55 protein-coding genes (1 of these 55 cut by a window edge) are annotated in these 56,272 nt (G+C 57.9%); 16 read left to right on the forward strand and 39 right to left on the reverse strand.

Annotated features, from left to right (window positions below; translation table 11 throughout):
* Window positions 1–10 precede the first annotated feature (10 nt).
* From A11A3_RS17485 to A11A3_RS12390, 3 genes are all read right to left on the reverse strand, one after another.
* Window positions 11–319 carry an AAA family ATPase gene (locus A11A3_RS17485; RefSeq protein WP_083851758.1) on the reverse strand — a complete coding sequence of 103 codons (309 nt, stop codon included), beginning with the start codon at window positions 317–319 and terminating at the stop codon, window positions 11–13.
* 111 nt (window positions 320–430) lie between these two features.
* The gene (locus A11A3_RS17775; RefSeq protein WP_157375677.1) at window positions 431–739 is read right to left on the reverse strand and encodes a hypothetical protein; all 309 of its coding nucleotides are present in this window, start codon (window positions 737–739) and stop codon (window positions 431–433) included.
* Window positions 740–1,101: 362 nt separating this feature from the next.
* Window positions 1,102–1,752 (reverse strand): putative quinol monooxygenase, encoded by a 651-nt coding sequence (locus A11A3_RS12390; RefSeq protein ID WP_008929649.1) that lies wholly within the window; start codon window positions 1,750–1,752, stop codon window positions 1,102–1,104.
* A gap of 230 nt (window positions 1,753–1,982) precedes the next feature.
* Here A11A3_RS12390 and A11A3_RS17490 point away from each other — a divergent pair, with 230 nt between their 5' ends.
* A complete protein-coding gene (locus tag A11A3_RS17490; RefSeq protein ID WP_008929650.1) occupies window positions 1,983–2,978 on the forward strand; it encodes a GlxA family transcriptional regulator in 996 nt (331 codons plus the stop codon).
* Window positions 2,979–3,069: 91 nt separating this feature from the next.
* On the opposite strand, the gene A11A3_RS12395 is transcribed toward A11A3_RS17490, so the two are convergent.
* On the reverse strand, window positions 3,070–3,576 hold the full coding sequence (locus tag A11A3_RS12395; protein ID WP_008929651.1) for an ankyrin repeat domain-containing protein: 507 nt from the start codon (window positions 3,574–3,576) through the stop codon (window positions 3,070–3,072).
* Between the two features lie 458 nt (window positions 3,577–4,034).
* Between A11A3_RS12395 and A11A3_RS12400 the strand changes: the two genes are divergently transcribed.
* The gene (locus A11A3_RS12400; protein ID WP_008929652.1) at window positions 4,035–4,316 is read left to right on the forward strand and encodes a putative quinol monooxygenase; all 282 of its coding nucleotides are present in this window, start codon (window positions 4,035–4,037) and stop codon (window positions 4,314–4,316) included.
* An 83-nt stretch (window positions 4,317–4,399) separates the two neighbouring features.
* Here the strand turns inward: A11A3_RS12400 and A11A3_RS12405 are convergent, their stop codons facing one another.
* The gene (locus tag A11A3_RS12405) at window positions 4,400–5,257 is read right to left on the reverse strand and encodes an alpha/beta fold hydrolase (protein ID WP_157375681.1); all 858 of its coding nucleotides are present in this window, start codon (window positions 5,255–5,257) and stop codon (window positions 4,400–4,402) included.
* 72 nt (window positions 5,258–5,329) lie between these two features.
* Complete coding sequence (locus A11A3_RS12410) at window positions 5,330–5,794, reverse strand: bacteriohemerythrin (protein ID WP_008929654.1); 465 nt, start codon at window positions 5,792–5,794, stop codon at window positions 5,330–5,332.
* 269 nt (window positions 5,795–6,063) lie between these two features.
* On the opposite strand from A11A3_RS12410, the gene A11A3_RS12415 reads away from it, so the two are divergent.
* Together A11A3_RS12415 and A11A3_RS12420 are read left to right on the forward strand one after the other, a co-directional pair.
* Complete coding sequence (locus tag A11A3_RS12415) at window positions 6,064–8,253, forward strand: OsmC domain/YcaO domain-containing protein (protein WP_008929655.1); 2,190 nt, start codon at window positions 6,064–6,066, stop codon at window positions 8,251–8,253.
* Window positions 8,254–8,276: 23 nt separating this feature from the next.
* The gene (locus A11A3_RS12420) at window positions 8,277–8,732 is read left to right on the forward strand and encodes a hypothetical protein (RefSeq protein WP_008929656.1); all 456 of its coding nucleotides are present in this window, start codon (window positions 8,277–8,279) and stop codon (window positions 8,730–8,732) included.
* A gap of 25 nt (window positions 8,733–8,757) precedes the next feature.
* Here A11A3_RS12420 and A11A3_RS12425 read toward each other — a convergent pair whose 3' ends face one another.
* On the reverse strand, window positions 8,758–9,669 hold the full coding sequence (locus tag A11A3_RS12425; RefSeq protein ID WP_008929657.1) for a DMT family transporter: 912 nt from the start codon (window positions 9,667–9,669) through the stop codon (window positions 8,758–8,760).
* A 112-nt stretch (window positions 9,670–9,781) separates the two neighbouring features.
* On the opposite strand from A11A3_RS12425, the gene A11A3_RS12430 reads away from it, so the two are divergent.
* On the forward strand, window positions 9,782–10,690 hold the full coding sequence (locus tag A11A3_RS12430; RefSeq protein WP_008929658.1) for a LysR family transcriptional regulator: 909 nt from the start codon (window positions 9,782–9,784) through the stop codon (window positions 10,688–10,690).
* A 6-nt stretch (window positions 10,691–10,696) separates the two neighbouring features.
* Here A11A3_RS12430 and A11A3_RS12435 read toward each other — a convergent pair whose 3' ends face one another.
* The 12 genes from A11A3_RS12435 to A11A3_RS12490 all read right to left on the reverse strand — a co-directional run bounded on the left by A11A3_RS12435 (window position 10,697) and on the right by A11A3_RS12490 (window position 21,119).
* Window positions 10,697–11,653, reverse strand: a complete 957-nt coding sequence (locus A11A3_RS12435) for an NAD(P)-dependent alcohol dehydrogenase (RefSeq protein WP_008929659.1) — start codon at window positions 11,651–11,653, stop codon at window positions 10,697–10,699.
* A gap of 16 nt (window positions 11,654–11,669) precedes the next feature.
* Window positions 11,670–13,043, reverse strand: a complete 1,374-nt coding sequence (locus A11A3_RS12440) for a hypothetical protein (RefSeq protein ID WP_008929660.1) — start codon at window positions 13,041–13,043, stop codon at window positions 11,670–11,672.
* On the reverse strand, window positions 12,967–13,569 hold the full coding sequence (locus A11A3_RS17290) for an START domain-containing protein (RefSeq protein WP_008929661.1): 603 nt from the start codon (window positions 13,567–13,569) through the stop codon (window positions 12,967–12,969). The genes A11A3_RS12440 and A11A3_RS17290 overlap by 77 nt, the downstream gene beginning before the upstream one ends.
* Window positions 13,553–14,215: a lysophospholipid acyltransferase family protein gene (locus A11A3_RS12450; RefSeq protein ID WP_157375683.1), complete on the reverse strand. Its 663-nt coding sequence runs from the start codon at window positions 14,213–14,215 to the stop codon at window positions 13,553–13,555. Before A11A3_RS12450 ends, A11A3_RS17290 begins: the two co-directional genes overlap by 17 nt.
* A gap of 22 nt (window positions 14,216–14,237) precedes the next feature.
* Window positions 14,238–14,654, reverse strand: a complete 417-nt coding sequence (gene arfB / locus A11A3_RS12455) for an alternative ribosome rescue aminoacyl-tRNA hydrolase ArfB (RefSeq protein WP_008929663.1) — start codon at window positions 14,652–14,654, stop codon at window positions 14,238–14,240.
* A gap of 91 nt (window positions 14,655–14,745) precedes the next feature.
* Entirely contained in the window at window positions 14,746–15,999 is a 1,254-nt protein-coding gene (locus A11A3_RS12460) for a DUF445 domain-containing protein (RefSeq protein ID WP_008929664.1), read from the reverse strand.
* A complete protein-coding gene (locus A11A3_RS12465) occupies window positions 15,996–16,664 on the reverse strand; it encodes an Abi-alpha family protein (protein ID WP_008929665.1) in 669 nt (222 codons plus the stop codon). The genes A11A3_RS12460 and A11A3_RS12465 overlap by 4 nt, the downstream gene beginning before the upstream one ends.
* Before the next feature lie 138 nt (window positions 16,665–16,802).
* Window positions 16,803–18,683, reverse strand: a complete 1,881-nt coding sequence (locus A11A3_RS12470) for an MFS transporter (protein WP_008929666.1) — start codon at window positions 18,681–18,683, stop codon at window positions 16,803–16,805.
* Window positions 18,680–19,285, reverse strand: coding sequence for a TetR/AcrR family transcriptional regulator (locus A11A3_RS12475; RefSeq protein WP_008929667.1), 606 nt, complete (start codon window positions 19,283–19,285; stop codon window positions 18,680–18,682). Before A11A3_RS12475 ends, A11A3_RS12470 begins: the two co-directional genes overlap by 4 nt.
* Window positions 19,286–19,374: 89 nt before the next feature.
* A complete protein-coding gene (locus A11A3_RS12480; protein WP_008929668.1) occupies window positions 19,375–20,073 on the reverse strand; it encodes a PspA/IM30 family protein in 699 nt (232 codons plus the stop codon).
* Between the two features lie 52 nt (window positions 20,074–20,125).
* Window positions 20,126–20,398 (reverse strand): YiaA/YiaB family inner membrane protein, encoded by a 273-nt coding sequence (locus A11A3_RS12485; protein ID WP_008929669.1) that lies wholly within the window; start codon window positions 20,396–20,398, stop codon window positions 20,126–20,128.
* Between the two features lie 100 nt (window positions 20,399–20,498).
* Window positions 20,499–21,119, reverse strand: a complete 621-nt coding sequence (locus A11A3_RS12490) for an acyltransferase (protein ID WP_008929670.1) — start codon at window positions 21,117–21,119, stop codon at window positions 20,499–20,501.
* A 233-nt stretch (window positions 21,120–21,352) separates the two neighbouring features.
* Between A11A3_RS12490 and A11A3_RS12495 the strand changes: the two genes are divergently transcribed.
* A complete protein-coding gene (locus A11A3_RS12495; protein ID WP_237738864.1) occupies window positions 21,353–22,078 on the forward strand; it encodes a DUF4197 domain-containing protein in 726 nt (241 codons plus the stop codon).
* Window positions 22,079–22,088: 10 nt separating this feature from the next.
* Here the strand turns inward: A11A3_RS12495 and A11A3_RS12500 are convergent, their stop codons facing one another.
* Together A11A3_RS12500 and A11A3_RS12505 are read right to left on the reverse strand one after the other, a co-directional pair.
* Window positions 22,089–22,811 carry a glutamine amidotransferase gene (locus A11A3_RS12500; protein WP_008929672.1) on the reverse strand — a complete coding sequence of 241 codons (723 nt, stop codon included), beginning with the start codon at window positions 22,809–22,811 and terminating at the stop codon, window positions 22,089–22,091.
* Between the two features lie 81 nt (window positions 22,812–22,892).
* Window positions 22,893–23,453 carry a DNA-3-methyladenine glycosylase I gene (locus A11A3_RS12505; protein WP_008929673.1) on the reverse strand — a complete coding sequence of 187 codons (561 nt, stop codon included), beginning with the start codon at window positions 23,451–23,453 and terminating at the stop codon, window positions 22,893–22,895.
* Between the two features lie 115 nt (window positions 23,454–23,568).
* Here A11A3_RS12505 and glyQ point away from each other — a divergent pair, with 115 nt between their 5' ends.
* Both glyQ and glyS read left to right on the forward strand, forming a co-directional pair.
* A complete protein-coding gene (gene glyQ / locus A11A3_RS12510) occupies window positions 23,569–24,561 on the forward strand; it encodes a glycine--tRNA ligase subunit alpha (protein ID WP_008929674.1) in 993 nt (330 codons plus the stop codon).
* Window positions 24,561–26,633: a glycine--tRNA ligase subunit beta gene (gene glyS / locus A11A3_RS12515; RefSeq protein WP_008929675.1), complete on the forward strand. Its 2,073-nt coding sequence runs from the start codon at window positions 24,561–24,563 to the stop codon at window positions 26,631–26,633. Before glyQ ends, glyS begins: the two co-directional genes overlap by 1 nt.
* Here the strand turns inward: glyS and A11A3_RS17780 are convergent.
* Window positions 26,614–26,790, reverse strand: a complete 177-nt coding sequence (locus A11A3_RS17780; protein ID WP_157375685.1) for a hypothetical protein — start codon at window positions 26,788–26,790, stop codon at window positions 26,614–26,616. The genes glyS and A11A3_RS17780 overlap by 20 nt on opposite strands.
* A gap of 12 nt (window positions 26,791–26,802) precedes the next feature.
* On the opposite strand from A11A3_RS17780, the gene gmhB reads away from it, so the two are divergent.
* From gmhB to A11A3_RS12530, 3 genes are all read left to right on the forward strand, one after another.
* Entirely contained in the window at window positions 26,803–27,345 is a 543-nt protein-coding gene (gmhB, locus tag A11A3_RS12520; protein WP_008929676.1) for a D-glycero-beta-D-manno-heptose 1,7-bisphosphate 7-phosphatase, read from the forward strand.
* Between the two features lie 3 nt (window positions 27,346–27,348).
* Window positions 27,349–28,104, forward strand: coding sequence for a lysophospholipid acyltransferase family protein (locus tag A11A3_RS12525; RefSeq protein WP_008929677.1), 756 nt, complete (start codon window positions 27,349–27,351; stop codon window positions 28,102–28,104).
* A 67-nt stretch (window positions 28,105–28,171) separates the two neighbouring features.
* Window positions 28,172–28,528, forward strand: coding sequence for an H-NS histone family protein (locus A11A3_RS12530; protein WP_008929678.1), 357 nt, complete (start codon window positions 28,172–28,174; stop codon window positions 28,526–28,528).
* A 142-nt stretch (window positions 28,529–28,670) separates the two neighbouring features.
* Here A11A3_RS12530 and gyrB read toward each other — a convergent pair whose 3' ends face one another.
* The 4 genes from gyrB to dnaA form a co-directional block, all read right to left on the reverse strand.
* Window positions 28,671–31,088, reverse strand: coding sequence for a DNA topoisomerase (ATP-hydrolyzing) subunit B (gene gyrB, locus A11A3_RS12535; protein WP_008929679.1), 2,418 nt, complete (start codon window positions 31,086–31,088; stop codon window positions 28,671–28,673).
* 12 nt (window positions 31,089–31,100) lie between these two features.
* Window positions 31,101–32,210, reverse strand: a complete 1,110-nt coding sequence (recF, locus tag A11A3_RS12540) for a DNA replication/repair protein RecF (protein ID WP_008929680.1) — start codon at window positions 32,208–32,210, stop codon at window positions 31,101–31,103.
* Window positions 32,211–32,286: 76 nt separating this feature from the next.
* A complete protein-coding gene (gene dnaN / locus A11A3_RS12545; RefSeq protein WP_008929681.1) occupies window positions 32,287–33,387 on the reverse strand; it encodes a DNA polymerase III subunit beta in 1,101 nt (366 codons plus the stop codon).
* Window positions 33,388–33,483: 96 nt separating this feature from the next.
* Window positions 33,484–34,902 carry a chromosomal replication initiator protein DnaA gene (dnaA, locus tag A11A3_RS12550; RefSeq protein WP_008929682.1) on the reverse strand — a complete coding sequence of 473 codons (1,419 nt, stop codon included), beginning with the start codon at window positions 34,900–34,902 and terminating at the stop codon, window positions 33,484–33,486.
* A gap of 480 nt (window positions 34,903–35,382) precedes the next feature.
* On the opposite strand from dnaA, the gene rpmH reads away from it, so the two are divergent.
* The 5 genes from rpmH (at window position 35,383) to A11A3_RS12570 (ending at window position 40,498) form a co-directional block, all read left to right on the forward strand.
* Window positions 35,383–35,517: a 50S ribosomal protein L34 gene (gene rpmH / locus A11A3_RS17495; RefSeq protein WP_008929683.1), complete on the forward strand. Its 135-nt coding sequence runs from the start codon at window positions 35,383–35,385 to the stop codon at window positions 35,515–35,517.
* A gap of 37 nt (window positions 35,518–35,554) precedes the next feature.
* A complete protein-coding gene (gene rnpA / locus A11A3_RS12555; protein WP_008929684.1) occupies window positions 35,555–35,920 on the forward strand; it encodes a ribonuclease P protein component in 366 nt (121 codons plus the stop codon).
* A gap of 40 nt (window positions 35,921–35,960) precedes the next feature.
* Window positions 35,961–37,685, forward strand: a complete 1,725-nt coding sequence (gene yidC, locus A11A3_RS12560; RefSeq protein ID WP_008929685.1) for a membrane protein insertase YidC — start codon at window positions 35,961–35,963, stop codon at window positions 37,683–37,685.
* Window positions 37,686–37,766: 81 nt separating this feature from the next.
* The gene (gene mnmE / locus A11A3_RS12565) at window positions 37,767–39,137 is read left to right on the forward strand and encodes a tRNA uridine-5-carboxymethylaminomethyl(34) synthesis GTPase MnmE (protein ID WP_008929686.1); all 1,371 of its coding nucleotides are present in this window, start codon (window positions 37,767–37,769) and stop codon (window positions 39,135–39,137) included.
* Window positions 39,138–39,307: 170 nt separating this feature from the next.
* Window positions 39,308–40,498 carry a site-specific integrase gene (locus A11A3_RS12570; protein WP_008929687.1) on the forward strand — a complete coding sequence of 397 codons (1,191 nt, stop codon included), beginning with the start codon at window positions 39,308–39,310 and terminating at the stop codon, window positions 40,496–40,498.
* Window positions 40,499–40,536: 38 nt separating this feature from the next.
* On the opposite strand, the gene A11A3_RS12575 is transcribed toward A11A3_RS12570, so the two are convergent.
* From A11A3_RS12575 to A11A3_RS12630, 13 genes are all read right to left on the reverse strand, one after another.
* Window positions 40,537–40,881, reverse strand: coding sequence for a helix-turn-helix transcriptional regulator (locus tag A11A3_RS12575; RefSeq protein WP_008929688.1), 345 nt, complete (start codon window positions 40,879–40,881; stop codon window positions 40,537–40,539).
* 60 nt (window positions 40,882–40,941) lie between these two features.
* A complete protein-coding gene (locus A11A3_RS12580; protein WP_370695896.1) occupies window positions 40,942–42,621 on the reverse strand; it encodes a DUF927 domain-containing protein in 1,680 nt (559 codons plus the stop codon).
* Window positions 42,622–42,631: 10 nt separating this feature from the next.
* Window positions 42,632–42,829: a helix-turn-helix transcriptional regulator gene (locus tag A11A3_RS12585; protein ID WP_008929690.1), complete on the reverse strand. Its 198-nt coding sequence runs from the start codon at window positions 42,827–42,829 to the stop codon at window positions 42,632–42,634.
* 806 nt (window positions 42,830–43,635) lie between these two features.
* Complete coding sequence (locus tag A11A3_RS12590; RefSeq protein WP_008929691.1) at window positions 43,636–45,735, reverse strand: GmrSD restriction endonuclease domain-containing protein; 2,100 nt, start codon at window positions 45,733–45,735, stop codon at window positions 43,636–43,638.
* A gap of 27 nt (window positions 45,736–45,762) precedes the next feature.
* On the reverse strand, window positions 45,763–48,801 hold the full coding sequence (locus A11A3_RS12595; RefSeq protein ID WP_008929692.1) for a type I restriction endonuclease subunit R: 3,039 nt from the start codon (window positions 48,799–48,801) through the stop codon (window positions 45,763–45,765).
* 40 nt (window positions 48,802–48,841) lie between these two features.
* The gene (gene dinD, locus A11A3_RS12600; RefSeq protein WP_008929693.1) at window positions 48,842–49,708 is read right to left on the reverse strand and encodes a DNA damage-inducible protein D; all 867 of its coding nucleotides are present in this window, start codon (window positions 49,706–49,708) and stop codon (window positions 48,842–48,844) included.
* Complete coding sequence (locus tag A11A3_RS12605; RefSeq protein ID WP_040297162.1) at window positions 49,701–51,101, reverse strand: restriction endonuclease subunit S; 1,401 nt, start codon at window positions 51,099–51,101, stop codon at window positions 49,701–49,703. Before A11A3_RS12605 ends, dinD begins: the two co-directional genes overlap by 8 nt.
* Entirely contained in the window at window positions 51,101–53,374 is a 2,274-nt protein-coding gene (locus A11A3_RS12610; protein ID WP_040297164.1) for a type I restriction-modification system subunit M, read from the reverse strand. Before A11A3_RS12610 ends, A11A3_RS12605 begins: the two co-directional genes overlap by 1 nt.
* Before the next feature lie 10 nt (window positions 53,375–53,384).
* Complete coding sequence (locus A11A3_RS12615) at window positions 53,385–54,314, reverse strand: helix-turn-helix transcriptional regulator (protein WP_008929697.1); 930 nt, start codon at window positions 54,312–54,314, stop codon at window positions 53,385–53,387.
* Window positions 54,315–54,490: 176 nt separating this feature from the next.
* On the reverse strand, window positions 54,491–55,063 hold the full coding sequence (gene mobI / locus A11A3_RS12620) for a conjugative transfer protein MobI(A/C) (RefSeq protein ID WP_008929698.1): 573 nt from the start codon (window positions 55,061–55,063) through the stop codon (window positions 54,491–54,493).
* A 109-nt stretch (window positions 55,064–55,172) separates the two neighbouring features.
* The gene (locus A11A3_RS17950; protein WP_008929699.1) at window positions 55,173–55,328 is read right to left on the reverse strand and encodes a hypothetical protein; all 156 of its coding nucleotides are present in this window, start codon (window positions 55,326–55,328) and stop codon (window positions 55,173–55,175) included.
* 41 nt (window positions 55,329–55,369) lie between these two features.
* On the reverse strand, window positions 55,370–55,999 hold the full coding sequence (locus A11A3_RS12625; RefSeq protein ID WP_008929700.1) for a recombinase family protein: 630 nt from the start codon (window positions 55,997–55,999) through the stop codon (window positions 55,370–55,372).
* 120 nt (window positions 56,000–56,119) lie between these two features.
* Window positions 56,120–56,272, reverse strand: partial view of a hypothetical protein gene (locus tag A11A3_RS12630; RefSeq protein WP_008929701.1) — the 3' end only. Its footprint extends 237 nt past the window's final position; the window shows 153 of its 390 coding nt (coding positions 238–390); its start codon lies off the right edge, out of view — the gene reads right to left on this strand; the stop codon is at window positions 56,120–56,122.

The following is a 56,272-nucleotide window of genomic DNA, read 5'->3' on the forward strand; positions in this document are numbered from 1 at the left end:
GGCTTGAAATTCAAGAGGGTATCTGACCCCAAGGCTTCACAAAGTCCGAGTTAAAGACCCTAATTTTTTCCGAACTCGTTGAAAGAGAGGACTCTGTAATCGAGGAATTGTCGTTCGTTGATATTTCAAAGCGTGCGCCGCTGTAGTCAGGGTGTAGCGATTGTGTCTCCACTGAACGAAGCACCCTCGACAGGGTGGTTTTTCCTGCGTAGTTCCAGCCGTAAATCAGATTTAGCTCGGTAAAATCTTCCAAGCCTCCGGGACGGGAGTAATCATTAAACACACCGAAGTTGTGAATTCTCTCAAACGCTTTCAGCACTGTGCTCTCCGTTCTGAACGGGTCTCAATACGCATAACGTCGCCAGCACGCGAGCCAAAGCAAAGCTTTGGGGAGTCCAGCCGGCTCTACCGGCGAGCGTGCCTGGCCTTGTTAAAGGTTTTGCCATGCAGATAACGCCAATCCAGTTATTCCTGCTCCAATGAACCATATAATCATGCGAAGCCCTGCTCGACCGTAAATGGCCCAGCCCTCCTTATCTTTTGGCCCTATCGGAAAGCCGCTGATATGCTCACCCTTTGCCCACTCTCGCCAGATTTCAAAACCGATAACGAAGACGAGACCAGAAGGGAAAAACACTAAAGCCACTAAAAAAAATGGCAAATTGTTGGCTTCAACTACGGTTCCAGTTGCTGCCACTGTAGCTCCAGCAATTAGTGCGCTAGTTTTCGATGCATCCATATAAATTTAACGCCGTGTTAACTGGCCCAGCGTAGCTGGGTCCAGTTGAACACTTTGTTAGGCTAATTGTGAGCAAACAAGCTAGGGAGCCTCTGAATAACTCCTTGCATGCTCAGTCTTTCAGGCTGGTTCGCAATCTAGGCGCGGTTTTGACGGTGTATGTCCATCCATTGAAAAAGCGCAACAACGAGTGCGGGCCAGCCTGAAAGACCCGAAGGGCGTGGCCTGGAGCGCACATCTGCTGCGCCTTGCCTCTAGGAAAGGGAACCACCCTTACCGTCGAGACAAGACTCAACAGCTGCACGCTCCAGGCCACGCTGAGTACGCAAGGAGTTATTCAGAGGCTCCCTAGAAGACCAAAATTATTTGCCAGCTTCTGCAATAATCTCAAAATTATGAATGTTGTTTAGAACACCGTTATCCCAGCCGCCAACGACAAGATCATCCGCTTGGGCCTTGAGGGCAGCAGCAACTTTCCCGGCAAAGTGAGCTTCTCTTCCACGCTCATCAGCAAAGGTATCAAAAATACCAAAAGTGTTGCTATCTAATTTAAGTGATGTCCATAACAACGTTTTTGGTTCAGTTTGTGCGACAACAGATGCGGCTCCGATTAATAGCTGCTGTAATTCTTGCTCTTTTCCTGGTTGGGCTTTTAACAATATATAAGTTGCGCTTGTTGCATTTTCTAAGTCTGCGTCAGGTTTTTTATAGGATAAAACGCTAAAGTTAGAAATATTAGCAACAACCCCCTTATCCCAACCATGCGCTACGAGCGTATCTGCATTGGCATTTAATGCGGCTGCTACTTTCCCTGCAAAGTGCTCTGATCGGCCCGCTTCATTTGGAAAAAAATCAAAAATTCCGAAACTGCCATCGTTTTTTTTAAGCGCATACCAATACAATGTATTGGGCTCAGTTTGCGCGACCAGTGTTGCGCCTTCCTTTAGAAAAGCAGTTAGCTCTTTGTCTTGTCCAGACTTGGCCTCAAATGGAATATAGCTTGCTTCTTTCATGATATTCTCCTGTTTTGGCTCATTCTGAGCGTGATACAGAAACATTCATTCAAATGAATATAAATACAGTTAGATAAATATTTGCTTTACGCATAGTATCGAAAGTTTTCATAAATTCGCCCTATGTTGAAATCGAGGTGCCATTATAGGGTTTGGCGCAGCTTGACCAGTAGGTGGCAAAAAAGACAACATTCATGCAATATCTGCCATTATTTGTTTGGAGTGTATGGATGACGACAATTGTGATTCTTTCAGTGAATAACGCCTTGCCATCAGGGCTTATGGGCATGGTTGATATCTTTGCATTAAGTGGTTTGCATTTTGTGCAGAAGTCTGGAGATGGAGCACTTTCGAAGGTGGAGTGGCACCCAAACGTGATTTTGGCGAATCATGATGGACAGCCAATAACTGACGGGCATGGGCGTATTTTTGAGGTCGACTCTGATTTTGCTTCAATTGAGCATTGCGATGCAGTGTTGGTACCGGGGTTTATTCCAAATGGTCAAGGACACCCACCCAAAACCACTACAGATATGCTTACCTGCTCATGGTTGGCTACACAATATAAAAAAGGAGCGCTCATGTGTGGCTCTTGTAGCGGTGTATTTGCACTTGGAGAGGCGGGCTTACTTAATAACCGAAAATGCACTACCACGTGGTGGTTACATGATGAATTAAAGCAACGATTTCCAAAGGCGAATGCGGTATGGGCAAGTGAATTAATTGATGATAACGGTATCATAACTGCTGGTGGCCCACTTTCCTGGGTCACTATTGCATTGCATATAGTGAAAAAGCTTGCTGGTATTGAAACGGCGAAGGTTGTGGCTGATTTTTCTGTCGTTGATGCGATACCAAAATCTCAAAACCTGTATGTGCCGGAGGGGTATCAGGCTTCAAACAATCCATTCCTGGCAAAAGCGGAATATACCATTCGTAAAGCACACTACCAAACCATGAGCGCTGGTGATTTGGCAAAAATAATGGCTGTTTCTGAACGTACGCTAAATCGTAAGTTAAAAGAGTTAACCGGAGAAACCCCCAAAGCCTTTATTGACGGGGTTAGAATAAGCCATGCTTGCACATTGTTAGCAACCACCAATACGTCCGTAAAGGAAATCGCCCTTTCTCTGGGTTATACGGACGATAGCGTATTTCGTCGTCTCTTTAAGCAGAAAATAAAAATGACACCTTCCAACTATCAACAACAAAGACGCAATAATTAAAGTTAAGCTTTTAGCCTAACGCTTTGATCAGCGGCGCACTTTAGTGCGTCCGGTGGAGGGCCGAAGGCCCGGAACGAACTGCATCAACTGGTTATGCCAGCTTGGCCACCATTTCCATGTATGCAATGGTCTCTGCGTGGCCTCTTTCTTTTGCAAATTCCAATGCGCCCATATTCTTCATTGACTGCCCCGTGTACTTCACAGACGTGTCGATACCAGCTTCCACTAAGATTCGGGCGATGTCTGTATGGCCATCGTAAATAGCGGAGAAAAGAGCATTACGTTCTGGCTCACTTGTATCGAAGAGCGCGCCATTTTTGATTAGAAAACAAACCATTTCCCTTTGGCCTTCTTGAGCAGCAGCATTGAGAGGGCTACCGCCAGAGACTCCTCCATTAATGTTTATATCAATGCCTTGATCAATGAGATACTCCGCTATCATCTGTTGCCCAGCGCTGGCAGCGATATGAAGCCAAGATCCGAAAGGCGTCATTTTATGAAGGTAACCTGGTTCTTCCTCAAGGATTGCCTTGATTTTTTCTATATCGCCATGCCTTACGGCATTAAGCATTGACCTGTTTTTCTCTTTATTTTCCATGGCAACTTCCAGACGCCCTTTGCGCATAACAGGTATTAGGACGCCGGCTCGAATATCCAATGAACGCGCCGGCGTCATATCACAGTTATTAAATTTATATAATGAAGAGGGAAATCATAAATATCAGAAGGTTACCAACCCTGTCTCACCGTATAATTCAATATGTTGACGTCTTCTTTTCCCCAAACCAATAACACTGCACATAGCGACAGCATTCATTTAAGGGTCCTAAACCGCCTATGGCGGCAAAAAACCTGCAACCGGTTTGAACCCCTCCACCGTATCCTCTGCGAATACGGCAGTGTTGTCTGTAAGCGATCTCTTACATTTATGCGATATCACCTGGATGGCGAGGCTCTTTCGGCCTTGTGGTTGACGTGGACGACCATGGAGGCGGGTGGGTGGGTGTGTAACGATGCGGGCGGATAAAAACACAGACGAATTATCGGGAGAGCAGCATGATTGTGATTACCGCCACCATGAAAGCCAGGCCGGGCCAGGGCGATGCCCTGGTTGCCGAGATGAATCGCATCGCCACCGAGGTGGAGAAGGAAGCGGGCAACCATTGCTACCTGGTGCACCAGTCTCTGGAAGAGCCGGATACGGTGCTGATTTATGAGCAATACGCCGACCAGCAGGCGGTGGCCGCGCATCGGGATCACATGACCGAGCTGGGTGGCGGGCTCAAGGATCTGCTGGCCGGCCGGCCCGAGATTCAGTTGTTCTCACTAAAGCGCTGAATCGCCCCATGAGCATGGGGCCTGACCCTGGATCGTACGGACGCCGGGGGTCGCAAGCGCGGGGCCATGTAGCCTTGGCCGGTTCAGCCGGTCATCAGCTCATCAAGCACATCATCAAGACAGCGTTGCAGCAGAAAATGGCCGACCCCCGGCAAGGCCTGAAGCGATGCTGACGGCAGCATTGCCTGCAGCCGCGTGGCATGGTCGAAGGGCAATAACGTATCGTCGCGGCCATGCCAGAGACTGACCGGGCTGGTTATCTGATCCGGGCTAAAGCCCCAATCCGCTGCCAGCAGGCCATAGTCCCGTGCCGTGCCCAGGCCGCCCGGTCGCAGGGATTCGCTGAACGAGGCCGTCACCTGATCCACCAGGGTGGCTGGCAGGAACGGGGCATCCGGCCCGTTGGCCAGCATTCTTGCTATCGAGGCGCGCAATAGTCTTGATGGCGCCTGGCGGGCCGCGCTCAAGCCCAGGGCTGCCAACCGGGGTGACCGGGGGCTGACGCGGAACAGGAAACGGTCCGTTGCCATACCCAAGGCACGGATATCCGCGCCCTGGCGCAGGGGCGCCATGCCCGCCAGGGTGGCGATCCGCGTTACCCGGCGACCCAGTACCGCACCGCAGGCCAGTGCATAGGGCCCGCCGGCGGACCAGCCCGACACGGCAAAACGGCCAAGTTGCAGATGGTCCGCCAACGCGGCCATGTCCTCGGCCCAATCCATCAACTTGCGCCCCGGCTGGATATCCGACGCGCCGATACCGGGCCTGTCAGCGGTAATCCAGCGCACGCCGTGGCGCTTACAGATCCGATCGGCGAAGCGGCTTTCCAGCCGACAACTCAAGCCCCCGTGGCAATGAATCACCGGTATGCCGGAGGGGCTGCCAACCTCATTCCAGCCAAGGCGCCGGCTCCCATGGTCCCCAAGCAAAAGTGTATTCATGGGCAGAAAATACACCGCCGCTTCACGGGTCGCCAGGGCAGGGGATCAGGGAGCGCGGCGTGAGCATGCGCCCTATGTCACCCGGAAATGCTTCCTCACGGTGTCATTCACCCAGCCGCCCAGCCGTTCGCGGCCGATGCTGTCGATAAAGTCCCGGATCTCGTCCCGGTAGGCGCCGTCTTCCTCGAGGATATGGTTCAGCAGCCATTTCTGCAGGGTCTGTAGCAGCGCCTCGGCCACGTCTTCGCCTTGCCGGTGGCGCTGGCGCAGGGACTCGATATGGAAGGTGAACTGGCGGTGCAGGCGGTGGTGTTCTTCCAGGCCCCGGTAGCCGGCCCGCTCCATCAGCGCCTCTTCAAAGTCGAAGTGGGATTCGGTGTAATCCACCAGGTCATAGAGCACCCGGTCCACCCCCAGCCGGGCATCCGGCTGGCCCACCAGGCGGTCCAGTTCGTTGATGTAGTCGACAATGCGTTTGTGCTGTCGGTCGATTACCAGAATGCCCAGTTCGTACTCCGGGCCCCAGACGATACGCATGATCCTTCTCCGCTTTGTGCTGTGGAGGTTCACGCTATCAGCGCGGTGAGTTGCGCATTTGGATGCAGATCAATATTTGTACGGTGTTTGATTCCCATGTGATCTAAGAATGAGAGGTGCTTAGACCCATTAGCCGGGCAGGCCGGGACATGGTGTTGCCCGACAAGGGGTAAGGCACCGCCTTGCCTCAAGACGGGGAGGGGCAAAAACTGGATAATGGCGCCCGAGCCGCAGGCTTTCACTTTCAATACCCAATCCGGTAGCCCGCCATGGAAATCAACGTCAACTTCCTCGACAACCTTCGCCTGGAAGCCAAATTCGATGACTTCACCGTCATCACCGACCAGCCGATCCGCTACAAGGGAGACGGCTCGGCGCCCAGCCCGTTCGATTACTTCCTGGCGTCGTCGGCCATGTGCGCGGCCTATTTCGTGAAGGTCTACTGCAAGGCGCGGGATATCCCCACCGACAACATCCGCCTGTCGCAGAACAATATCGTCGACCCGGAAAACCGCTATAACCAGATTTTCCGCATCCAGGTGCAGTTGCCCGAGGACATCTCCGAGAAGGACCGGCAGGGCATTCTGCGCTCCATCGACCGCTGCACGGTGAAGAAGGTGATCCAGACCGGGCCGCAATTCCAGATCGAGGAAGTGGCCAACCTGGACGAGGATGCCCAGGCGCTGCTGATGGTGGAGCCGGACGCCGACCACCACACCTTTATTGAAGGCAAGGACCTGCCCCTGGAGCAGACCATCGCCAACATGACGGCGATCCTGGAAACCCTGGGCATGAAGATCGAGATCGCCTCCTGGCGCAATATCGTGCCCCATGTGTGGTCACTGCATATTCGCGATGCCGCCTCGCCCATGTGCTTTACCAACGGCAAGGGCGCCACCAAGGAGGCGGCGCTGTGCTCGGCGCTGGGCGAGTTCATCGAACGGCTCAACTGCAACTTCTTCTACAACGACCAGTTCTTCGGCCAGGAGATCGCCCACAGCGACTTCGTCCATTACCCCAACGAGAAGTGGTTCCAGCCCGGCCCCAACGACGCGCTGCCGCCGGAGATCCTGGATGATTACTGCCTGGCGATCTACAACCCGGAGGGTGAACTGGGCGGCTCCAACCTGATCGATACCAATTCCGGCCGCACGGACCGGGGCATCTGCTCGCTGCCCTTTGTGCGCCAGTCCGATGGCGAGACGGTCTACTTCCCCTCCAACCTGATCGAGAACCTGTTTCTCAGCAACGGCATGAGCGCCGGCAACACCCTGGCCGAAGCCCAGGTGCAGTGCCTGTCGGAAATCTTCGAGCGGGCGGTGAAGAAACACATCATCGAGGAAGAAATCGCCCTGCCGGATGTGCCCGATGAGGTGCTTGCCAAATACCCGGGCATTGTCGAAGGTATCCAGGCGCTGGAGGAGCAGGGCTTCCCGGTACTGGTCAAGGATGCCTCCCTGGGCGGCCAGTTCCCGGTCATGTGCGTGACGCTGATGAACCCGCGCACCGGGGGGGTGTTCGCCTCTTTCGGTGCCCACCCGAGCTTCGAGGTGGCACTGGAGCGCAGCCTCACCGAGCTGCTGCAGGGCCGCAGTTTCGAGGGCCTCAATGATGTGCCGCCGCCCACCTTCAACAGCCAGGCGGTCACCGAGCCCAACAACTTCGTGGAGCACTTCATCGATTCCACCGGCGTGGTCAGCTGGCGATTCTTCAGTGCCCGCGCCGATGAAGACTTCTGCGAGTGGGACTTTTCCGGCGGCAATGACGAAGAAGCCGCGCGCCTGTTCGGCATCCTCAGGGAACTGGACAAGGAAGCCTACGTGGCGGTGTACGAGGAACTGGGCGCACCGGCCTGCCGGATTCTGGTGCCGGACTTCTCCGAGGTTTATCCGGTGGAAGACCTGGTCTGGGACAACACCAACATGGCGCTGGACTACCGGGAAGACATCCTCAACCTGCACCGCCTCAGCGACGATCAGCTGGCCGCCCTGCTGGCGCGGCTGGAAGACAGCCTGGTGGACGACTACACCGACATCATTACCCTGATCGGCATCGAGTTCGATGAAAACACCGTGTGGGGCCAGCTCACCATTCTGGAACTGAAACTGCTGATCAACCTGGCCCTGCAACGCTTCGACGATGCCCTGGACCAGGTGGAAATGTTCCTGCAGTACAACGACAACACCGTGGCGCGAGGCCTGTTCTACCAGGCCATGCGCGCGGTGCTGGAAATCACCCTGGACGAGGAATTGTCGCTGGACGATTACCGCCACAACCTGACCCGCATGTTCGGCCAGCAGACCATGGCCGCGGTGGAAGGCTCGGTGGATGGCAGCGTGCGCTTCCACGGGCTGGAACCCACCAGCATGGCGCTGGAAGGGCTGGAGAAACACCAGCGCCTGATCGAAAGCTACCGCAAACTGCATGCCGCCCGGGCGGCCCGGGCCGGGCTGGCCTGACGTTTTTCACACAGGGAGTGTTGATGAAAACGACAAGACGACTCGCCGCCGCTCTGCTTGGGTGGCCGGCCCTGACCATGGCAGGCCCGGCCTCTCTGGCCGCCCCGTCACCGGTGATGGAAGTGCGTTACTGCGAGTGTGCGGTGAGCTCGCCTGAGGCTCCCTCACCCCGCCCCTTACCCGGCTTCATGGCCGAGGCCCGGTCACTAGCCGTGGGCGTGACAGCGGGCCAACCCGGTTATCTGGCCATCGACGGCTTGTCGCTGAGCTACACCCTGCACAGGGTGTCAGGACCCTCCGGGCCATGGCGCTTGCAGTTTATCGGGCGCTACACCGCCCCTGCCGGACAAAGCCGCGCCCAGGGAACCGTGACCGTGGATCAAGGTGAGTGGGTCGCGCTGTTTGGCGGCCACCAGGCGGGCTCGCACGGCGACAGCGATACCGGTGTCGCCGTGCGGCTGCTGACCACATCACCCTGATCACGGAACTGCACCCTGACCAGGTTTATACCTGCACCCGACGACGGGTCGGCAGCAGCAGGGCCAACTTGCCGTTGAACACCAGTACCCCGGCCAGCACCATCACCAGCCCGGCCAGCTGCGCCGCTTCCGGCAGGGTGCCCAGCAACAGGTTCACCAGCAGGGTGAACACCGGCACCAGGTTGAAGGCGATGGCCGCCTTGTCCGGGCCGATGGCGTGCACGCCTTTCAGCCAGAACACGTAGGCCAGCACCGACCCGCAGATGGCCATGTAGAGCAGCAGGCCGTGGGTCTGCATGGGCACCTGTTGCAGGGTGGTGAGCGGCGTTTCCAGCAGCAGGGCCGCCGCGATCAGCACCCCGGCACCGATGCTGACCGTCCAGCGGGCGAACTGCATGGGCGGAATCTGCGGCGCATAGCGCTTGGCACCGACGCTGTAGAGGCTCCACACCAGGCAAGCCATCAGCATCCACAAATCCCCCACGGCCACATGCAGCTGGCTGACATGCCCGCCGGTAATCACCAGGGTGACGCCGGCAAAGGCCAGCACGATGCCGGCCACCTGGGCCCGGTTGATGCGGGCATTGAGCAACACCACCGACAGCAGCACCGAGACCAGCGGTGACAGCGCCATGATCAGCGCCGCATTGAGCGCCGAGGTGGTCTGTAGCGCCACAAAGAAGGCGTAGTTGAAACCGAACACCCCCAGCACCCCCAGCGGAATCAGGACGCCGGCATCGCGCCAGCGCAGGCGGGATTCCGGCTTGCCCGCCCACAGCCGGAACAGCAGGAACACCAGCACGGCCAGGGCAAAACGCTCGGCGGCAGCGGTCAGCGCGGGCAGGTCGCTGGCCAGGGCGTGGGCGGCGTTGAAGTTGCTGCCCCAGAACAGGGTGCTGAGGACGATCAGTGCCCAGATAACGGTTAACGGGTTCATGGCGGCTCTCTCCTGGCCAGTCGGCGTCGCAGGCAATCGGCGACGGGAGCGTTAGCCTATAAATTCCATTTGTGGTATCAAACAGCGAATATCGGCAAGTTAATTTCCATATATGAAATCACGTTTTTCCCTGGATGACCTGCAGCTGTTCCAGCAGGTGGTGCAGCACAGCGGCATCAGCGCCGCCGCCCAGGCCACCGGCATTCCGCCGGCCACCCTGAGCCGCCGTCTGAAACAGCTGGAGCAGGCCCTGGGCGGGCGCCTGCTGGAGCGCAACGCCCACTACTTCGCGCTCACCGAGCTGGGCGAGCATTATTACCAGCGCTGCACGCCACTGCTCAGCGAACTGCAGGATATCCGCCAGCAACTGGATGCCCAGCACACCCGCCTGTGCGGGCGTCTGCGTATCACCGCGCCGGTGAGCATGACACAGAACTGGCTGGGCGCTTGCTTCAACGATTTCATGGCGGCCTACCCGGGGATCGAGCTGGACCTGACCCTGTCCAACCAGTACGAGAACCTCACCGAGCAGCATATCGATGCGGCCTTTCGCATTGGCGAGCCCCGCGACAGCAGCTGGGTGGCGCGGCCGGTTTGGGCCACCCGGGTGGCCCTTTGCGCCGCCCCCGGGTATCTGGCCCGGGCCGGCACCCCGGCGCATCCGCGCGATCTGCATGACCACGCGCTGCTGGCCTCCTACCCCATGGACGACTGGCGCCTGGCGCACAATGACAGCGGCGAGGTTTACCGGCTCAGCCCCCAGGCAAGACTGCGGGTGAACGATATCGGCGTAGCGGTGGCGGCGGCCCGGGCCGGCCTGGGCATTGCCCTGGTGCCGGGTTATTTCTTTCTCGGGGCGGACGGTGCCAGCCAGGGGCTGGAGGCGGTGTTGCCACAGTGGCAGGGCATCCGCCGGCCCCTGTATCTCTATTACCGGGACCGGGATGTGATGCCCACGCGGCTGAAAACCTTTATCGACTTCGTACTCGCCTGGGTGGCGGACAAGGACCTGCCCGCCTGACGCCGGTCAGTCACCGGCCAGGTCAATCACCACCTTGCCGCGGCAACGGCCGGAACGGTTGCGCTGGTAGGCGGCCTCGCTGTCGGCCAGCGGGTAGACGCTGTCGATAATGGGTTTGAGCTGGCCGCTTTCCACCATGGCGTTGAGGGTCTCCAGGTCTTCACGCCAGGATTCCACCACCACGGTACCGGCCTTCTTGCCCAGCAAGCGATAGACCGGGGTGCCGAACATGGACACGCCCTGGCCGCCGGTGGAAATGAAGTGGCCATGCTTGCCCAGTAGCGCCGAGCAGGTCAGCGGCGTTTCGTAGGAGGTCACATCGAACACCAGATCGAACTCGCCGGCACTCTGGCGATAATCACCCAGGGTGTAATCGATGGTGGCATCGGCGCCCAGGCCGCGCACGAAGTCGATATTGCGGCCGCTGCAAACCCCGGTGACATGCATGTCCAGGGCCTTGGCAATCTGCACCGCGAAGGTGCCGACCCCGCCGGAGGCACCGATGATCAGCACCCTGCTGCCCGGCCGGCCACCGCCCTTGCGCAGCCCCTGCAGGGCCGTCTGCGCCGCCAGTGGCATGCTGGCCGCCTCGGCGAAGGTAAGGCTTTGCGGCTTTTTGGCGATGCGTTTCTGGCTGATGCGCGCCTGCTCCGCCAGTGATGCGGTGCGCGGGCGCATGTCCATACCGTAAACCGCATCGCCAATCTCGAAGTCGGTGACCTTGCTGCCGCGATCAATCACCACCCCGGCCAGGTCATCGCCGAAAAAGGGCGGCAGGCGGTTGACCATCAACGGCGTGGCCAGCACCGCCGCGTGGTAATTGAGCTTCCAGTCCTTGGGGTTCACCGAGGCCGCATGCACCTGCACCAGCACATCCTCGGCGCCCAGTCGGGTCGGCGCCTGGCGATCGGTGAGGGTAAGCCTGGCTTTCAGGCCCCATCCGGTGGTGGTGACAGCTTTCATGGTCTGACTCCCTCGGTCACGGTGCGGCTGGCCGGAACAGGGTGTCCGGCAGGCGCGGGTCATCGAAATGGCGTTTGCCCTTGAAGGCGGTGGCATGGCTGCCCGGCTGGCGCATGGTGCCGGCGGAGGGCACGCCCAGCGGCCACAGGGTAAACCGCTCGCTGCGGCGCGAGGCCGGCACCAGCCCCTTGTCATTGAACAGGCTGGTCACCGTGCCGTCCGGGCGTTGTATCGCCCGCAGGCTGTCGGCGGGCCGCAAGCCATAGCGTTGCACCGGCAGCCCCTCGGCCAGCGGCGCCACTCGCACCACATAATGCACATCCGGTTGCAGCTGCACCATGACCCTTTGTGTGGCCGCGTCGGTCACCGGCTGCGGATAGAACACCGGCCTGTCACCGTCCATGTCCGCTTCACGCAGGCCCGGGTCCACCGGGTAGACCTTGTTATAGCAACCGCAGGGATGAATGCTGTCGTAGAACAACACCCGGCCATCGCCAGCCAGGGTGACGCGCCAGATCAGCCCGTCGAGCTTGCCGCCATACAGATCCAGCGCGCCGCGTTTGGGCCGCTGGCTGAACCAGAACTCGTAGTTCAGTTGCAGCAGGTTTTGGCCACGAAAGCGGGTCCAGCTGAGCCAGTAATAGGCGGTGGCGGGGGGTGCTACCTGCGGGCTGTCATGGCCCATGCGAATCTGCCCGGGCTGGTTCCAGCGCTGGCTGTCCGCCACCGCCAGCACCGGCGCATAGTGTTGCAGCAGGGCGCGGGTCTGTGCGGCATCCGGCAACGGCAATCGCAGGGGATTGTCGGCCAGGCTATCCGGCGCCGGTAACGGGCCGCTCGCCGGCGCCGGTGAATAAAGCCTCGTCGGCGCGGCGACCGGTGCCTGGAAGCGGGCGCTCATGTCATCGTGATAGGCCTGGATCGAGCCGCTGGCCAGCCAGGCGGTGAGCGGGTAGAGCCCCAGCACCCGCTGCCAGCGGGAATAGCTGTCGGGCACGGTCACCGCCGGCAGGGCGGCAAAATCCGTGTCGGCGGCAAGCGCCGGCAGACATTGTGCCAACAGGGTATCGGCGGGCTGGTCCGCCGGCGGGCGCCGGGCCGGGGGCAGCCGTTGCAACAGCAGCTGCTGATCCTGCCAGGCCTTGGCCGCGGACAGGCGCAACCACTGTTGTTGCTGGGCGTCGCTGTGCGCTTCGTTTTTCAGAAAGGCCAGCCAGCGATTGATGCCCAGGTGCGGATAGCCGGGCACCGTGCGTGCCTGGGCATCGTCAATGCCGGCCCGTGCAAACGCCTGCTGCAGCTGGAAAAACCATTCACCACAGGGGCTGGCCAGTGCCGCCATCGGCAGGCCGGTCAACAGCACAAGCATCAGGGTGCGGATCACGAACATAGTGCTCCAGAGCCTTGAGGGTCTCTTCGATATGGTTACCGGCGACACTGTCTGCCAGCCACTGGGGCAGGCTGCCACCGGGATCAAGCCGCTGACGGTAGACCACCCGGGTACGCCTGCCCTGATCATAAAGGGTCCAGCTGCCCTTGATATACGGCATCCTCACGTAGCCGGGCCGGGCGGGCAGCACATCCGGCTGGCCTTCCATGGTCAGCACCAGCGGCTCGCCGGCCTGGCGACGAAACAGGGTGATGGCATCCCGGTTACTGACCGGCCAGCTACCCTCGCGGGCCATGTAGACCAGGGTCTGGTCCGGGCCAAGACGGTGCAGGATGCGAATGTCGCGCAGATGCGGCATCCACTGGCGCACCTGGCAGGGCTGTTCCAGCATCGGCAACAGTGCCGCGCGGGACACCGGCAGGGTGGCTTCCAGGGTAAAGCGGTCCGGCCCGGGCAGGGCGGTGCGGGTCACCGCCGCCCAGGCCGGCATGGCCAACAACAGCACAACACTAGCGAGCCAGCGCATCGGCGAACACCTTCTGTAATTGCTCCGCCGTCAGGGTAGCCGGCACCGGTGGCAGCAGGGTGACACGCACGGTGCCGGGCCGGATCAGATGGCCCCGGGCCGGCAGGATGTCGCCACTGTTGTGCAGCACGATGGGGATCAGCGGCACGCCGGCCTGTTGCGCCAGCCACAGGGCACCGCCCTTGAACGGCTGCAAGGTGCCATCGCGACTGCGGCGGCCTTCCGGGGCCAGGCCCACCGCATAGCCGCGGGCCAGCTTCGGCAACAGCGGTGCCAGTACCTGCGGGCCGACGCCCTGTTCGCGTTTGACGAACACGGCACCCAGCATGCGCATCATGGGCCCGAGCAGCGGGTGGTAGCAGAGTTCATGCTTGGCGATGGCGACGATATCCCGGCGCAGCAGCCAGGCAATGATGATCGGGTCGGTGCCGCTCTGATGGTTGATCACATAGACCGCCGGGCGCTGGCGCAACAACGCTGCATCGCCCTGCACCTGCAAGCGGATGCCGGCCAGCATCAGGCCAAGCCGGGTGACCAGATAGATGCCGTTGTTGGCCGCACGGCGGCGACCCAATGGCAGGGACAGCACAAAGACGATCATGCCGACCAGGGCCGGCAGCACAAAGGCGATGGCACTGCGCAACAACAGCAGGCCATGGCGCAGGGCGTTAATCCTTGTCCACCTTGCCGCGCAGCGCCTTGATCTTGCCGCGGTTCTTCTTGTTGTCCACCCGGCGACGCTGGCTGCCCAGGGTCGGGCGTGTGGGCTTGCGCGTCTTGCGCTCCACGGTAACGCTCTGAATCAGCTGCGACAGCCGGGCCAGGGCGTTTTCCCGGTTCATCTCCTGGGTGCGAAACTGCTGCGCCTTGATCACCACCACGCCATCGCTGGTAATGCGCTGGTCGCTCATGGCCAGCAGCCGTTCCTTGTAGCGCTCCGGCAATGAAGAGGCACGAATATCGAAACGCAGATGAATGGCGGAAGCCACCTTGTTCACATTCTGGCCGCCGCTACCCTGGGCACGGATGGCCTGCATGTCGATTTCGTGGTCGGGGATATCAATGTTTGCGGTCACTTTTAGCATAGTGCCGACATGGTACACCGGTTACCGGACAAGGGCAGTGAAGCGCGGGTGAAAACGGCGCCTCCCCGCGTGAAACCGGGAGGCGCCAGGGTCAGACGTGGACGGCGAAATGCAGCATCACATGGACCTGCAGTTCCCCCACCAGGAAACCGAGCAGGGCGCCGACGGTGATCAGAATCCATTCATCCTGCTGGAAGGCCGGCCTTAGCAGACCCTCGAATTCCTCTTCGGAGAGCTCCTGCATCTTGCCCACCAGCAGGGTTTTCAGGTCCATGGCTTCCTCGGCATAGGCTTCCATGTGACTGAGGGTTTCCGGCAGGTACTGCATGACCTTTTCCGATACCGAGCGCTTCATCTCCTGGTACTTGGTGCTGCCCACGGCAAACACCACCAGCGGCTTGGCCAGGCCGGCCTGCTCATCCATGGTGCGCTGTACCTGTTTCTGTACCAGGCCAAACAGACGGTCGGACAGCGGCCCCTTGAGGATGGCCTCGATCACCGCTGCCGGGGTGACGATTTCGCTGGCGACCAGCTCGCCGTAGCGGGCGGAGACCTGCTTGCGCCGACGCAGGAACAGCCCCTGCCACTCAAACAGACCCAGGTAACGCACCGGTTGCTTGGGGTTGAAAATCATCTTCAGTGCCAGCCAGTCGGTGAACCAGCCGGTAAAGAGGCCGAACAGCGGCATCACCCAGATATTGTGGGTCAACGCCCAGGCCACCGCCTGCAGACAGCCGATGATGAAGCCGAAATAGATGCCGGAGCGGGCAATGAACTTGAACTCCACGTGGCCGGCTTCCAGGAACACCCGGTTGAGCAGCTCCTTGTCGCGCACCAGGGCGTTGACCACCATGTCCTTGAGATCAAACACCCGATCGATGTTGTTCTTGATGTCCTCCATGATCAGCTCGACCATGTGCGGCGCTTCTTTCTGGATGCGCTGGATCACCAGGCGCTTGACCGACTCCGGCGACGATTCCCATAGCCCCGGCTGGTATTCGGCGGCCACCTCGCGGGTGATGTCTTCCACCGAGCGGATCAACGGATCACGGATTTCCTCGGCCACCCGGTGCGGGTCCAGTTTGTTGAACACGTCTTCGGGCTTGAGCAGCCGCTCCATCATCAGGTCACAGGCAATGCTGGCCATGGTGGCGGCGCGGCGCGGCACGATGCCCTGCCACCCGAACAGCGGCGGCTTGCCGACAAATTCCAGCGGCTTGAACATCATGCGGATGGCGACAATCTTGGTGAAATAACCGATGGTGGCGGCCACGAACGGCATGGACAGATAAAGAATCCAGTTGGCCTGAACATCGGCCAGTATCTCGTGAATATCAACATTCATGCGTCGGCGTCTCCCTGTCCTTGCTGGTCACTGACCATCAATGCCCAGAGGGTCTCACCTACGGGGCTCAGGGTCAGGGTTTCCCTTGCGGCTTTCAGTTTGGGGTAGTGGTGCTGCAGTTTTTCCAGCGCCTTGCGGAAGGCGCTGTCACCTTCGCACAGTTCGTAGTCCGTGCGCCGGCCGGTATCCATGGGCGTGCTGATCACCAGCCCCAGGGAAAACAGCCGCGCCAGATACAGCGGCACGAAATCATTGCACTGGATGCCGCTGGCACGACCCACGTTGGAATACCGGTGCAGAACCATGCCGCGCTGCCACCAGTGGCCACCGGCATAGAGCGACAGCATGGGAAAGCCGCTGCCATCGGACAGTGCCGCCAGCATGCGGGCCTCGTCCGGGGTCAGCGCATTGAGCACGCTCAGCATCAGGCGCCGTTCGGCCTGGTCGCCGCTTTGCTCCAGGGAGGCATCGAGCAGTTGATGGAGGTTTTGCGGCTGCGCGACAGGGCCATCGTCCAGCTCGTCCAGCCGGTGTTTGAGGCCCAGCAGCACGCCACTTTCCACTTCATGGAAGCGCTGATCGGCGCGTTGCACCGGTGGCAGCTGCATCAGCAGCTGCTGAATCCGTTCACGCAGGCTCGCCGGGGTTAATCGGGATTGCGGCACCTTGATATCCTGTTGTTATTGTTTGAAGGGCCCGAACACCGGGCTCCGTTATGTTTCCCAGTGTCCGGGCTTTTGTCATTATCGCAAGTTACCGACCGTATGTTTTACGAAACAGGGTACGAGCGTGCGGCACGGCTGTCAGGGCCGTTCACGCAATGCCAGCACCCGCTGACGCAGATCCGCGGCCTCCACCTGTTGCGGTGCCACCGGCTCACCCACCGCCAGCTTCACCCGTGACCAGAAGCGCCGCGGCAATCGCGTCAGCGCCGGCCCGCCCTTGTGGCTGAAGAAACTGCCCCACAGACCGGACAGGGCCATGGGAATCACCGGCACCGGCCGATCGGCGATGATTTTCTCGATACCGTTGCGGAATTCATCCACCTCGCCGTCCTGGGTCAGTTTGCCCTCCGGGAAGATACAGACCACTTCGCCGGCATCCAGCTCTTCGCGAATGCGTACAAAGGCACGCTGGTAGATGTCCGGGTTGCGGCTCTTGGAATCGATGGGGATGGTCTTGCCGGTGCGGAAGATATAGTTGAGCACCGGCATGTCATAAATCGGCTTGAACATGACAAAGCGCACCGGGCGGCGAATGGCACCGGCCAGCAGCAGGGCATCCACGTAGCTGACATGGTTGCAGACCAGCACGCAGGGGCCGTCATCGGGAATATTGTCCATGCCGGAATGCTTCACCCGGTACATGGTGTGGGTGAGCATCCACACCAGCAGGCGGATAAGAAATTCCGGCACCACCGAGTAGATGTAGGACGCCACCAGCACATTGGCCAGCGCCAGCACCAGGAAGAACTGCGGCACGGTCAGATCCAGCATGCCGATCAGCACGATGCCGGCCACCGCCGAGCCCACCATCAGCAGGGCATTGAGGATGTTGTTGGCGGCGATGATGCGTGACAGATGACGCGGGTCCGAACGGTGCTGGATAAAGGCGAACAGCGGCACGATATAAAAGCCGCCGAACACACCGATACCCAGCAGGTCGACCAGAATGCGATAGCCACCGGCCTGTTGCAGAAAGCCGATGATATCCACCTGGCCAGTACCCTGCAGGCCGGCGTAGGAAAAGAACAGGTCAATGCCGAACACGCTCAGGCCAATGGAACCCAGCGGCACCAGACCCAGCTCCACCCGCTTGCCGGACAGCTTCTCACAGAGGAAGGAGCCCAGGCCGATGCCCACCGAGAAGGTGCTCAACAACAGCGCATAGACGCCATCGGTACCCAGCAGGTAGTGGTCCACATAGACTTTCAGCTGGGTGGTATAGGCAGCGCCCAGGAACCAGAACCAGCTGATGCCCAGCACGCACATCCACACGGATTTCACTTCCCGGGCATAGCCGACGATATGCCAGGTTTCCTTCCACAGGTTCCAGTTCAGTTTGACGCTGCTGTCCGCCGCCGGCGCCGAGGGAATGGCCCGGGCCGCCAGGTAGCCGAGCACGGCGATGCCGACCACCGCCAGGGACACCACCTCGGGGCTGGCCGCATCCATTTTCAGCAGCACCCCGGACACCGAACCCAGCAGGATGGCCAGGAAGGTGCCCATTTCCACCAGCGCATTGCCGGACACCAGTTCCCTGTCACTGAGATGCTGCGGGATGATGGAATACTTGATCGGCCCGAAGAAGGTGGATTGCAGCCCCATGCAGAACAGCACCGCCAGCAAAAAGTAGACGGCATTGAAGAAAAAGCCGGCGGCGGCCACCGACATGATGATCACCTCGGCCAGCTTGATCTTGCGCACCAGCGACGCCTTGTCGTACTTGTCCGCCACCTGGCCGGCCAGCGCCGAGAACAGAAAGAAGGGCAGGATGAACAGGGCCAGGGCCACGTTGTTGAGGGTGTTGACGCTGAGGCCGGCCACCACGCCGGAGGCAATCAGCAGAATCAGGGCCTGACGAAAGACATTGTCGTTGAAGGCGCCCAGAAACTGGGTCACAAAGAAGGGCCCGAAACGCCGGGCCGCCAACAGCGACAGCAAGCCGCCTTTTTCTGTGTTCATGCGGTTTTCTCCCCCGCCCAGCTTTGCAGGTAATGGTGAAACAGGGAGGCAAGCATGGCCTGCTCGTCCACCTCGCCAGCCACCGTCAGTTTGTCTTCCACCGCCAGTACGCCCATGCCGTGCACACTGCTCCACAGGGTCCGGGCGGCCAGGTGAATCTGGGTCTCGTCATGGTCGCCGCCGAGGCGAGCCACCTGTTGCTCGACCCGGGCAAACAGTTGGCGGGTGCGTTGCAGATACCAGTCCGGTACCGGCGCCTGCTGGTTCATGCGGTGCATGAACACCATCTTCCACAGGGCGGTGTGTTGCCGGGCCAGGGCCAGGTAGGCCCCGGCCATGGCCAGCAGGGCCTGACGCGGCGGTTGATCGGCGGCGTAAGTCATGGTGCCCAGCAGCTCATCCAGGGTGCGGGCGTTGGCCTGCAGGATCAGGTCATCAAGATTGCTGAACACGTGGTAGAGCATGCCGGGGGTGTAGCCGATGCGTTGGGCCACCTTGCGTACACTGAGCTTTTCCAGCCCCTGCTCGGTGACCAGCTCACGCACGGCCTCAATGGCCAGTGCCTGTAGCTCTTCACGACTGTGTTGGTTTCGACGTGCCAAGCCCTTTCCTTTTTTCTTGTATCGGCGCCAGTCTGCTGGCGCCTGTCCTTGTTACAGCCGGTGTTATCGCCGACGTATACCCCGACACGTCACTCTGCCGCAGGGCCGCGGCGCAGCCGTGCCAGAATCTCACGGGCACGCTGCGGGTGCGAGTCGCCAATGCCGGCGGCGGCCAGCCGCTGATCCAGCGAGTCCTGGCCAGCGCTCGCCAGTTGTTGCTCACTTTGCCATAACAAACGGTTTTCTTCCTGGCGTTGTTGAATCTGTTGCAGGGTCTGCTGGCTGTCGGTCAAACGCCGGGCCAGGCCCTCGCTCTGCTGGCGACGCGAACCGGCCTGGCCGTACAGGGCTTCCTGGCTGCGCGCCAGGCATTGTTCCTGGCGCAGGGTTTTCAGCTGCTCCACCGCCTGCTGGATAAAGCGTCGGTACTCGTCTTCCTGCTGATCCAGCACCTGCGCCTGCTGCTGGTGGCGCTGATGTTGTGCCTCCAGCTCGGCAATCCGCTCGCCGGTATCCAGCGCCAACCCGTCGTCGCCCTGATCCATGGCCTGGCGGGCACAGTCTTCATAACGGTGGATGCGCGTCTGCAATTCCTGGCGACGGGTTTCATTGAGCTTTCTTTCGGCCATCAGCCGCGCCAGCTGACGGCGGGCCTCTCGCAGGGCCTGTTCGCTTTCGTACAGTTGCTGGTCCAGCAGCAGCATGTCATTGGCGTTGACGATCTGCTCCATGCCCACCCGGGCCTGGCCTCGCATCAGGGTTTTTAATTTGTTCCAGGCAGTAGCCATAATAAATCTCCCTTGAAGGTTCAGACGTCGGTGTCAGACGTCCGACTCTTTTTCAATCGGTATATTCCTTGAGCAGGCGTTCGGTCCTGGCATCGCTGATGCGGTTGATCAGCCGCCGGGCCTCGTGGTCATCGCGCAGGGTCTTGGCCAGGGTAATGGTGGAGCCGACTACGAACATGATGCCCATGACCAGATAGCCTTTGATCCACAGGTCCGTGGGCAGCCAGACAATGCCGAGAATCATCAGGCCCAGGCTGATGCCGAAGGCCGCCTTAACGTAGAACAGCCAGCCACTGGAGTGGCGCTGGATGGTGCTTTCGTCCATGGGACGTCTCCTTTGTTGCTTTTATTTAAACGGTGTTCAATTGATAGCGCAGAAACTAAACGCCGTTCAACAAGGAGACTGTAATGGAATATGTCAGCGGCTATTCAACAGGGGCACCGGGGCGGCGACCGATGGGCCGGGCCGGGTTGCCGGCGACGATGGTCCAGGGCGGCACGTTGCGGGTGACCACCGCGCCCATGCCCACCACCGCGTGGTCACCAATGGTGACACCATCAACAATGCCGGCCCGGGCGCCCACCCAGACATCCCGGCCGATGCGGATGCCCCGCGAGGTGACCGGCTGTTCGCGCACCGGCCGGTCCGCGTCCAGACCATGGTTGAAGGCATAAAAGGTGCAATAGGCAGCAATACGGCTGTGATCACCGATCTCGATACCTGCGGCGCCGCCGTCCAGGGTCACATGGTGGTTGAGGCTGACCTGCCGGCCCAGTTGAACAGGGCCATGAATAACGCAATCTGCAGCGATCTGGCTGCCATCTCCGACGAAAATATGGCGACCCGGTTCGGCCAGCAAGACCGCCTGGGGGGCCACGAAACAGTCCTCGCCAAAGCGCACCGTCTCCAACGCCATCAGCCGCTGCTGGATGGCCTGCTGCCAGGGCTGCGCCCATTGCCGGTGACGGGCCTTCAGGCGGCCATACAGCCAGGGCATATAGGCCAGCCGCTTTTTATGTTGTTCACGGTAGTCGTCTTCGGTCATCCCTCCCCCTCATGGTAAGAGCATCGCCGGCGGCGCGATAAGCCCTGACCGCACAAGACAGGTTTACCACAGAGGTCACCGAGTCTACCGAGGAAAGAATCGCTTTTCTCTGTGCCTCTGTGGTGAAAGGGCTTTTAATCCTGCGCCGCCAGCGTTGCGCCAGCAGGGAAATTAGCAGTTTAGCCGTCCGCCCCTCATGCAGTAGCATGAACCGCCAAAACAAGGAGACCGCTGTGAAGAAAGTGCTGCTTATTGTCCCTCTTTCACTGGGCCTGGCCCTGACCCTGGCCGGCTGCCAGAACATGGAGGCGGCCATGCCCTGGGTGAACATGGGCAACCAGATGGCCAAGGACGCCGGTTACGACACCGATTCCCGCCTGGCCCAGGGTATCAAGCAGGCGCTGGACGTGGGCACCGATAACGCCACCACACAACTGTCCATGCGCGGCGCCTTCCAGCTGGGCCTGCCGGAATCCGCCCAGCCGATTGCCAACACCCTGCGCCAATTTGGCCTGGGTAGCTACGTGGACCAGCTGGAAACCGCCATGAACCGGGGCGCCGAACAGGCGGTGGACGAGGCGGCGCCGGTATTCAAACAGGCCATTGCCACCATGACGGTCAAGGACGCGCTGGGCATCATCCAGGGCGGTGACACCGCGGCCACCCAGTACTTCCGCGCTCAGACCGAACCGACCCTGCGCCAGCGCTACCAGCCGATCATCGAGCAGAACCTGCAGAAGACCGGATTCTACGATCAGTACAAGGCGTTGCTTGGCGCCTACGATAAGTTACCACTCACTAACAAGCCCAATCTCGACCTGGAAAGCTACGTGCTGGACCAGAGCATGGACAAGCTGTTCACCCGCATCGGCGAGCAGGAAACCCTGATCCGCCAGAACCCCATGCAGCAGGGCAGCGCCCTGATCGGCGCCGTATTCGGTGGCGCCCAGGCGCAATAACCCGGCCGATTCAGGCCACCCGGGCCATGGCCAGCTGGGCAAAGCGGCCCAGGATGGCGGTGGCATCCCGGCACTCACGCACTTCCGGCAGGTGGTGATCCACCTGCTGGTCGCTGAGGCTGTCACCGCGCAGCGCCTGCAGGTAGGCGCGCATCACATCGGCGCTGAATTCCGGGTGAAACTGCACGCCCCAGACCCGCTCGCCATAGCGAAACGCCTGACAGGCATCATGGACATTGGACGCCAGCAGGGTGGCCCCCGGCGGCGGGGTCAGCACTGACTGACGGTGCACCACCTGGGCCCACGGATGATCGCCCATGGCCCCTAACAGGGCATCCTGGTAACCGGCCGGGGTCAGCCGCAGGGCCACCGTGCCCACTTCCATGCCCATGGGGTTATTGGCTACTTCTCCGCCCAGGGCCTGGGCCAGTATCTGGTGCCCGAAACAGAGCCCGAGAATAGGCAGTTGCCCAAACTGGTGCGCCGCGCCGCGCAGCCAGGCCATCAGCCGCGCCATCCAGGGGCGCTGGTCGGTGACCATGGCATGGGAGCCGGTGATGATGACGCCGCACAGGGACGCCGGGCTGGGTAATTCGCCATCCTGGCTGATATCCACTACCTGTACGGCACTGCCACTGCCCACCGCCTGACAGATCCAGTTTTCAAAATCACCGTAATGCTCACGGATCTGCGGGTAGGTACTGCCGGTTTTAATAATGAGTAGGGGGTTCATAGCACTCTCCTTGCTGTGAAAACCTGAGCAAGGCCTGTACCAACTCCCGTTGGCCCTTTGTAAAAAGGGCCAGAAGTGCGATCAGCTCAACGCCCGGTGGCGGGGGCAGCTGACCAGATGATCGTTGACCATGCCACTGGCCTGCATGAAGGCATAGACGATGGTCGGGCCGACAAAGCGGAAGCCCTGTTTCTTGAGCGCCTTGCTGAGCCGCTCGGCGGTGGGGGTCACCGCGGGCACCTCGGCCAGGCTGGCAAAGTGATTGATCTGCGCCTGACCATCGACAAAGTCCCAGAGGAACGCATCCAGGCTGGTGCCGGCCTCACGCAGGGCCAGGTAGGCCCGGGCATTGCCGATGGTCGCCTCGATCTTCAACCGGTTGCGCACGATGCCGGCATCCTGCAACAGCTCGGCTTTCTTGATGGCGTCATAGGTCGCCACCTTGTGCGGGTCAAAGCCGTCAAAGACCTGGCGATAGCGTTCGCGCTTTCTGAGGATGGTAATCCAGCTCAGGCCCGCCTGGGCCCCTTCCAGATTGAGCAGTTCGAACAGGGCCCGGTCGTCGTGCAGGGGCACGCCCCATTCGGTGTCGTGGTAATGCTGGTAGAGGGGATCGGTACCGCACCAGGGGCAGCGCTCCATGCCGATGTTTCCTTGTGATTGGGCGTTTCACACGGTATCACCCCCGTGGCCGGCCCGGTATACTTGGCGCCTGTTTTTTGTGACACCTTATTCACCGGTAACAACGGGATCGACCATGGCGGAGCAACCGCAAACGGATATTCTGACTTTTCAGGGCCTGATTCTGGCCCTGCAACAATACTGGGCCGAGCAGGGCTGCGTTGTCGTGCAGCCGCTGGACATGGAAGTGGGCGCGGGCACCTTTCACCCTTCCACTTTCCTGCGCGCCATCGGCCCGGAGAACTGGAACAGCGCCTATGTGCAGCCGTCCCGTCGGCCCACCGACGGCCGTTACGGGGAAAACCCCAACCGGCTGCAGCACTACTACCAGTTCCAGGTGGTCCTGAAACCGTCGCCGGACAACATCCAGGAGCTGTACCTCGGTTCCCTGCGCATGCTCGGCTTTGATCCGCTGGTGCACGATATCCGTTTTGTGGAAGACAACTGGGAATCACCGACCCTGGGTGCCTGGGGTCTGGGTTGGGAAGTGTGGCTCAACGGCATGGAGGTGACCCAGTTCACCTACTTCCAGCAGGTCGGCGGCATCGATTGCTACCCGGTCACCGGTGAGATCACCTATGGTCTGGAGCGCCTGGCCATGTATATCCAGGGGGTGGATTCGGTCTACGACCTGGTGTGGTCCGACGGCCCCTTCGGCAAGGTCACCTACGGCGATGTGTTCCTGCAGAACGAGGTGGAGATGTCCACCTTCAACTTCGAACACGCCAATGTGGACGCCCTGTTCCAGCAGTTCGACCTGTTCGAGGCCGAGTCCACCAAACTGATCGAGGTCGGCCTGCCGCTGCCCGCCTATGAATACGTGCTGAAGGCCTCCCATACCTTCAACCTGCTGGATGCCCGCAAGGCCATCTCCGTCACCGAACGCCAGCGTTTTATCCTGCGCGTGCGCACCCTGGCCCGGGCCGTGGCCCAGGCCTACTTCGATGCGCGCCGCAAGCTGGGTTTCCCCATGGCCGATGACGCCATTCGTGAGGAAGTGATGGCCGAGCTGGAAAAACAGGATGAAAAGGCCGCCAAGCAGGCGAACAAGAAAAAGGGGAAGCAATAATGTCCCGGGATTTGCTGATTGAACTGGGCACCGAAGAGCTGCCCCCGAAGGCACTGCCCACCCTGAGCGCCGCGCTCACGGAAGAATTTGTCCGCCAGCTGGATGATGCCGGTTTGAACCACGGCGAGGTGGAAAGCTTTGCCGCCCCCCGTCGTCTGGCGGTGCTGGTGCGCGGCCTGGATGACAAGCAGGCCGACCGCGATATCGAACGTCAGGGCCCGGCCGTGCAGGCCGCCTTCGACAAGGACGGTAACCCCACCAAGGCCGCGCAGGGCTTTGCCGCCTCTTTGGGGCTGACCGTGGACCAGCTGGGTCGTCAGGACACCGGCAAGGGCGAGCGCCTGGTGGCGAAGATCACCGAGCAAGGCAAGCCCACCGTGGAACTGGTGCCGGAATTCTTTGCCCAGGCCATCCAGAAACTGCCGATCCCCAAGCGCATGCGCTGGGGCAAGCGCAAGGTGCAGTTCGTGCGCCCGGCCCACTGGCTGGTGGCGCTGTTCGGTGATGAGGTGGTGCCGTTCGAATTGCTGGATCTGCAATCCGGCCGTACCAGCTATGGCCACCGTTTCCACGCCCCCGGTGCCATCGAGCTGGCAAGCGCCGGCGAGTACCAGGCACGCCTGGAAGACGACGGCCACGTGATCGCTGACTTCAACCGCCGCAAAGCCATGATCGAAGAGCAGGCCATTGCCGCCGGCAAAGAAGCGGGCGGCAGCGCCCAGATCGATGCGGACCTGCTTGACGAGGTGACCGCCCTGGTGGAGTGGCCCCAGGCCCTCACCGGCAGCTTTGATGAAGACTTCCTGCGGGTGCCCCAGGAAGCGCTGATCAGCGCCATGGAAGAACACCAGAAATACTTCTCCGTGCTGGATGCCAACGGCAAGCTGATGCCGACGTTCATCACCATCAGCAACATCCAGTCCAAGGATGCCCAGCAGGTGATCCACGGTAACGAGAAGGTCATTCGCCCGCGTCTGGCCGACGCCGCCTTCTTCTACGATAACGACTGCAAGAAGACGCTGGCCCAGCACGGCGAAGGCCTGGCCCAGGTGGTATTCCAGCAACAGCTGGGCACCGTGGCCGACAAGTGCCAGCGCATCGGTGGCCTGGCCGCCGTGATTGCCGAACAGATCGGTGGCGACGCCGCCCAGGCGAAACTGGCCGGCGAGCTGAGCAAGGCCGACCTGAACAGCGAGATGGTTTACGAGTTCGACACCATGCAGGGCATCATGGGTTTTTACCTGGCCCAGCGGGAAGGGCAGCCGGAAGAGGTGGCCAAGGCACTCTACGAGCAATACCTGCCGCGCTTCGCCGGTGACACCCTGCCGCAGAGCAAGACCGGCATGGCCGTCTCCCTGGCCGACAAGATCGACACCCTGGTGGGCATCTTCGGTATCGGTCAGAAACCCAGTGGCACCAAGGACCCCTATGCGCTGCGTCGCGCGACCCTGGGTGTGCTGCGCATCATCATCGAGAACGGGCTGGCGGTGGATCTGCGCGATCTGCTCGATCAGGCCGGTGAACAGCTGGGCGAACGCATTGATGCCAGCCAAATCGACGAGGCTTTCGATTTCATCAAGGGCCGTTACCGCGCCATGTATCAGGAGCAGGGCATTGCCACCCCGGTGATCCTGTCTGTATTGGCGATCGATGACGCCTGCCGCAAGCCGCTGGACTTCGACCGCCGCGTGAAAGCAGTGGCCGAGTTCCAGAAGCGTGAGGAAGCCGCCGCCCTGGCCGCCGCCAACAAGCGCGTCTCCAACATCCTCGCCAAGCTGGACGGCGAGCCGCCGGAAGAGATCGACGGTGCCCTGCTGGAAGACGAGGCCGAGCAGACCCTCACCAACCTGGTAGTGGCCAGCTACGAGCAATCCGAACCGCTGCTGGAAAAAGGCGACTACCAGGGCGTGCTGGAAATGCTGGCCGAATTGCGTGAGCCGGTGGATGCTTTCTTCGACACCGTCATGGTAATGGCGGATGACGAGGCGGTGCGCAACAATCGCCTGGCGCTGCTGGCCTTCCTGCGCGACCTGTTCCTCAATGTGGCGGACATCAGCCTGTTGCAGGAATAACCGCCTGTACATCATGCGTTACCAACAAGGGCCGCTTCACACGCGGCCCTTGTTGTTTTAAAACCGAAACCATCACTACCGTAGGAGCCAGCCTGCTGGCGATGCCCTCCACGGCAATAATAATCGCCAGCAGGCTGGCTCCTACAGGATCTGTCATTCAGGGATTGTCATGAACAAACTGGTCATCCTCGATCGCGACGGGGTCATCAACGAAGATTCCGATGCCTATATCAAGACGGTGGACGAATGGATTCCGATCCCCGGCAGCATTGACGCCATCGCCCGCCTGAGCCATGCAGGCTTTACCGTGGTGGTAGCCACCAACCAGTCCGGTATCGGCCGCGGCTATTTTGATGTGGCCACCCTGGATGCCATGCATGACCGTCTGCGCGCGCTGGTCAAAGAGCAGGGCGGCGAACTGGGTGGCATCTTCTACTGCCCCCATGGCCCGGATGACGGCTGCGACTGCCGCAAACCGAAATCCGGCCTGATCGACCAGATTGTTACCGAGTATGGCGATGTCACCGGTGTGCCACTGATTGGTGATAGTCTGCGGGATCTGCAGGCGGGGATTCAGCGACATTGCCGCCCGGTGCTGGTGCTCACCGGCAAGGGGCGCAAGACCCTGGACAAGGGATTGCCGGCCGAACTCGGTGACGTGGCGGTGTATGACAGCCTGGCAGCGTTTGTTGATCATTTTCTGAAGGAATAATTCATGGCACAGCTTGACCAGGTTCCGTCTCTGAACATCCGGATTCGCAGCCTGCTTTTTTTTGTGCTCTATAATCTGGCCGGCATTTTCCACAGCTTTTTGTGTGTGCTGATCGGCCCCTTCCTGCCTTTTAAAACACGCTACCGTTTCGTGAATCTGTGGACCCGTGAAGCCATGTGGCTATTGCGGGTACTCAACGGCGTGCATATTCGAGTGGAAGGACGGCAACACCTGCCCCAGGGCGCCGCGGTAATTATTGCCAACCACCAGAGCAGTTGGGAAACCTTCTATTTGCAGCTGCTGATTTCTCCCCAGGCCACCGTACTCAAACGCGAACTGTTATGGCTGCCGTTTTTTGGCTGGGGCCTGGCGCTGCTGCGGCCGATTAAAATTGATCGCAGCAAGGGCAGCGCCGCGCTCAAGTCGGTTTTACGGCAGGGCAAGGAAAAACTGTCCACGGATATTCCGGTGGTTATTTATCCAGAAGGCACCCGCCAGGCACCGGGGCACCTTGGCAAGTTCAATCATGGCGGTGCCATGCTGGCCTGCCAGAACAGGGTGCCGGTGATTGCCATCAGCCATAATAGTGGCGACTGCTGGCCGGCCCGTTCCTGGTTGCGTTTTCCCGGCACCATTACCCTGCGCATCAGTGAACCCATGGCCACGGAAAATAAAACCGCCAAGGAAATTTCCGCCCAGGCCCAGCAATGGATTGAACAGCATTATCCCGGTAATACTCCGGTAAAAACGGTTAATTAATTGCCTTTCTTTTTTAAAATAATTACAGTCATGCTCGCTGTACTCACAGACCACAAGGGCGAAGTTAATGAGCATTAATCTTGACGAACTTTCCATTGAAGAACTGGAAAAGCTGATTAAGCAGGCAGAAGCTGCACTGGAGAAAAAGCGCAAGGCAGAGCTGAAAAATGCCCAGGCTGTGCTTGAGAAAATGGCCAAGGATCTCGGCGTGGAGCCGGAAAGCCTGCTCAAGGGTGTGGAAAAGAAAAAACCCACCCGTGGCAAAAAAGCGGCCAAGAAGAAAGCCGGTGTCCGTCGCCCGGCCAAGGTAAAATACCGCAATCCGAAAGACAGCTCCCAGACCTGGACCGGCCGTGGCAAACGCCCGGTGTGGTTGCAGCAGGAGCTGGATAACGGTGCCAAGCTGGAAGATTTTGCCGTTTAAAGGACGAGCAGACGTCTGAAGCCGGACGTCAGCGACAAAAAAAGCGAACCCATTTGGGTTCGCTTTTTTTATGGCCGGGGAAAACCGGCCTGCAAGCGATGGATATCACCAGCAGGCTGGCTGCTACGGCAACATGCGCCTATCAGACATCCAGGTTGGAGACCTGCAGGGCATTGGACTCGATGAACTGACGGCGCGGGTCCACATCGTCGCCCATCAGGCAGGTGAAGATCTGATCCGAGGCAATGGCATCCTCGATGGTCACCTGCAGCATGCGCCGGCTTTCCGGGTCCATGGTGGTTTCCCACAGCTGCTCGGCGTTCATCTCACCCAACCCCTTGTAGCGTTGAATGCTGGTGCCCCGGCGGGCCTGCAGCATCAGCCAGTCCAGTGCCTCGGCAAAGTGCCGGATGGGCCGCTGGGACTCACCACGCTGTACATAGGCATCCTCGGCCAGCAGGCCTTCCAGGGTTTCCCCCAGGGCCTTGATCTTCTGGTAGTCCGGCGACTGCAGGAAATCCAGGGTAACGCGATATTCGCGGGGTACGCCGTGAGCAAGCACTTGCACACGTGGCAGGTAAAGGCCACGTTCCTGGTCCTGCTCAGCGGTGATGGTGAAATGCTGGCTGGCATCGGAAATGGCATTGACCCGGGCGGTCAGCTTGTCACACCAGCTGGCCATGGCCTCACCATCGCGCAGGGCCTCTTCGTCCAGGGACGGCATGTAGATCATCTGCTCCAGCACCTTCTCCGGGAACACACGGGACTGGCGATCAACGATCTTCATCACCCGGCGGTATTCGCCGATCAGGTTGGCCAGCGGCTCACCGCTGATGGGCGGGGCCTCGTTGCCCGGGTAGAGTGCGGTTTTTTCCAGGGCCAGGGTGGTCAGGTACTCCTCCATGGCCGGGTCGTCTTTGATGTAGGTTTCCTGCTTGCCCTTTTTCACCTTGTAGAGCGGCGGCTGGGCAATATAAATATAGCCACGTTCAATCAGCTCCGGCATCTGACGGAAGAAGAAGGTCAGCAGCAGGGTGCGGATGTGGGAGCCGTCCACGTCCGCATCGGTCATGATGATGATGCGGTGGTAACGCAGTTTTTCCACATCGTATTCGTCACGGCCAATGCCACAGCCCAGGGCGGTGATCAGGGTGCCCACTTCCTGGGAGGAGAGCATCTTGTCAAAGCGGGCTTTCTCCACGTTGAGAATCTTGCCCTTGAGCGGCAGGATCGCCTGGTTCTTGCGGTCCCGGCCCTGTTTGGCGGAACCGCCGGCGGAGTCACCCTCCACAATGTAGAGCTCGGACTGGGCCGGATCTTTCTGCTGGCAATCCGCCAGTTTGCCGGGCAGGCCGGCGATATCCAGCGCGCCCTTGCGGCGAGTCATTTCCCGGGCCTTGCGGGCGGCATCCCGGGCGCGGGCCGCATCGATGATCTTCTGGGTGATGGAGCGGGCTTCGGCGGGGTTTTCCAGCAGGTAGTCCTGGAACAACTCGCCCATGGTCTGCTCCACGGCGCCTTTTACCTCGGAGGACACCAGTTTGTCCTTGGTCTGGCTGGAGAATTTGGGGTCCGGCACCTTCACGGAAATCACCGCAGTGAGGCCTTCGCGGGCATCGTCACCGGTGGGGTTGGCCTTCTCTTTCTTGAGCAGGCCTTCCTTGTCCATGTAGTTGTTCAGGGTGCGCGTCAGGGCCGCGCGGAAGCCGGCCAGGTGGGTACCGCCGTCACGCTGGGGAATATTGTTGGTGAAGCAGAAGATGTTTTCCTGGTAGGAATCATTCCACTGCATGGCCACTTCCACGCCGATACCGTCTTCCTCACGCTCGAACTGGAAGTGAAATACCTGGTTGAGCGGTGTCTTGTTCTCGTTGAGGAAGCTGACAAACGCCGCCAGGCCCCCTTCGTATTCGAACACATCTTCCTCGCCGCTGCGCTCATCCTTGAGGTGGATACGCACGCCGGAGTTCAGGAAACTCAGTTCGCGCAGGCGCTTGGCCAGAATATCGTAGTGGAACTTGATGTTGCTGAAGGTCTCGGCGGACGGGCGGAAATGCACCGCGGTACCGCTGCTGTCGGTGGTGCCCACCACGGCCAGGGGCTTGGCCGGGACGCCATGGTTGTAGATCTGTTCGTGTACCTGGCCGTTACGGCGGATGGTCAGCTTGAGCTCCTCGGACAGGGCATTCACCACGGAAACCCCCACACCGTGCAGCCCACCGGACACCTTGTAGGTGTTATCGTCGAACTTACCGCCGGCGTGCAGCACCGTCATGATGACTTCGGCGGCGGAAACGCCTTCCTCTTCGTGCATCTCGGTGGGAATGCCGCGGCCGTTATCCTGGATGGACACCGACTCGTCAGGGTGAATCACCACGCGAATTTCCGAGCAGAAGCCGGCCAGGGCCTCATCGATGGAGTTATCCACCACCTCGAAGACCATATGATGCAGGCCAGTGCCGTCATCCGTATCACCGATGTACATGCCGGGACGTTTGCGGACGGCATCCAACCCTTTCAGCACCTTGATGCTGGATGAATCGTAATTTTTCTCCGCCATGGTATTTCCTTATCAACAATCGGTGAGGCGCCGGATACGGCCATGTTCCACGTGGAACATTCTGCTCTCGACACCGCTCAGTTCGTTATTCTCTGCGGCCAGCCCCTGCCAGTGGGGCAGGTCCAGCGCGGTTATCAATGTCTGATGCCCGGTACTGGCCAGGTAATGCAGTACCTGGTGGCGATGACGGGCATCCAGTTCAGCGCCAAGGTCATCCACCAACAGGGTGCAAACCTTGCCGGCCGCCTGAATCATGGGCAACTGGGCCAGCACCAGTGCATAGGCCACCAGTTTGGCCTGCCCACGTGAGACCCGGTCCCGCGCCAACACACCATCGGTTTCCAGCCGCAGATCCGCCCGGTGGAACCCCACCTGGCTGAAGCCACGGCGAATATCATCCGCCCGCACCCGCTCCAGCGCCTGCAAATAGTTCTCGCCTTTGTGCAGCCCGGTCTGCAGGGTCAGCACCACGGAAAGCTCCGGCGACAGCGCCGCCAGGGCCGTATCCAGCTGGGACTGCAAGCCGGCCAGATAGCGTCGGCGTAACCCTTCGATTCTATCAGAACTCTGGGCCAGTTGCTGATCCCAGAATGCCAGTTCTCGCAGGGTAGGGCGGCCTTTTTTCAGCAGGGCATTACGATGTTTCAGGGCACCGGCGGCCTGCCGCCACAGGGGCATAAAGTCATGTTCCACGTGGAACATTCCCCAGTCCAGGAACCGCCGGCGCAGGGCGGACGCCCCGAATACCAACTCCACGGACCCGGGATGCAATGCCAGCACAGGCAACAGCGTCGCCACTTCACTGAGCGCTCGGGGGGTCTGGCCATCCAGCTTGAGCGCATCAATGCCGCCCGGGGTGCGACGAACGCCCAGCCGATGAACCCGGTCATCGGCGCCTGCCACCTCGGCATAGAGGGTGGCGGCATCGGCCTGATCCTTCACCAGGCGGGACAAGCGGCCACCGCGAAAGGAGCGGCCGCCACTGCCAATGAAATAGACGGCCTCCAGCAGGCTGGTCTTGCCACTGCCGTTATCACCGAGAATCACATTGACGCGGGGGCAGAAGGCCACCTCTGCCTGAGAGTAGTTACGGAAGTTGCCCAGTTGCAGACGACTCAGCATGGGAACCAGAGAAGGGAAAGGGGGAGGGCAGGGTGGCCATTATGGCCACCCGATCTCGGATTGGCGCAGGCGCCGATCACAGACGCATGGGCATGACCACGTAGAGCGCACCTTTGCTCTGCGGGTCGAAGACCAGGGCGCTGCTGTTGCTGTCGCCCATTTCCAGCTCTGCCTGGGTGCCATTCATGGTATTGAGCACATCCAGCAGGTAGCTGACATTGAAGCCGATCTCCAGCGGCGAACCGCCAAAGTCCACGGACACTTCCTCTTCCGCTTCTTCCTGCTCCGGGTTGTTGGCGATGATGCGCAGGCTGCCCTCGGACAGCTGCACCCGCACACCGCGGTATTTCTCGTTGGAGAGAATGGCCACCCGGGCCAGGGCCTGGCGCAGGGTTTCCCGGTCGGCAATCACATGGCGGCTGCCTTCCTTGGGGATCACCCGCTCGTATTCCGGGAACTTGCCGTCCACCAGTTTGGAGGTGAAGGTAATGGCCCCCACCACGATACGCACATGGTTGCGACCCACGGTCATGCGCGCCGCTTCACCGGCATCGCCGAGAATACGGGACAGCTCCATGACGCCCTTGCGCGGCAGGATCACCGAGGCCTCTTCCACCGGCGCGTCCAGCTCCGCATCACACAGGGCCAGGCGGTGGCCATCGGTGGCCACGGCACGCAGCTTGCCGGGCTTGAGTTCGAACAGCATGCCGTTGAGGTAGTAACGCACATCCTGCTGGGCCATGGAGAAGGCGGTGCGGTCAATCAGGCCGCGCAGCACGCCGGGCTGGATCTCCAGGCTGGAACCGCTGGCATCTTCTTCCAGATTGGGAAACTCGGAGGCAGGCAGCGTGGACAGGGTAAAGCGGCTGCGCCCGGAACGGACCAGCATACGCTCGCCATCCACCTCGAAACGGATGTCCGCTTCCGCCGGCAGGCTCTTGGCAATATCCACCAGCTTGCGGGCCGGCACCGTGGTTTCCCCGGGCTCGTGCTCGCCTTCCAGTGGCAGGCGCGCCACCAGTTCCAGCTCCAGGTCGGTGCCGGTCATGGACAGCTGCCCGTCGGTCACTTCCAGCAGCACGTTGGACAACACCGGCAGGGTCTGGCGTTTTTCCACCACAGCGGCAACCTGTTGCAGCGGCTTGAGCAACTGTTCTCGATTAATGGAGAATTTCATGGTGCTTTCCCGTTCTGGTTATAGGGCTTACCCCTTCCTTTATAAGAATGAGTGATCACACCGTCATGACACGGCGGAACACCGCTGTCGAGCCCGTCAGGAGGTTAACGTGCGCAACAGGTTCTGGTAGTCCTCTTCGATCTCCGGATTGGACTCACGCAGTTCTTTCACCTTGCGGCAGGCGTGCAACACCGTGGTGTGGTCACGCCCGCCAAAATTCTCGCCGATCTCCGGCAGACTGTGGCTGGTCAGCTCCTTGGCCAGGGCCATGGAGATTTGCCGCGGCCGGGCCACCGAGCGGGTGCGCCGCGGTGACAGCAGGTCGGTAATCTTGATCTTGTAGTACTCGGCCACGATGCGCTGAATATTGTCGATACTGATCTGCCGCGCCTGCAGGGCAATCAGATCCTTGAGCGCCTCCTTGATCAGGCCGATATCGATCTGGGCACCGGTAAAGCGCACATGGGCAATCACCCGGCGCAGGGCCCCTTCCAGCTCACGCACATTGGAGCGAATGCGCTGGGCAATAAAGAAAGCGGCATCATTGGGCAAATCGACCCGGGCCTCTTCCGCCTTCTTCTTCAGAATCGCCACCCGGGTTTCCAGTTCCGGCGGCTCCATGGGCTGGGAGAGCCCCCAGCCAAAGCGACTTTTCAGGCGCTCCTCGAGACCATCCACTTCCTTGGGAAACTTGTCACAGGTAAGAATGATCTGCTGGCCGTTCTCCAGCAAGGCATTGAAGGTATGGAAGAACTCTTCCTGGGACTGCTCCTTGCCTGCAAAGAATTGAATATCATCGATCAGCAGGGCATCCACACTACGGTAGAAGCGCTTGAACTCGTTGATGGTCTTGTTACGCAGGGCGGAAATCATGTCCGCCACAAATCGCTCACTGTGCAGGTAGACCACCTTGGCATTGGGATTGCGGCGCAGCAACTCATTGCCCACCGCGTGCATCAGGTGAGTCTTGCCCAGGCCCACACCGCCATACAACAGCAACGGGTTATAGCCATGGCTGGCCGGGTTCTCGGCCACTTGCTGAGCCGCCGCCGCCGCCATGCGATTGGACTTGCCTTCCACAAAGGTGGAGAACGTGAAGCCGGTGTTGAGGTTACTGCGATGCTTGCGGGCACCGCCCAGATCCGCCGGGACCGCACGACTGTCGCTGTCCTGGGCCATCGGCTGAGGGGATGGCGGGGTAGCCGTGGCGGCGGCGCCAGGCGTCGCCTCAGCGGGCCTTAAGGGCACCACCGTGGTCCGTGAACGCGATGACCCCACCTCCAGGCGCAACTGCGGCAACGGGCCTGTCTGCAGCTCTGAGAGCACCTCACTGATGCGCTCCAGATACTTGTCACGGACCCAGTCGACCACGAAGCGATTGGGGGCAAACAGCGTCAGCTCGGCACCATCTGCGGAAGCCGCCACCTGCAATGGCCGGATCCACATATTGAACTGCTGCGACGGCAACTCATCTTCAAGTCGCGTCAGACAGCGATGCCAGAGCTCTTCGGACACGTCCCCGCCTTACCCCTGATGGGCCGATGAAATGTATGTGTAGCCGGGCATTCTAACCCTTCAGCGAAGCATCTATCCACAGCCCACCGCCCCTTTTTTGCATTTCCATTTCTGTGGATAAGTAGGCTCACAACCCTGTGCAGGGGCACCGGCACAACCCTGGGGATAATCCGGTGCAGGGATTTCGTACACAATTTATCACCCTTTCTCCCCATCTCGCCCCCAACAGTTACACACAGAAGTACATGCCTTTTCCACACTGCAACACAATGATTTCATTAACGAAAAACGAGTTACCCACAAAAACGGCGCTCCCTTATAACTACTACTTCAACTAATAAATCATTAAATAATCTAAAGATATTAATAACCCGCTTCGGGCCGGCTTTCGCCTACGTAAATGTGCGTTGACAAGCCCGCTTGCTTTACCTAGACTTGCCGGCCTTCTAAATCCGCTGTCTAACCCATGGGGATGACGCCATGAAACGTACATTCCAGCCGAGCGTTCTGAAGCGCAAACGTGCTCACGGTTTCCGTGCCCGTATGGCTACCAAGAACGGCCGCAAGGTCCTGGCTGCTCGTCGTGCCAAAGGTCGCAAGCGGTTGGCTGCCTAAGCCAACCGTTTTCCTTCCTGCCTGATCCGGGAACGCCGTGCCTGATTCCCTGGCCTTTACCCGGCAACAGCGTCTACTTACCGGCGCCCAGTACCAGGCAGTTTTTGACAAGCCCTCCCTGAAAATCTCCAACGCCGCCTTTCTTCTTCTGGTCCGTGAAAACCCGGTACCCGAAGCCCGATTGGGTCTGGTGATTGGTCGCAAGCGTGCCCGCCGAGCGGTGGACCGTGCCCGCATCAAACGTCGAGCCCGGGAACAGTTCCGGTTACGCCAGCATGATCTGGCCGGCCTGGACATCATTTTCCTGATGCGCGGCAACCTCCGGGACCCGGACCCGGCCCTGCTGACCCGCCAGCTGGCCGAGCTGTTTGACAAGCTGCTTGCCAAGCGTCGGCAAGCTTGAGAAACTGCGGCCCGTTTTTCACGCCACAGATGCCATTATTATGGAAATCCCGCGCGCGCTCGTGATCGCCGGCATTGCCGTTGTCTCCTACCTGATGATTCAGGCCTGGCAACAGGACTACGCCGCGCCGACACAGGCCCCTGCCACCGAGCAGGTCGCCAGTAACGATACGGCCCAGGACAGCTCTTCACTGCCCGAGGAACAGCCGGAAGCCCCCTCCACGGTTCCCGCTGACGCCGACGCAGAGCCGGTAGCTCCGGCGGCTGATACCGTAGCCAGCCAACCCGGTAAACGCATCGAAGTCAGCACCGATGTGCTCGATCTGGAAATCGACCCCCGCGGCGGTGATATCGACCGTGTCGCCCTGCCCGAATATCCCCTGCATGTGGATACCCCGGACCAGCCCTTCGTGCTGATGGAGGACGACAAGACCCGCACCTACGTGGCCCAGAGTGGCCTGATCGGCAAGAACGGCACGGATACCCGTGCCGGCCGGCCCCTGTGGCAGGCCAGCCAGCCCAGCTACACGCTCAAGGACGGTCAGAAGGAACTGAACGTGGACCTGACCTACACCCAGGACAGCGGCGTGCAGATCATCAAGCGTTATACCTTCGAGCGTGGCAGCTACCTGGTGCGGGTCAGCCACATCGTGCGCAACACCGGCAACAGCGACTGGTCCGGTGCCCTCTATGGCCAGATCAAGCGTGATGCCAGTGAGGACCCGGGGGTTTCCCACCAGGGGTGGGCGCCCATGCCTACCTACCTGGGGGCCGCCTACTGGAGCCCGGAAAAGCCCTACAACAAGCTCAAGTTCGATGACATGAAGGAATCGCCCCTGAACCTCACCGCCGAAGGCGGCTGGGTGGCCATGGTGCAGCATTACTTCGTGTCCGCCTGGATTCCCGATCCCAAGCAGAAGAGCCATTACACCAGCGTCTACCAGCCCAACCGGAACCAGTTCCTGCTGCGCTTCGTGTCGCCCACCGCCACCGTCAAACCCGGTGACGAGAAGGTGTTCTACTCTGAGTTCTATGCCGGCCCGAAAATCCAGAAGCACCTGGAAGCCATCAGTCCGGGTCTCAACATGACCGTGGACTATGGCTGGGTCTGGTTCATTGCCCAGCCGATCTTCCACCTGCTGGTGTTCCTGCAGAGTGGCAAGGTGTCCGTGTTCGGCATGCACATCGACCTGGGCTTTGGCGTGGTCAACTGGGGCATTGCCATCATCCTGCTGACCTTCATCATCAAGGCGATCTTCTTCAAGCTCAGTGCCACCAGTTACCGCTCCATGGCGAAAATGCGCAAGGTGGCGCCGGAGATGCAACGCATCAAGGAGCAGCACAAGAACGACAAGCAGAAGCAGCAGATGGAAACCATGAAGCTGTTCAAGCGGGAGAAGATCAACCCGCTGGGCGGCTGCTTGCCCATGCTGGTACAGATGCCGGTGTTCATCTCCCTGTATTATGTACTGCTGGAATCCGTGGAGCTGCGTCAGGTGCCGTTCTTCGGCTGGATCCAGGATCTGTCGGTGATGGATCCGTACTTCGTGCTGCCGATCCTGATGGGTGCCTCCATGTTCCTGCAGACCCGCCTCAACCCGACCCCGGCGGATCCTATGCAGGCCCAGGTGATGAAGTACATGCCGTTGATGTTTGCGGTCTTCATGCTGTGGTTCCCGGCCGGTCTGGTGCTGTACTGGCTGACCAACAACCTGCTGTCCATTGCCCAGCAATGGATCATCACCCGCAAGATCGAAAACGAGTAAGCCTCGCTTGCCCGAAAAAAGCCGGCCTCAGGCCGGCTTTTTTATTGGGCCGCAACGCGCACCCCGGTAGAATCGTTCGCCATGAATATCCACGGTCAGGACACCATTGTCGCCATTGCCACCGCCCCCGGACGGGGAGGCGTGGGCGTGGTAAGGCTGTCCGGCGCCCGCGCCCTGGACATTGCCCGCAGCCTGGTTGGTGAGCGCAAGCTTACACCGCGTATGGCGCATTTCGCCCGCTTCTGCGATGCGCAAGGGGAGGTGCTGGATGAGGGCCTGGTGATTAGCTTCCCGGCGCCACACTCCTTCACCGGGGAAGACGTGGTGGAACTGCAGGGCCATGGTGGCCCGGTGATTCTCGACATGCTGGTGGCCGCCTGCATTGCCGCCGGTGCCCGCCAGGCCCGTGCCGGGGAATTTTCCCAGCGGGCCTTCCTCAACGACCGCATGGACCTGACCCAGGCGGAAGCCATCGCCGACCTGATTGACGCCGGCACCGCTGCCTCCGCCCGCGCGGCCCTGCACTCCTTGCAGGGGGTGTTTTCCGAGGAAGTGAATACGCTGGTGGAAGCGCTGATCGGCCTGCGCATTTATGTGGAGGCCGCCATCGATTTCCCGGAAGAGGAAATCGACTTTCTTTCCGATGGCCGGGTGGCCGGGGATTTGCGTGAGGTACGTGCCCAGTGCCTGCGGGTGCTGCAAGAAGCCAACCAGGGGCGGCTGGTGCGCGAGGGCATGACCCTGGTGATCGCCGGCAAGCCCAATGCCGGCAAGTCATCATTGATGAATGCCCTGGCCGGCTTCGACGCCGCCATTGTCACGGATATTGCTGGCACCACCCGGGATGTACTGCGCGAATCCATCCAGCTGGATGGCATGCCCCTGAACCTGATCGATACCGCTGGTCTGCGCGACAGTGCCGATGTGGTGGAGCAGGAAGGCATCCGTCGTGCCTATGCGGAAATGCGCAAGGCGGACCGGCTGCTGGTGATGGTGGATTCCCGCGAGGGCCCGGTGGACCCGGCGGATCTCCATGCCCTGCTGCCTCAAAGTCAGCAGCAGCTGGAAAACCTGGACCTGCCGGTGACCGTAGTACTCAACAAGGCGGACCTGTCCGGGCTCAACGCCGGGCCCCGCGATGACGGCACCTTTGTGATCAGTGCGGCCACCGGTGACGGACTGCCCGCCCTGCGCGATCACCTGAAAGCCGCCGCCGGCTACCAGGGCGAAGGGCAAAGCCGCTTCTCCGCCCGCCGCCGTCATATCACCGCCCTGGAAGAAGCGCTGGCTGCACTGGACAACGGTGAGCAGCAACTGCATGGCCATGCCGCCGGCGAACTGCTGGCCGAAGACCTGCGCGCCGCCCAGAAAGCCCTGGAAGAAATCACCGGTGCCTTTACCGCCGATGACCTGCTGGGGCGCATCTTCTCCTCTTTCTGCATCGGGAAGTAAAATGGCCAAAAAGATCGAAAAGCATCCAACAAAATACAAATAAACTATTGTTTTATAAAGAAATTTATTCTATTTCTTTGCAGGCAGTTTGATCCGTTTTGCCCCCTCTTGCTCCGTGTGTGCTCCGAGTATAAGTTTTCGGAGCACTCGGAGCACAAAAGGAGCAAAACATGAAAATCACTATCCAGAAACGCGAACCAGATAAGAACGGCCACCGTGCCTTGCGACTGGTTTACTATCACGGTTCCAAGACAGGCCAGAACGGTTCTCGGGCGCAGAAGCGCTCATATGAGCCCCTGAACCTGTTCCTCTACGACAAACCCCGCCTTCCGGCGGAGCGTGAGCACAACAAGACCGTGAATCAGAAGGCTGAGGCCATCCGGGCAAAGCGGCTGTTGGAAATCGAGTCCTCACGACATGGATTGGATGATCGGACCAAGCTGTCTGCCAGCTTCTTCGATTACTTCGACCAGTTGACCGACGAGAAGGCTTCCGGGAGCAAATCCAACCATTCGATCTGGATCTCCACCCGTCATCACCTGCACCGCTACCATGGCTTGTCTGAACTGACCTTTGAACAAGTCGATAAGCGATTCCTGGAGGGGTTTCGGCACTACCTTCAGCATGAAGCCACCACCAAATCCGGTACCAAACTGGCCAAGAACACGACAAGCAGTTACTTCAACAAGGTTCGCGCTGCGCTCAACCAGGCCTATCGGGACGGCATTGTCCGTGACAACCCGGTTCAACAGGTTAAGTCCATCAAGCCGGAGAACACCAAACGAACGTATTTGACCCTGGAAGAGGTCCGGGCTCTGACCAAAGCCGAATGCCGGTATGACGTGCTGAGGCGGGCTTTCCTGTTTTCCTGCACTACTGGCCTTCGCTGGTCAGATATCCACAAGCTGGTCTGGGGTGAGATAGAGGAATTCGCCGATGGCCACTACCGCATCATTTTTCGGCAGAAGAAGCTGGTGAACGCCGGGAACTCACTGCAATACCTGGATCTTCCAGACTCAGCGGTGAGACTGTTGAATCTGGAGAATCGCGGAAAGCCAGGTGATCGCGTATTCAAGGGTCTGAAGTATGACTCCTATACCAACGTTGCGTTGACGCAATGGGTCATGCGCGCGGGTATCACCAAGAGTGTGACTTTCCATGCCGGACGGCACACCTTTGCGGTCAATCAACTGGCCAGGGGTGTGGATATCTACTCGTTGTCCCGGCTTCTGGGCCATAGTGAGCTGCGAACCACCGAAATCTATGCGGACATACTCGAAACTCGCCGCACAGAGGCCATGAGGAGTTTTCCTGACATATTTGAGGAGACACTGGACGAGGTTGGGGAATGTGCAGCCTAAGTGACGAGAGGGGCTTTCACAGCCCCTCCTGCCCCACATCAAACACTCCGTCGTCCTGGCCTTCGGTGACTCACCAGATGCTGAGCAGCCGACTGCTCGATCTCTTCCGCCGTCGCGATCCGATTGGACTGAAGCCACTTCAGGATATCTGCACGGCGAAAGAAAATCCGGTGACCATTTGGCTTGAAATGAGGGATCTTCTTTTGGGAGGTTAGCTGGTACAGGGTGCTTTTCTTCAGCCCCGTGTATTCCGCACAGTCTTCAAGACTCATGATCTCCTTGTCGGCCTCCGGGGCCTTGCTGCCATTAATGTGGTCCAAAATGATCTTCTTGAGAACCATCATGTCCTGCAACACCCGCTGCAGCATTTCTTTTTCTGTCATCGCTCTACCCCTACACCGCCATAACCAAAGTGGGAAAACTGGGAAATTGGGAACACCGTGTCAGTCCTCATGTTCAATCCTCTCCAGTTCTTCAAGTTGCCGTCTAACTTGGTCAGGCCTGAGTGCGAAAAACCGCTGAAAATCTCCGTTGACCCTGGTTTTGTAGGTCCCCCGGGAGCGCTCATTACTCACCAAGCAGTCACGCTGTAACAGCACCTCCACTTCCCTCATGTAATGGGTCGGCAGCCCGAGCCGCTTCAGGAAGTGCGATTTATAGATCAACCACAACTCGCGCCCCTCGTGTGAGCGTCGAAAACCAGCTCCCCCCTGGCCACTCGCTTGTTCAATATCACTGAGACTACGCTCCCAGACTTTCATTGCCCGCTCCAGCGCTTTGAGAAGCCGGAATTCCTCAGAGTTTCTGGAGTGGCCTCTATTATCCAGCCAAGCCTTCAGAGTTCTGTGGACTGCCGATAGAGACTCCTCTTCGGACCATGGAAGGATGAAATTCCTGCTACCGAGGCAAAGTGCTGCACCAATCAAGGCAAAACGCCGGATGACACGTTGCACCTGGGATGCCATCTGATCGTTTGCCCAAGCACCGCTCAGACGACCAACCTCATGATTTAGATACTGACTTAGCTCAGTGTGACGTTCGGTCAGCAATGACACCCACTCCCGAATGACAGCGCCGTGGTAGCGCTGACAAGACGATTTCAGCTCGTCCACAAACTGCTGCGGATGCGTGTGACCATGCAATTCGTCGAACGCGCCGTAGGTGCCAAACACCGGGAGCTCCACCAGACGAATCTGCTGGCCTGCGCGCAACGGTTTACCTATCTGCTGAAGCAGCTCTGCAATCCAGACTTCGCCGCTACTCAACACCAGCGTTCGCCAATGGGAGGTCGCGGCCAGCTCGCCGGAGACGTTAGCCCGTAACTTCCCTGCGCCGTTCATGATCTGATATATCGCCGTATCGATGTCTTCCGGACGGGCCATGCCGATCTCATCAAGCGGCAGCAGCATGTCGTTGTGCTCTGAAGAGACTGCCGCTAATCCGTTGCTGGTTGAGATCCAACTGCGAACATAGCGGTTTCCCCCATACACGCTAGCCGCCAACTGCAACAAGGTGGTCTTTCCGGTCGACGATGCTCCAACCAAGTGGATGGCGCCATTTTCCATCCCAGCAGACGCAATCAATGGCGCAGCCAGCGCCGTGCCAATACTGAATATTGCTAACGGGTTGCCTCGGCATAGCTGACCGACATAAGTCTGCCAGTCGCTGAGACTTCCAGACTCCTCTAACGTCGCAGAGCCTGATAATTGGCCTACGAAATGGTGCGGCTCGTCAGCGGAGCCGATCGTCCAGTTACTGGTAGCAAATACTCCGCCGTGCCAACCCGTTCGATTAACCACTGTCGCCGGTTCGGCCAGAGCCATCTGTTCCAACAGATAGTGCTGAAGCCGGTTCCAGCTTGCTTGGCCGGGCGTAAGTGGATAACCGGTATCAACCAGCATATCCCGCACCTGCCGGGCATTATCGCTGTTGAGATCTCGGGCATAGACGACCTCGCGTAGCTTCACACCATCGAAATTCTGCCATTCCAGCAACGCTCCGTGTCCGTGCCGCTTGTCGGTTAACCTGGTGCGAGCCATTACCTGAATCCAGCCGCCGACACGCTGCCAATGGTCCCCTGACAATACATAGAGCCCATCTTCTTGAAGTTTGTATTGCATCAGTTCCGCCCCCTCAGAGCTTGTCCAGCCACGCTTTTACGTCCTGGTAGCGAAAGCGAACGGATCGGCCATTAGGGTTTGGCTTCACAGGTTCCGGAAACCGGCCTTTCTTCACATAGCGCCGCAAGGTTGCCTGTGACATCTTCAAAACAGTGCAAACTTCCTCATAGGTCAGCAAACACTCTTTTGAGGTGGTTATATGTTTCTTCATGACTGCTCCTGATTTTTTGTGAATCAATCGGGGGCAATCATCGGAAATATTCGTCTTAGGGGAGAACCGCAGAATTGCCCAAAAAGGGCGCAAAGGAGAGGTCGGCTAATAAATCATTGATTATTATTAGATAAATATCACAAGAAACCAGAAAAAGAACGTCATAATCGCAAAATTAGGGATTACATGAGTGGATTCTGTGCATTTAATGACCAAGTTAGCTGCATGACTTTCACATGTGAAAGTCATTTTCCGGTCTCAGAATCATATTTTGATTCACTGATGACTGTACGAGTTCGAACCACACATTCTTCTTTAAAAAAGGCCTTTGTGAGGCCGTTTCGAGTTAGGCTGAATAGCACCAGGTGCTCGCTAACCCAAATAGCCTCATGAAGGCCCTTTCAGACGCCCATTCACGCCATATCAGTAAACGTCGAGTCTGGGAAACATCAACAAGTGCCCAGCGAGCCTTTTTCGAGGCGCTTGAGGGTACACCAGTCGCAGAAGCGCTGGCAGGGAGGTTACTGAACTGAAAGCCCATCGGTTCCATCTGATTTGGAAAACTCACGCACTGGGATTCCGACGACAACTTATCCAGATTAATAGCGTATGTGCAGGTCATATCTCCAAGAGGCGGCCTAATAGAGCGCATGGAATGAGCTCAAAGTTATCCAAATCAGATAGGTATGTGTAGCGATTGGAAAGTCCTCCAGGAGAGTCCCCGACCGCTGTTGGAGAACTCTCGCTCATTGTGATCATCCAGCCACTACTTTCCGCCCCAGTTGCCGGGGCGCTGTTCCCACTGCTCAATCAGCATCGTTCCCCATCTGCTTTTCGAACGCCTGTCGAATGAGCCCCATTACATAGGCCAGCTCAGATTCCTCACTTAACCCTACTTCCACATCGCCATTTCCCCAACGTCCGAGGTTGGTCACGTCACGAGCCATCCCTTTCGGATCGCTCAACTCGTGAAACGGCATATTCAGAGACAGTCGCAAACGGGTCTTTTGCGGGACCACATCGACAAAGTTCGTCTCGGCTTTGAACGCTATATAGAGCTTGAGGACTTCTTCAGTGACGCTCGGGTCGAGCGCCAGGACTTCCTTTCGGAGCTGCTCAAATAGAGCGCGCATTGGGGTCCCGTTTGCTAGTTGAGGGTGATCCTCAAGGTTGTAGGCTTCTGGTTTGACGGCCACGTTGCGGTAGGTATCGAGGATCTCGTCCGGCAATACCGGAGCCGCCCAAACCCGCACCGCTTCCTGGGCCAGCTTGGCGGCCCGATTTTTAATTGAGTCCTCATTCCATGCTTCTACAGCTCCCAGGCCCTCGTTGAGCCGTAGAGGGCTTTGTCTGAATCCGCCCTGCATATCGCGCTTCTCGATGAAAGCTCGGTCGCTGTACTCTGAGTTGTAGCCCGTAAGAGTCAGGTTACCCAGCGTATGCAGCCAGGTTTCATGCACACGCTTCCATTCCGGACCTAGCTCATCCTTCCATCTAACAGACAGATTCTCATTCTGCGGCATGATGTGTTCAATCGTGTATTCGTCGACCGGAACCCGTTCCTTGCGCTCGAAATTCTCCAGGCGGCGTAACCAGTAACTCCGACTGCGGAAATTATAGAGATCGCGTACTGCCAGTTCCCTTTTGAACTCTTCGTCATTCGGAAAACGCCGGTATGACTTCAAACCGAGCAGGTGAGCCTTGACACTCTCCAGGTAGCGGTTCTTCTGCAATGATTTGTGAAAGGTTGCAAAGGTCTTGTTCAGCGAGTTTGTGGGGATGGCACAAACGGCACGACGGAACACATAAGCCTCGATCAGCCGAATAGCGCTATGAAAGTCATCTTGGGACAGATTGTCCTGTTGGTAATCATGGTAAAGTTCCAGCAGAAACGGATATGCCACGTCGACTTTTAGCTCCCGCAGGTCCTTAAATGCCATTCCGAGCTGTTTATCTGTTTCTTTCCCCAATGCCATCGCACAAAAGTACCGAGCGAAAGCATGTATTTCGGCAACCAATGAATCGACACCAGCACTCGCCACTTCGGCGCGACGTGAATGCTGTTTGAAAGCCTCGTATACCTCATCTAACCGTGGAATTTCCCCGGTTTTAACCGTGAGGTAGTGGCGCATGAAGCTGTCAAAGTAAACGCCATAGCCTTCTTGTCCGAATTCCACCTCCATCGGACGCCAGTGATCGCGATAGAGCCGAGTTTGATGCTCCGGCTCCAGTCCCATCAGCACATAGTTCCGGATCAGGTCAGCTTGGCTCAAAGCTTTTCCTGTGGAATTCATGCTCTCAAAAATGAGTTGCGGGTTATCCTGGTCTCGGCTCAGCGCAATATCAACGATGATGAGCTTTGAAAGGCCCCGGCAGAGGGTTTCCAGTTCCCCGTTTAGCCGCTCAATTTGGCTGTTGAAGAACTCGAAGTTTTCCTTGATTCGAAGAGAACCGTCATCAGGTAACGGCTTCTGCGTGACCAACGCCAGCAGGCTCTCTTTGTCCGTCTGGGTCAATAGCAGTTTGTAAGCTCGCTCACCGTCTTCCAACGGGTTAAGCAGGTAGTAATTGCGCAGCTTCTTAGCCGAAAACCCCTCCAGAGGTTCTGTGTCCCCAAGGTGTCGAGATAGCGCCTCAAGAATCAGCATGGTGGTAGTCAGTCGCTGTTGCCCATCAATGACCAGCAATGGTGATTGACTGGACACCTGATAAAGCCCCTTCTCGATGTAGACCACCGAGCCGATGAAATGTGCTGATATACCATCGTTGGTACCGGCTCGCATAATGTCGTCCCACAGTTGACGACATTGCTGTTCAGACCAGGAATACGTTCTCTGGTAGATCGGAATGACAAATTGTGGCGACTTCTTCAGGAAGTCTAGCAACTTGGCTTCTGTAGCTTTCATAACGGACGTTATCCCTTTTTTGTTCTGTTACTGCGATTCAACGCTGGTTTTAACCTGGTTATACACAGCCCGCATCAGGTATTGAGAAGCGATATTGCGGAAGGACTCGTCATTCATCAGGCGTATGAAGATGTCTTCGTTGCCGTCCATTCGCTCGACAAACAAGTTCTCAAGCTGCTTGTTAAATACCGGTTCGAAATTCTCCAGGCTATTGGCCATGACGGCCTGGCGAAGCTGCTCGTTGGCAACGGCGGTTTCCTTCACCTGATCGAAGAACAGCTGATCCGCCGGGGTAAACTCTGTACCAAACCGCTCATTGAGCTTGTCGACCAGCGTCGATAACTGCACCTCTTCCTCTGCCTGGCCGGTGCCGACCTCTGTCGGGCCATAGAGGGCTTCCGGCTCGCCTACTTTCAGGTCGATGGCTCCTTCACTGATTTTCTGAAGCCGGTAGTACTTCAGCTCTACCTCGTCATCAACCTGCACCGTGCGCGTATCGGTAGTGTAAGGCAGCTTGGTGAGCAGGAAGCGGGAATAGGTGTACAGCTTCTCGTGGTCCGAGTCCTGATAAGGAATAATCTGGGCAACGAAGCCGTACAGGTTACGGAAGCTGACCAATTGCCCTTTGAACAGGGCTTGGTCTTCCTCGCTCAATTTCTTGAAACGCTCGACAGCCAGGTCAATCAAACTATTCAGCTTCTTATGCTCGCCGCCCGTCGGGTTCAGTCGGTTGCGGAACCAGATCTCGCACCACGCGCTCACCTCACCCTCCGTGAAAATCTGCCAGGTGGACAGGGTGTGGGCCAGGTTATTGAGCTGCTGAGGGTCGGTATCCTCTTCCTTGGTGGTCACCTCGTAATAGGGTTTGAACGCCTTGTAGATTTCATCCGGCTCATTCACGAAGTCCAGGACAAAGGTATCTGTCTTACCCCTGGCCGTTCGGTTAAGCCGTGACAGCGTTTGCACCGCCTGAATGCCTGACAGCTTCTTATCCACATACATGCTGTGAAGCAGTGGCTGGTCAAACCCGGTTTGGTATTTTTCAGCGACCAGTAACACCTGGTATTCCTCGGTGTTGAATTTATCCGGTAGCTCAGACTCCTTGATGCCCTCGTTCATACCGACTTCGGTAAATGTCTTGTCAGCATATTCCTTGAGAGCAATTTCTCCGGAGAAGGCTACAAGGGACTTCACATCCTTATAGCCTTTGGATTTGATGTACTTGTCGAAGCCCAGCTTATAACGCACCGCATGTTCACGAGAGCTGGTCACTACCATGGCCTTTGCCCGGCCACCTATCTTGTGGCGGGTATGGGTGCGGAAGTGCTCAACGATCACCTCGACCTTCTGCGCTATCTCATAGTCGTGGAAGGAAACAAAGCGAGCCAACGCCCGCGCTGCCTTGCGGCGCGGCACTTCAGGGTCATCCTCCACCTTCTGGATCAGCTTGTAATAACGCTTGTAGCAGGTGTAGTGGGCCAGCACGTCATGGATAAAGCCCTCTTCAATGGCCTGCCGCATACTGTAGTGATGGAACGGAGCTTCGCCGTTTCGTCCCGGCTCGTTGAACACGGCCATGGTCTTGAACTTGGGGGTAGCGGTGAACGCGAAAAAGCTCAGGTTGGGCTGTTTGGCACGTTTGAGCTGCTCCCGGATGAGCTCCCTTTTGGCCTCTTCGCTAAGGCTCTCGTCTTCCATGTCCAGCAACTGCTCAGCGATGGCTGACTCGATGCCATCCTTGTTCAGGATCTTCCGCAGCTCCATAGCCGTTTCGCCACTCTGCGAGCTGTGCGCCTCATCCACAATCACCGCGAAGCGTTTGCCTTCCGTCGAAATCGAAATGCCTTTGCCTTTCTGCTCCAGCGTGCGGATGGCCTGACTGATGAAGGGGAATTTCTGGATCGTCGAGATGATGATCGGCACGCCGTCAGCCAGCGCCTTGGCCAGTTGCTGAGTATTCTCGTCAATCTTCTGTACAACGCCCAACTTGTGCTCGAACTGGAAGATGGTGTTCTGCAATTGCTGGTCGAGTACCCGGCGGTCAGTAATCACCACCACGGAATGGAATACTTTCTCGTTGTTGGCATCGTGCAGACTGGACAAACGATGAGCCAACCAGGCAATGGAGTTGGATTTACCGGAACCAGCAGAGTGCTGGACCAGATAGTTATGGCCGGAGCCCTTGGCTTTTGCGTGCTGGGTCAGAGACCTTACGGCATCCAACTGGTGGTACCGTGGGAAGATCAGTGTCTCCTTGCGGTGGCGCTTGATTCCCTTTTCGGTCACGACCGTTTTCTCTTCTACCTGAAGGTGCAGAAAACGGGCGAGGATATCCATCAGGCTGTCCCGCTCCAGCACCTCTTCCCAGAGGTAGGCGGTACGAACATCACCTTCCATGGGCGGGTTGCCAGCGCCGTGATTAAAACCCCGGTTGAAAGGCAGGAAAAAAGTATCCTTACCCTCCAGGTGGGTCGTCATAAACGCTTGCTCGGTATCTACCGCGAAATGCACCAGGCAGCGATTCTTGAAGGCGAACAGCGGGTCTTTGGGATTCCGCTCGAAGCGGTACTGGGATTTGGCATTTTCGACGGTCCACCCGGTCGCCGACATGGCATTTTTCAGCTCCAGTGTGGCAACTGGGAGGCCGTTCACAGCCAACACCATGTCAGGAATTGCGCCCGTCTTGGTATGTACCTGACGAACCACGGTAAGCCTGTTCGCGCCGTAGCGTTCTGCCGCGCCGGTATCAATACTCGTATTGGGAGCAAAATAAGCCAGCTTCACCGACTTACCGACGCATTTGAAACCCTCGCGCAGCACGGTCAGGGCGCCTTTTGCGGCCAGTTCCTTGGTGAGCGCATCCAGGAGCATACTCTCGGCTTTGCTCGCATCCAGGTTGTTCAACCGCTCCCAGATCTTGGGTTGTGTCTTCTGCACAAAGCTCACGACATCTGCCGGAAACAAGGCGGTTTCAGCATCGAAACCGGTGGGGTCTCCCTTCTGATAGCCACCCTGGGTGATCAGAGCCTGCTCTATGGCGTTCTCAAAGTCGATTTCTTTGTGCATAACCTATGTTCCTTTTTAAAACTTGGCTGGGTTTCAGCAACTACTCTTGGTCAGAATCGTCGTTCTGCTGCTTTCCCAGCTTCTTCTGAGCGCTTTCTACCTGTTTGACGCTTTTATCCGGCGTGGGCAGGTTTTCTGGCATGGTGCCGCCCAGTTCGCCAATGGTTTGCCGAACCTTTTGGCCTACCTCGAAATGGGTTTTGTTGGCGTTCTGCTTACCCTGAATGTTGTCCCGGCGAAGCTTCTCTTCTGCCTGTGTAGCACGGAACAGGTTGGCAGCGAGCTCTGTGCTCCCCATGTAGTCCAGAATTTTGTGGCTCTTCTTGAGCCCTTTTCTGGCATGTAAGTCCTTGGCACCCAGCCCCCCGTATAGCCCTTTGTAGCCATGATCCTGAAAAATGGCGTAATCCAAGGGGGTCTCCACGCCAGCATCCTGGGCAGCCGCCGCCAGGTACTTGTTGTGGGCAATAAGCTCCTTGCGGATAGCCAGGCGCTTCTCATCCTCGGAGAGGGATGTGAACTGCTCGCTGTCCTCCAGCTCCTGTCGGCGCGTCTGGATAGCGAAGTAGGTCTGGCCGTTGGCGATGACTGGCTTCGCAGGGTCGCCGTTCTGGACGATCAGGTAGCAGGCATAGCGTGACAGATGGACATCCGGTACCTCACGTTGCGCTCCGGAGCCGATACCAACCATTTTGCGCACGTCCGCAAAATGGTCTGCAACGACGTTTCCGGATCTTTCACAGGCATGTTTGGCCTTATCAATGACAGGGACAAAATTCCGCCACTGCGGATATTCCAGAAGCGGTGCCAGCTCCCTGGCGGACCAGAATTCGTTGCCGTTCTCATCCTCTCTGCGGATGCCTTCAAAGCTGTCGTGGTGAGTATTGGTGGACGGCGTATCAGCCATGGGCAACCTCCCTTTGCTCAGTGGTAGTGGGTATGCAGTAGCCCCGAACATCGATTTTGCCGGTGACAGCATTGGTGATCAGGGTAGAGCGGTATTCCTGTAGACGGTGAATCACAGATTTTATCTTTGTTTCCACCACCAAGCCTTTCGTATACTCATGCTGTAATGTTTTGGCTATAGAGATTTGCTCCGGAAGTGGTGGTAACGGAAGAGACAGATTTTTTATAGTGTCTTGACCAATATTTTGCATGGACCCACTAGTTCCCGTTGCGTCTTTTTCATACTGATAGCGTGCTATAGATGACCTGAGGAATCGCAACAGATAACTTGAGTCAACTTTTTCACTGGGCTTGATCCGATAAAGTTTGTCACACAGAAGCAGCTTTTTTTGAATGGTTTTCACAAGTGCCGCGCTACCTAATAATTCTTTAGTATTGGCTCGACTGACTAAAATATCACCAGGTTTTATTTCATAGCGCTGCCGGGGCTCTAAGTCTTCAGGAAGCGCTTTGTTTTCGTTGGGATTAAACTCTTCACCATTAACACAACCAACTTTCAACACGCCCCATTGGTCTTCATCGGCAGACTGGTTGTGACATTGGGGCGACCACCCTTGCTCAATATCATTGATGACAAAACGTAGCTTGGTCATCATCCAATGGGCTGGAATCTCTCCCAACCAATCAACCCCGGAGTCCTTCAATGGCACCGACGGATCAAGCCCTTTGGTGACCGCCTGACTAATTAAAGCTGTGCGTTGCTCAGCCAGCTTGTCCAAAAGAGACTGTTTTTTGGCAATCAGTGCATCAATCTGAGCAGTTTTGTGGTCAAGGAAACGAGCAATAGCTTTTTGTTCATCAAGAGGGGGGTAGGCAATTCTCTCATTCAAATAGGCACTGCTATCCAAATTCTGAATGCCTGTTGTTTGCTTTATAGACCGATAATTAACCCTGCCAGAATATAAATGAGCATGTAGATATACGAGAAACCTAGAGTCTGTATTGTCGTTAACTTCCATTCTGGCAACAAAGTTTGAGCTAACTGCGGGGAAGTCTTGGTTGTACTCAACAACGGCACCAACAAGCTGTTGGTCACCACCTCCAGACTTTTCAATTAACAAATCTCCGTTTTTCAATAGTCGAGTATTCCTATCCTTGTAAGCTATACTTCGCATCGTTAGATTCGTGGTTGAAATGGTGAGTGATTGCCGATCAAAATCAGCAACCCGTATGCAAACCAGATCATCGTCCCCATCGGGTTCAGAACCCCAAACACCATTCTGGCAAGACATAACCGCCCATTTAGCGCGGTCTAAAATCCAGTGTTCAGGTATTCTTGGAAACCAATCGCAACCTGTTGTCACGTAACTTGGATATGCGGAATACTGAGCCATCAAACCACCTCCGCCAACATAGCGACGATTTCCTTTTCCAACTGGCTTATCTCTCCTGCAATCTCTTCCAGTGGGCGCGGTGGTTCATACACATAAAAATGGCGATTCAGCGGAATCTCGTAACCAACCTTGGTTTTGCTATGGTCAATCCAGGCGTCGGGCACATGCGGCAACACCTCAGCGGCCAGATAGGCCTCGCAATGGTCCTTTACCAACGCAAGCAGCTTGTCATGACCGGTTTCGTTGTCGTATTTCAGCGGTAACGGCAGGCTGATATCGTTGGGCAGAGTCACATTCTCGGTATCACGCAACTCCGGATCTGGCTCTGGATTGCCCTTCTTGTCACGGCAAATATCGGCCTGTGAGTCTCGCTCTGACAGCGCCGCGAGTATCGCCTTCTTCACCGGAGCACCTACCTTGAGGTCGGCCTTCTTAAAAGCCTTATTCAAAACGGCTTCGAATTCGTCCCGGTTCTGATAAAGGATGTTGCCATCCAGCTCTTCTAGCAGGTCTTTAATGGCAGCTTGAGTCTGTTTGCCCGTCTCAATTTCTGCCTGATAGGCCGCTTGGTCCTTACGTTTTTTACTGGTGGCCAGGTTGGCAAAGGCCCGCTGATCGTCGAGTCGAGCAACTCTCTGGGGACTGACCTGGAAATTCAGCCTTAGAGGGCGTTCCACTGTGATTTTCAGATAGCCAAACTCGTGGTTATCAAAGATCTTGCTGACGGTACGGGTTTCGGTTCCTGTCGGTCTTGATGATCCTTTGGTATGTACCGGCGCTACGGAAGTCGCGTCATGCTGATGTTCGGCGTAGAGGCGAACCAGCTCGCGGATATGCTCCTCGGCCAGCTCGTTTCGCTTGTTCCCCAGGCTTTTGTCCATCTTTTTGTAATGGCGGATGCCGTCGATTAGCTGTACTTTGCCTCGGCGGTGTTTCGGCTTTCGGTTACTGACAATCCAGACGTAGGTGTAGATGCCGGTGTTGTAGAACATCTGGTCCGGCAGGGCCACGATGGCATCGAGCAGGTCGTTTTCGATAATCCAGCGTCGAATATTGCTCTCACCACTACCGGCATCACCGGTGAATAACGGGGAGCCGTTGAAAACCACGGCAATCTTCGAGCCGTCACCACCTTCGCTGTTATTATCAAGAGGAAGGCCATCCACCAGTTTCGGCGGGTTGTGCATCTTGGAAATCATGTGTTGCAGGAAAAGCAGCGAGCCATCATTGATTCGGGGCAGACCGGCACCAAAGCGCCCTGAAAAGCCCTGGTCGTCGTACTCCTCACGAACGAAATCTTCTTCCGGCTTCCATTCAACTCCAAAAGGTGGGTTGGAAAGCATGTAGTGGAATTTTTTCTCCTGGTGGCCATCGTGCGGTACGAAGCCGTTGTTTTTGTTCTTGGCGTCCTTCACGCCCAAGGTGTCCCCATAGATGAGGTTGTCGATGGGTTCGTCTTTGATCAGGAGGTCTGAGCAACAAATGGCGTAGGATTCAGGATTGTACTCCTGGCCGAACAGCTCTATATGGGCATCGGGGTTCAATCCTTCATGGGTACCGTCACCGCAAATGTACTTTTCAGCTTCCGAGAGCATGCCACCGGTACCGGCTGTGGGGTCGTAGATACTCCGGTAAATACCCGGCGCGAAGATGCCTTCCTCATCGGTAAACAACAGCTGCACCATCAGCCGGATGACTTCACGGGGAGTAAAGTGGTCCCCGGCCTCTTCGTTGGCCTGTTCATTGAACTTTCTGACCAGCTCTTCAAACAGATAGCCCATCTGTAAGTTGCTGAGGGTCTTGGGTGAGAGGTCAATCTCGTTGCTACAGAACTCTTTGAGAATCAGGAAAAGGCGGTTGGCCTCGTCCAGCTTGGCGATTTCCGACTCGAAATCGAACTTATCAAAGATGTCCCGAGCGCGGGGTGAGAAACCCTGGATGTAGGCAATCATGTTGCCCGCAATGTTCGGCGGATCAGCCAGCAGCTTATCGAAGGTGAAGCCGCTTGTATTGAACAGCTCCTGTTTGCGGCCACTGGTGGCAATGCGTGAAAGCGCCTTTTCCAGTGCAGGGCCGGTTATGCCGCGCGCTTCCAGGCGTTCCTTCTCAGCCAGTACCTTTTTCTGGTTTTCCGCCAATACCAGGTCAAACCGACGCAAGACGATCATTGGTAGCATTACCCGCCGGTACTGAGGTGGCCGATACGGGCCTCGCAGCTTGTTAGCGATGTTCCAGATGAAGCCGACAAGGTTTTGATGATGGTTTTGTTGCATGCTGTTCTCGCTATTTAATAGTTACCGCTGCCTTGCCATGCGTGTCGAGATAGCCGGGTGCCAGGACAGCGTTAGCGCAGTGTTCAAGAATGTTGTGGTTACGCAGCCACAGGTGATATTCCTGCTCTGGCAACCGATGATCGGGGCTACAGTCCACGTTCCAGTGGCGTAACAGGTAGCCAGCGCGAGCGGCACGGATACTGAGCTGTCGAACTGGCTGGTTGTTCTGCCGGGACATATTAAAATCCAGCGCAATAGCCTCCGGGTTGCTGTGACACGGGTGCGGGATGAGCTCTAAGGTCAGTTGCTCGTTCCATTCGGCATCCGACGTTTGATGCTCATGCTCTGCGATATCCGCTTTGTCGATAATCACACTGGTGATGCGATTGCAGACAAAATCTCGGAATGCACCGCGTTTCCGGCAGTAGCCGCGCATGTGCCAACGCTGGCCGTTGTTGACGATGCTGTGTGGCACAACCACACGCTCGCTAGCGCCTGAACTGAGGGACTGGTAGGTCATCCGCACAGCCTGTTGTTGGCTGATGGCCCGGCTCACTGTCGCCAGCACATCCTGCGGTGGCGCGATCAAGTCTGGTGCATCCTCACAGAAACCAGACTGGCCAGGCGTCACCGATAGCCCGTCGCCAAAGCCGTGAGCCAGGGTTTTCAAGGCGGCACGGGGCTCATGGTGGAACAGAGGCTGATAGTTGTCGGTACGGTAGTAGCGCTTGTTTTCGTGACGGAGGATCAGGTTCTCGTGGGCCAGCTCACGGTAGAGAGTGAAGTCCCGGGTGCTGGAGGCGACTGCGGTGCCGAAGTGCGCCATTAGCTCACTTCGGCCCACTGAGCCGTGGTATTGCAGGCAAAAATCAATGAACGCCAAGCGCTCGCGCTGGGCGTGTGAGTGATTTTCGAGCTTTAAGGCGGCGTTTCCCGGCACGTTCGCACCTTTTTTGACTAAACATGGTTAGCCACCTTATTACACAAACCTATATCATGCAATCATTTTGATTTGTCCTATAGAACTTTCACATGTGAAAGTTTTGGCTCCTTTCCAGATGGAAAAATGGGAGCATAAAGCCCGCCGGAAGGGGACGGGCCTGAATGGTTTTTTGTTTAGGATTCCGGGGGCTGAAGGCCATCGAAGTGCGCCTCCAGACTGTCCAACTGCTTTAGGTTTGCCCTGACGAGACGGCGCATGTGAGTGAGGTTTGTATTCATGATACGCACTATCTCAAACCCGGCTTCGGTCTCCTCAATGATGGGCCTCTCCCAGTCGTGAGCGCGGTTAAATGCGGGTTTTGAGTACCGGTGTTTCAGGGCTCGGCGGATGTGTTCGCTGAAGACTGCATGCCCCTTACCGTTTTTCACTCTTACAAAAGTGTTGTAATACCAATGCATCTCTAGGCTGCCGTGCAGCATTCGCACCCGGCAGCCGTGATGGCCAGGGTAGCCTCTCGTTTCCTTGGTTCGATGAGCCTCATTATGCGCCCAGAAATGGTCCGACAGCCGCTGAGCGAGATAGCGTAGGCGCGCTCGCTCCATATCCAGGCTTTTGGATAGCGATTGTAGATACTGTCTGCATTGATCAAGCGCCATTCGGCGCCCCTGGTGATGGTCAAACTTCCCGGCGCGCGCCACCTCATGCCACTTATCGGTGATTTCCTGAATGGTTTTGGGTTTGCTCATTAGCATTCTCCTGTTGGTTGATGTTCAAGAGAAATGCTACTGGCCGCAGAGACAAACCCACGGGTCTGTAATTTGCCAATTTGGGCAAAAGTAGCCGTTTACCCCCAGATTATCTGGAATTTTTATCGACCTGGCGGCGTGCTTTAAACTTCCGGTTGAGAAATGCTTCCAGCTTGTCAGCATTCAGGTATGTGATGCCGCAGATCGCCAGGATAACAGCGACAAAGCCGAGGAAAGCAATGAGTGTGACGGACATATCGATCATGTGAGTTCTCCTGTTTTCGTTCTTTGAGTGCAAATTGCAGCCTATGCTGCATCTGACTGCTTTTGTTCCTTTGCGACAGAGGCAATCAGATGGCGCGAACAACCCAGGATGTCCTGGATTTCGCTATAGCTATGACCGGTGCGCAGTAAACTGGCGATGTGTTGTCGCCTCTTCAGGTCAGGTTGGCGCCCCTGATACTTACCCTCGCTGCGGGCCTTGTTGATACCCTGGTTCTGGCGTCGACGCCTATCCTCGTAATCTTTGCGAGCTACCGCTGCCAACATGTCGAGCATCATGCTGTTGACCGCCTGCAATATGGAATCGGTAAAGCCGGTATCATCTTTCTTGTCCAGTGCCAGCCAACTCGTTGGTAACTCGGGCGAAACAATCGCCAACCGCTTGGCTGCCAGCTTCTGTTTAAGCGTATCCCAGTCCTGCTGTTTAAGGCGGGCAAGCCGGTCTATCTGTTCTACCAGCACAATGTCACCTTCACCAGACTCGGCAATCAGTCGCATCAGTTCGGGGCGATGCAATGTGGCACCGGAGACGTTCTCCGTATAAAAGGCAGCAATGCGCTGACCGTGTTGCTCGGCAAACTGGATTAGCGATGCTTTGGCCCGCTCGGCATTTTGTTCCTGGGTCGATGCTCTCAAATAGGCGCGTATAAACATTCATGCCTCCTCAGTCTGTTATAAGTGGTTCCGTTTGGCCGGTCTGTTTTAAATGGTTCCTTGTCATGTTGAACGGCCTGAATTGTTGGTTCTCCTGATGTGTACCCATCAGGAATCACCTCAAGAGTCGAAAAACTCCCCGAACGGATCATTCTCCCGGAGGATCGGATTGACTCTGAAGTCATCGAACAGATCGCCTGCGCCTTCTTGACTCCCGGTGCCGGAGGTTGTCGTGCTGCTTGGACCGTTTTCTTCCCTACCACCACCTCGACT

The organism is Alcanivorax hongdengensis A-11-3 (genome assembly GCF_000300995.1).
In the GTDB taxonomy this organism is placed as follows: domain Bacteria; phylum Pseudomonadota; class Gammaproteobacteria; order Pseudomonadales; family Alcanivoracaceae; genus Alcanivorax; species Alcanivorax hongdengensis.

What these genes read in the sequence shown, in the direction of transcription:
- A11A3_RS17775 (WP_157375677.1), bottom strand. Translation starts at nt 739, where the DNA reads ATGGATGCATCGAAAACTAGCGCACTAATTGCTGGAGCTACAGTGGCA.
- A11A3_RS12390 (WP_008929649.1), bottom strand. Translation starts at nt 1,752, where the DNA reads ATGAAAGAAGCAAGCTATATTCCATTTGAGGCCAAGTCTGGACAAGAC.
- A11A3_RS17490 (WP_008929650.1), top strand. Translation starts at nt 1,983, where the DNA reads ATGACGACAATTGTGATTCTTTCAGTGAATAACGCCTTGCCATCAGGG.
- A11A3_RS12395 (WP_008929651.1), bottom strand. Translation starts at nt 3,576, where the DNA reads ATGGAAAATAAAGAGAAAAACAGGTCAATGCTTAATGCCGTAAGGCAT.
- A11A3_RS12400 (WP_008929652.1), top strand. Translation starts at nt 4,035, where the DNA reads ATGATTGTGATTACCGCCACCATGAAAGCCAGGCCGGGCCAGGGCGAT.
- A11A3_RS12405 (WP_157375681.1), bottom strand. Translation starts at nt 5,257, where the DNA reads ATGAATACACTTTTGCTTGGGGACCATGGGAGCCGGCGCCTTGGCTGG.
- A11A3_RS12410 (WP_008929654.1), bottom strand. Translation starts at nt 5,794, where the DNA reads ATGCGTATCGTCTGGGGCCCGGAGTACGAACTGGGCATTCTGGTAATC.
- A11A3_RS12415 (WP_008929655.1), top strand. Translation starts at nt 6,064, where the DNA reads ATGGAAATCAACGTCAACTTCCTCGACAACCTTCGCCTGGAAGCCAAA.
- A11A3_RS12420 (WP_008929656.1), top strand. Translation starts at nt 8,277, where the DNA reads ATGAAAACGACAAGACGACTCGCCGCCGCTCTGCTTGGGTGGCCGGCC.
- A11A3_RS12425 (WP_008929657.1), bottom strand. Translation starts at nt 9,669, where the DNA reads ATGAACCCGTTAACCGTTATCTGGGCACTGATCGTCCTCAGCACCCTG.
- A11A3_RS12430 (WP_008929658.1), top strand. Translation starts at nt 9,782, where the DNA reads ATGAAATCACGTTTTTCCCTGGATGACCTGCAGCTGTTCCAGCAGGTG.
- A11A3_RS12435 (WP_008929659.1), bottom strand. Translation starts at nt 11,653, where the DNA reads ATGAAAGCTGTCACCACCACCGGATGGGGCCTGAAAGCCAGGCTTACC.
- A11A3_RS12440 (WP_008929660.1), bottom strand. Translation starts at nt 13,043, where the DNA reads ATGTTCGTGATCCGCACCCTGATGCTTGTGCTGTTGACCGGCCTGCCG.
- A11A3_RS17290 (WP_008929661.1), bottom strand. Translation starts at nt 13,569, where the DNA reads ATGCGCTGGCTCGCTAGTGTTGTGCTGTTGTTGGCCATGCCGGCCTGG.
- arfB (WP_008929663.1), bottom strand. Translation starts at nt 14,654, where the DNA reads ATGCTAAAAGTGACCGCAAACATTGATATCCCCGACCACGAAATCGAC.
- A11A3_RS12460 (WP_008929664.1), bottom strand. Translation starts at nt 15,999, where the DNA reads ATGAATGTTGATATTCACGAGATACTGGCCGATGTTCAGGCCAACTGG.
- A11A3_RS12470 (WP_008929666.1), bottom strand. Translation starts at nt 18,683, where the DNA reads ATGAACACAGAAAAAGGCGGCTTGCTGTCGCTGTTGGCGGCCCGGCGT.
- A11A3_RS12480 (WP_008929668.1), bottom strand. Translation starts at nt 20,073, where the DNA reads ATGGCTACTGCCTGGAACAAATTAAAAACCCTGATGCGAGGCCAGGCC.
- A11A3_RS12485 (WP_008929669.1), bottom strand. Translation starts at nt 20,398, where the DNA reads ATGGACGAAAGCACCATCCAGCGCCACTCCAGTGGCTGGCTGTTCTAC.
- A11A3_RS12490 (WP_008929670.1), bottom strand. Translation starts at nt 21,119, where the DNA reads ATGACCGAAGACGACTACCGTGAACAACATAAAAAGCGGCTGGCCTAT.
- A11A3_RS12500 (WP_008929672.1), bottom strand. Translation starts at nt 22,811, where the DNA reads ATGAACCCCCTACTCATTATTAAAACCGGCAGTACCTACCCGCAGATC.
- A11A3_RS12505 (WP_008929673.1), bottom strand. Translation starts at nt 23,453, where the DNA reads ATGGAGCGCTGCCCCTGGTGCGGTACCGATCCCCTCTACCAGCATTAC.
- glyQ (WP_008929674.1), top strand. Translation starts at nt 23,569, where the DNA reads ATGGCGGAGCAACCGCAAACGGATATTCTGACTTTTCAGGGCCTGATT.
- glyS (WP_008929675.1), top strand. Translation starts at nt 24,561, where the DNA reads ATGTCCCGGGATTTGCTGATTGAACTGGGCACCGAAGAGCTGCCCCCG.
- A11A3_RS17780 (WP_157375685.1), bottom strand. Translation starts at nt 26,790, where the DNA reads ATGACAGATCCTGTAGGAGCCAGCCTGCTGGCGATTATTATTGCCGTG.
- gmhB (WP_008929676.1), top strand. Translation starts at nt 26,803, where the DNA reads ATGAACAAACTGGTCATCCTCGATCGCGACGGGGTCATCAACGAAGAT.
- A11A3_RS12525 (WP_008929677.1), top strand. Translation starts at nt 27,349, where the DNA reads ATGGCACAGCTTGACCAGGTTCCGTCTCTGAACATCCGGATTCGCAGC.
- A11A3_RS12530 (WP_008929678.1), top strand. Translation starts at nt 28,172, where the DNA reads ATGAGCATTAATCTTGACGAACTTTCCATTGAAGAACTGGAAAAGCTG.
- gyrB (WP_008929679.1), bottom strand. Translation starts at nt 31,088, where the DNA reads ATGGCGGAGAAAAATTACGATTCATCCAGCATCAAGGTGCTGAAAGGG.
- recF (WP_008929680.1), bottom strand. Translation starts at nt 32,210, where the DNA reads ATGCTGAGTCGTCTGCAACTGGGCAACTTCCGTAACTACTCTCAGGCA.
- dnaN (WP_008929681.1), bottom strand. Translation starts at nt 33,387, where the DNA reads ATGAAATTCTCCATTAATCGAGAACAGTTGCTCAAGCCGCTGCAACAG.
- rpmH (WP_008929683.1), top strand. Translation starts at nt 35,383, where the DNA reads ATGAAACGTACATTCCAGCCGAGCGTTCTGAAGCGCAAACGTGCTCAC.
- yidC (WP_008929685.1), top strand. Translation starts at nt 35,961, where the DNA reads ATGGAAATCCCGCGCGCGCTCGTGATCGCCGGCATTGCCGTTGTCTCC.
- mnmE (WP_008929686.1), top strand. Translation starts at nt 37,767, where the DNA reads ATGAATATCCACGGTCAGGACACCATTGTCGCCATTGCCACCGCCCCC.
- A11A3_RS12570 (WP_008929687.1), top strand. Translation starts at nt 39,308, where the DNA reads ATGAAAATCACTATCCAGAAACGCGAACCAGATAAGAACGGCCACCGT.
- A11A3_RS12575 (WP_008929688.1), bottom strand. Translation starts at nt 40,881, where the DNA reads ATGACAGAAAAAGAAATGCTGCAGCGGGTGTTGCAGGACATGATGGTT.
- A11A3_RS12585 (WP_008929690.1), bottom strand. Translation starts at nt 42,829, where the DNA reads ATGAAGAAACATATAACCACCTCAAAAGAGTGTTTGCTGACCTATGAG.
- A11A3_RS12590 (WP_008929691.1), bottom strand. Translation starts at nt 45,735, where the DNA reads ATGAAAGCTACAGAAGCCAAGTTGCTAGACTTCCTGAAGAAGTCGCCA.
- A11A3_RS12595 (WP_008929692.1), bottom strand. Translation starts at nt 48,801, where the DNA reads ATGCACAAAGAAATCGACTTTGAGAACGCCATAGAGCAGGCTCTGATC.
- dinD (WP_008929693.1), bottom strand. Translation starts at nt 49,708, where the DNA reads ATGGCTGATACGCCGTCCACCAATACTCACCACGACAGCTTTGAAGGC.
- A11A3_RS12605 (WP_040297162.1), bottom strand. Translation starts at nt 51,101, where the DNA reads ATGGCTCAGTATTCCGCATATCCAAGTTACGTGACAACAGGTTGCGAT.
- A11A3_RS12610 (WP_040297164.1), bottom strand. Translation starts at nt 53,374, where the DNA reads ATGCAACAAAACCATCATCAAAACCTTGTCGGCTTCATCTGGAACATC.
- mobI (WP_008929698.1), bottom strand. Translation starts at nt 55,063, where the DNA reads ATGAGCAAACCCAAAACCATTCAGGAAATCACCGATAAGTGGCATGAG.
- A11A3_RS17950 (WP_008929699.1), bottom strand. Translation starts at nt 55,328, where the DNA reads ATGATCGATATGTCCGTCACACTCATTGCTTTCCTCGGCTTTGTCGCT.
- A11A3_RS12625 (WP_008929700.1), bottom strand. Translation starts at nt 55,999, where the DNA reads ATGTTTATACGCGCCTATTTGAGAGCATCGACCCAGGAACAAAATGCC.